The sequence below is a fragment of the Bacillus sp. 123MFChir2 genome, from assembly GCF_000383235.1.
In the GTDB taxonomy this organism is placed as follows: Bacteria; Bacillota; Bacilli; order Bacillales; family Bacillaceae_G; genus Bacillus_A.
The window spans coordinates 1-57,671 of the sequence record NZ_KB910931.1 but is presented as its reverse complement, the minus strand read 5'-3'; the positions used below and the strand labels follow the sequence as shown (position 1 = coordinate 57,671).

The 57,671-nt window shown below is 33.7% G+C and carries 54 protein-coding genes, 6 pseudogenes and 1 riboswitch (1 of these 61 running past the window's edge); of the genes and pseudogenes, 19 read left to right on the top strand and 41 right to left on the bottom strand.

The genetic code is table 11. The annotated features are described in order from the left end of the window. Positions 1–292: the start of a ribonuclease J gene (locus H280_RS0106820; protein WP_020060371.1), read on the bottom strand. It extends 1,382 nt beyond the left edge of the window; 292 of the gene's 1,674 nt are visible here — the first part of the coding sequence; its start codon is at positions 290–292; its stop codon lies off the left edge, out of view. 320 nt (positions 293–612) lie between these two features. On the opposite strand from H280_RS0106820, the gene H280_RS24805 reads away from it, so the two are divergent. After that, complete coding sequence (locus H280_RS24805) at positions 613–783, top strand: DUF4021 family protein (RefSeq protein WP_020060370.1); 171 nt, start codon at positions 613–615, stop codon at positions 781–783. Between the two features lie 265 nt (positions 784–1,048). Here H280_RS24805 and H280_RS0106810 read toward each other — a convergent pair whose 3' ends face one another. Then, on the bottom strand, positions 1,049–1,222 hold the full coding sequence (locus H280_RS0106810; protein WP_001025956.1) for a hypothetical protein: 174 nt from the start codon (positions 1,220–1,222) through the stop codon (positions 1,049–1,051). A gap of 336 nt (positions 1,223–1,558) precedes the next feature. Between H280_RS0106810 and H280_RS0106805 the strand changes: the two genes are divergently transcribed. Together H280_RS0106805 and H280_RS23175 are read left to right on the top strand one after the other, a co-directional pair. Continuing rightward, positions 1,559–1,915, top strand: coding sequence for a carboxymuconolactone decarboxylase family protein (locus H280_RS0106805; RefSeq protein WP_020060369.1), 357 nt, complete (start codon positions 1,559–1,561; stop codon positions 1,913–1,915). 522 nt (positions 1,916–2,437) lie between these two features. Then, positions 2,438–3,631: an MFS transporter gene (locus H280_RS23175; protein ID WP_051094746.1), complete on the top strand. Its 1,194-nt coding sequence runs from the start codon at positions 2,438–2,440 to the stop codon at positions 3,629–3,631. Positions 3,632–3,697: 66 nt separating this feature from the next. Here the strand turns inward: H280_RS23175 and H280_RS0106795 are convergent, their stop codons facing one another. The 6 genes and pseudogenes from H280_RS0106795 to H280_RS0106770 all read right to left on the bottom strand — a co-directional run bounded on the left by H280_RS0106795 (position 3,698) and on the right by H280_RS0106770 (position 7,116). Then, positions 3,698–4,576, bottom strand: coding sequence for a pentapeptide repeat-containing protein (locus H280_RS0106795; RefSeq protein ID WP_034303541.1), 879 nt, complete (start codon positions 4,574–4,576; stop codon positions 3,698–3,700). 52 nt (positions 4,577–4,628) lie between these two features. Continuing rightward, on the bottom strand, positions 4,629–5,150 hold the full coding sequence (locus tag H280_RS0106790; RefSeq protein ID WP_028411134.1) for a YfiT family bacillithiol transferase: 522 nt from the start codon (positions 5,148–5,150) through the stop codon (positions 4,629–4,631). Positions 5,151–5,172: 22 nt separating this feature from the next. After that, a complete protein-coding gene (locus tag H280_RS0106785; protein WP_020060365.1) occupies positions 5,173–5,673 on the bottom strand; it encodes a GNAT family N-acetyltransferase in 501 nt (166 codons plus the stop codon). A gap of 178 nt (positions 5,674–5,851) precedes the next feature. Then, a pseudogene (locus H280_RS0106780) lies at positions 5,852–6,043 on the bottom strand (glutamate synthase); the annotation flags it as partial. 116 nt (positions 6,044–6,159) lie between these two features. After that, positions 6,160–6,324, bottom strand: coding sequence for a hypothetical protein (locus H280_RS25655; protein WP_020060363.1), 165 nt, complete (start codon positions 6,322–6,324; stop codon positions 6,160–6,162). A 12-nt stretch (positions 6,325–6,336) separates the two neighbouring features. Then, a complete protein-coding gene (locus H280_RS0106770; RefSeq protein WP_020060362.1) occupies positions 6,337–7,116 on the bottom strand; it encodes an undecaprenyl-diphosphate phosphatase in 780 nt (259 codons plus the stop codon). 479 nt (positions 7,117–7,595) lie between these two features. On the opposite strand from H280_RS0106770, the gene H280_RS0106765 reads away from it, so the two are divergent. Further along, complete coding sequence (locus H280_RS0106765; protein WP_020060361.1) at positions 7,596–8,522, top strand: serine hydrolase domain-containing protein; 927 nt, start codon at positions 7,596–7,598, stop codon at positions 8,520–8,522. Between the two features lie 145 nt (positions 8,523–8,667). On the opposite strand, the gene H280_RS0106760 is transcribed toward H280_RS0106765, so the two are convergent. The 7 genes and pseudogenes from H280_RS0106760 to H280_RS23165 form a co-directional block, all read right to left on the bottom strand. Further along, positions 8,668–8,862, bottom strand: a complete 195-nt coding sequence (locus H280_RS0106760; protein ID WP_020060360.1) for a hypothetical protein — start codon at positions 8,860–8,862, stop codon at positions 8,668–8,670. Next, positions 8,859–9,947, bottom strand: coding sequence for a response regulator aspartate phosphatase (locus H280_RS0106755; RefSeq protein ID WP_020060359.1), 1,089 nt, complete (start codon positions 9,945–9,947; stop codon positions 8,859–8,861). The genes H280_RS0106760 and H280_RS0106755 overlap by 4 nt, the downstream gene beginning before the upstream one ends. A gap of 334 nt (positions 9,948–10,281) precedes the next feature. Continuing rightward, positions 10,282–10,656: a nucleotide excision repair endonuclease gene (locus H280_RS0106750; protein ID WP_020060358.1), complete on the bottom strand. Its 375-nt coding sequence runs from the start codon at positions 10,654–10,656 to the stop codon at positions 10,282–10,284. 583 nt (positions 10,657–11,239) lie between these two features. Further along, positions 11,240–12,355, bottom strand: a complete 1,116-nt coding sequence (locus tag H280_RS0106745; RefSeq protein WP_020060357.1) for an NAD(P)/FAD-dependent oxidoreductase — start codon at positions 12,353–12,355, stop codon at positions 11,240–11,242. Positions 12,356–12,526: 171 nt separating this feature from the next. Next, a pseudogene (locus H280_RS23170) lies at positions 12,527–13,815 on the bottom strand (MFS transporter). A gap of 119 nt (positions 13,816–13,934) precedes the next feature. Continuing rightward, complete coding sequence (locus H280_RS0106735; protein ID WP_020060356.1) at positions 13,935–15,152, bottom strand: MerR family transcriptional regulator; 1,218 nt, start codon at positions 15,150–15,152, stop codon at positions 13,935–13,937. Positions 15,153–15,213: 61 nt separating this feature from the next. Next, positions 15,214–16,691 (bottom strand): annotated as a pseudogene (locus H280_RS23165) (amidase family protein). 493 nt (positions 16,692–17,184) lie between these two features. On the opposite strand from H280_RS23165, the gene secY reads away from it, so the two are divergent. The 3 genes and pseudogenes from secY to H280_RS24785 all read left to right on the top strand — a co-directional run. Then, the gene (gene secY / locus H280_RS0106725) at positions 17,185–18,489 is read left to right on the top strand and encodes a preprotein translocase subunit SecY (protein ID WP_020060355.1); all 1,305 of its coding nucleotides are present in this window, start codon (positions 17,185–17,187) and stop codon (positions 18,487–18,489) included. Between the two features lie 574 nt (positions 18,490–19,063). Beyond that, on the top strand, positions 19,064–19,915 hold the full coding sequence (locus H280_RS0106715; protein WP_020060354.1) for a creatininase family protein: 852 nt from the start codon (positions 19,064–19,066) through the stop codon (positions 19,913–19,915). Between the two features lie 44 nt (positions 19,916–19,959). Beyond that, positions 19,960–20,100 (top strand): annotated as a pseudogene (locus H280_RS24785) (ATP-binding protein); the annotation flags it as partial. 129 nt (positions 20,101–20,229) lie between these two features. Here the strand turns inward: H280_RS24785 and H280_RS0106705 are convergent. From H280_RS0106705 to H280_RS0106695, 3 genes are all read right to left on the bottom strand, one after another. Then, positions 20,230–21,144, bottom strand: a complete 915-nt coding sequence (locus H280_RS0106705) for a D-alanine--D-alanine ligase (protein WP_020060352.1) — start codon at positions 21,142–21,144, stop codon at positions 20,230–20,232. After that, the gene (gene pdxR / locus H280_RS0106700) at positions 21,141–22,598 is read right to left on the bottom strand and encodes a MocR-like pyridoxine biosynthesis transcription factor PdxR (RefSeq protein WP_020060351.1); all 1,458 of its coding nucleotides are present in this window, start codon (positions 22,596–22,598) and stop codon (positions 21,141–21,143) included. The genes H280_RS0106705 and pdxR (H280_RS0106700) overlap by 4 nt, the downstream gene beginning before the upstream one ends. Positions 22,599–23,058: 460 nt before the next feature. Further along, positions 23,059–23,976 carry a DMT family transporter gene (locus H280_RS0106695; protein WP_020060350.1) on the bottom strand — a complete coding sequence of 306 codons (918 nt, stop codon included), beginning with the start codon at positions 23,974–23,976 and terminating at the stop codon, positions 23,059–23,061. A 148-nt stretch (positions 23,977–24,124) separates the two neighbouring features. Here H280_RS0106695 and pdxR (H280_RS0106690) point away from each other — a divergent pair, with 148 nt between their 5' ends. Beyond that, the gene (pdxR, locus tag H280_RS0106690) at positions 24,125–25,561 is read left to right on the top strand and encodes a MocR-like pyridoxine biosynthesis transcription factor PdxR (protein ID WP_020060349.1); all 1,437 of its coding nucleotides are present in this window, start codon (positions 24,125–24,127) and stop codon (positions 25,559–25,561) included. Between the two features lie 5 nt (positions 25,562–25,566). On the opposite strand, the gene H280_RS0106685 is transcribed toward pdxR (H280_RS0106690), so the two are convergent. The 3 genes from H280_RS0106685 to H280_RS0106675 all read right to left on the bottom strand — a co-directional run bounded on the left by H280_RS0106685 (position 25,567) and on the right by H280_RS0106675 (position 27,000). After that, positions 25,567–26,064, bottom strand: a complete 498-nt coding sequence (locus tag H280_RS0106685; protein ID WP_020060348.1) for a DUF421 domain-containing protein — start codon at positions 26,062–26,064, stop codon at positions 25,567–25,569. Between the two features lie 144 nt (positions 26,065–26,208). Further along, positions 26,209–26,580: an ArsR/SmtB family transcription factor gene (locus H280_RS0106680; protein WP_020060347.1), complete on the bottom strand. Its 372-nt coding sequence runs from the start codon at positions 26,578–26,580 to the stop codon at positions 26,209–26,211. Then, positions 26,581–27,000 (bottom strand): SRPBCC family protein, encoded by a 420-nt coding sequence (locus H280_RS0106675; RefSeq protein WP_020060346.1) that lies wholly within the window; start codon positions 26,998–27,000, stop codon positions 26,581–26,583. A gap of 204 nt (positions 27,001–27,204) precedes the next feature. Here H280_RS0106675 and H280_RS23160 point away from each other — a divergent pair, with 204 nt between their 5' ends. From H280_RS23160 to H280_RS23150, 3 genes and pseudogenes are all read left to right on the top strand, one after another. Then, positions 27,205–27,552, top strand: a complete 348-nt coding sequence (locus H280_RS23160; RefSeq protein ID WP_020060345.1) for a PH domain-containing protein — start codon at positions 27,205–27,207, stop codon at positions 27,550–27,552. 45 nt (positions 27,553–27,597) lie between these two features. Beyond that, positions 27,598–28,131 carry a nucleoside-triphosphatase gene (locus H280_RS23155; RefSeq protein WP_020060344.1) on the top strand — a complete coding sequence of 178 codons (534 nt, stop codon included), beginning with the start codon at positions 27,598–27,600 and terminating at the stop codon, positions 28,129–28,131. Positions 28,132–28,489: 358 nt separating this feature from the next. Further along, positions 28,490–29,633: pseudogene (locus H280_RS23150) on the top strand (IS701 family transposase). Positions 29,634–29,681: 48 nt separating this feature from the next. On the opposite strand, the gene H280_RS0106655 reads toward H280_RS23150, so the two are convergent. The 5 genes from H280_RS0106655 to H280_RS23145 form a co-directional block, all read right to left on the bottom strand. After that, the gene (locus H280_RS0106655; protein ID WP_020060343.1) at positions 29,682–30,188 is read right to left on the bottom strand and encodes a GrpB family protein; all 507 of its coding nucleotides are present in this window, start codon (positions 30,186–30,188) and stop codon (positions 29,682–29,684) included. A gap of 160 nt (positions 30,189–30,348) precedes the next feature. Next, entirely contained in the window at positions 30,349–31,056 is a 708-nt protein-coding gene (locus H280_RS0106650) for a DNA alkylation repair protein (protein WP_020060342.1), read from the bottom strand. 432 nt (positions 31,057–31,488) lie between these two features. After that, positions 31,489–32,061 (bottom strand): SLATT domain-containing protein, encoded by a 573-nt coding sequence (locus tag H280_RS0106645; protein WP_020060341.1) that lies wholly within the window; start codon positions 32,059–32,061, stop codon positions 31,489–31,491. After that, positions 32,039–32,917: an SMODS domain-containing nucleotidyltransferase gene (locus H280_RS0106640; protein WP_020060340.1), complete on the bottom strand. Its 879-nt coding sequence runs from the start codon at positions 32,915–32,917 to the stop codon at positions 32,039–32,041. The genes H280_RS0106645 and H280_RS0106640 overlap by 23 nt, the downstream gene beginning before the upstream one ends. Positions 32,918–33,076: 159 nt before the next feature. Then, complete coding sequence (locus tag H280_RS23145; RefSeq protein ID WP_020060339.1) at positions 33,077–34,498, bottom strand: IS110 family transposase; 1,422 nt, start codon at positions 34,496–34,498, stop codon at positions 33,077–33,079. A gap of 1,011 nt (positions 34,499–35,509) precedes the next feature. Then, positions 35,510–35,630, top strand: a riboswitch (glycine riboswitch). Between the two features lie 107 nt (positions 35,631–35,737). Here H280_RS23145 and H280_RS0106630 point away from each other — a divergent pair. Continuing rightward, positions 35,738–37,105 (top strand): alanine/glycine:cation symporter family protein, encoded by a 1,368-nt coding sequence (locus H280_RS0106630; RefSeq protein ID WP_020060338.1) that lies wholly within the window; start codon positions 35,738–35,740, stop codon positions 37,103–37,105. A gap of 235 nt (positions 37,106–37,340) precedes the next feature. Here H280_RS0106630 and H280_RS0106625 read toward each other — a convergent pair whose 3' ends face one another. Beyond that, complete coding sequence (locus H280_RS0106625; protein ID WP_020060337.1) at positions 37,341–37,718, bottom strand: hypothetical protein; 378 nt, start codon at positions 37,716–37,718, stop codon at positions 37,341–37,343. A gap of 133 nt (positions 37,719–37,851) precedes the next feature. Further along, on the bottom strand, positions 37,852–38,193 hold the full coding sequence (locus H280_RS0106620; RefSeq protein WP_020060336.1) for an SdpI family protein: 342 nt from the start codon (positions 38,191–38,193) through the stop codon (positions 37,852–37,854). 696 nt (positions 38,194–38,889) lie between these two features. On the opposite strand from H280_RS0106620, the gene H280_RS0106615 reads away from it, so the two are divergent. From H280_RS0106615 to H280_RS0106605, 3 genes are read left to right on the top strand one after another with little or no spacing between them, the layout of a single operon-like run. Then, positions 38,890–39,852: an AAA family ATPase gene (locus H280_RS0106615; RefSeq protein ID WP_020060335.1), complete on the top strand. Its 963-nt coding sequence runs from the start codon at positions 38,890–38,892 to the stop codon at positions 39,850–39,852. After that, positions 39,852–41,066 (top strand): DUF58 domain-containing protein, encoded by a 1,215-nt coding sequence (locus H280_RS0106610; RefSeq protein WP_020060334.1) that lies wholly within the window; start codon positions 39,852–39,854, stop codon positions 41,064–41,066. The genes H280_RS0106615 and H280_RS0106610 overlap by 1 nt, the downstream gene beginning before the upstream one ends. Next, on the top strand, positions 41,063–43,291 hold the full coding sequence (locus H280_RS0106605; protein ID WP_020060333.1) for a transglutaminase TgpA family protein: 2,229 nt from the start codon (positions 41,063–41,065) through the stop codon (positions 43,289–43,291). Before H280_RS0106610 ends, H280_RS0106605 begins: the two co-directional genes overlap by 4 nt. Positions 43,292–43,425: 134 nt before the next feature. On the opposite strand, the gene H280_RS23140 is transcribed toward H280_RS0106605, so the two are convergent. Together H280_RS23140 and H280_RS0106595 are read right to left on the bottom strand one after the other, a co-directional pair. After that, complete coding sequence (locus tag H280_RS23140; protein WP_020060332.1) at positions 43,426–43,902, bottom strand: DinB family protein; 477 nt, start codon at positions 43,900–43,902, stop codon at positions 43,426–43,428. A 133-nt stretch (positions 43,903–44,035) separates the two neighbouring features. Then, positions 44,036–44,593, bottom strand: a complete 558-nt coding sequence (locus tag H280_RS0106595; protein WP_020060331.1) for an isochorismatase family protein — start codon at positions 44,591–44,593, stop codon at positions 44,036–44,038. A gap of 267 nt (positions 44,594–44,860) precedes the next feature. On the opposite strand from H280_RS0106595, the gene H280_RS0106590 reads away from it, so the two are divergent. After that, entirely contained in the window at positions 44,861–45,790 is a 930-nt protein-coding gene (locus tag H280_RS0106590) for a GNAT family N-acetyltransferase (RefSeq protein WP_020060330.1), read from the top strand. 156 nt (positions 45,791–45,946) lie between these two features. On the opposite strand, the gene H280_RS0106585 is transcribed toward H280_RS0106590, so the two are convergent. Continuing rightward, a complete protein-coding gene (locus H280_RS0106585; RefSeq protein ID WP_020060329.1) occupies positions 45,947–47,290 on the bottom strand; it encodes an aminotransferase-like domain-containing protein in 1,344 nt (447 codons plus the stop codon). Positions 47,291–47,413: 123 nt separating this feature from the next. On the opposite strand from H280_RS0106585, the gene H280_RS0106580 reads away from it, so the two are divergent. Then, positions 47,414–48,346 (top strand): DMT family transporter, encoded by a 933-nt coding sequence (locus tag H280_RS0106580; RefSeq protein ID WP_020060328.1) that lies wholly within the window; start codon positions 47,414–47,416, stop codon positions 48,344–48,346. Between the two features lie 74 nt (positions 48,347–48,420). Here the strand turns inward: H280_RS0106580 and H280_RS0106575 are convergent, their stop codons facing one another. Next, positions 48,421–48,834 (bottom strand): carboxymuconolactone decarboxylase family protein, encoded by a 414-nt coding sequence (locus H280_RS0106575; RefSeq protein WP_020060327.1) that lies wholly within the window; start codon positions 48,832–48,834, stop codon positions 48,421–48,423. A 122-nt stretch (positions 48,835–48,956) separates the two neighbouring features. Between H280_RS0106575 and H280_RS0106570 the strand changes: the two genes are divergently transcribed. Beyond that, positions 48,957–49,397 (top strand): Lrp/AsnC family transcriptional regulator, encoded by a 441-nt coding sequence (locus H280_RS0106570; protein WP_020060326.1) that lies wholly within the window; start codon positions 48,957–48,959, stop codon positions 49,395–49,397. Positions 49,398–49,541: 144 nt separating this feature from the next. Continuing rightward, positions 49,542–50,144 (top strand): DUF6241 domain-containing protein, encoded by a 603-nt coding sequence (locus H280_RS0106565; RefSeq protein ID WP_020060325.1) that lies wholly within the window; start codon positions 49,542–49,544, stop codon positions 50,142–50,144. A gap of 504 nt (positions 50,145–50,648) precedes the next feature. Here H280_RS0106565 and H280_RS0106555 read toward each other — a convergent pair. From H280_RS0106555 to H280_RS23135, 9 genes and pseudogenes are all read right to left on the bottom strand, one after another. After that, entirely contained in the window at positions 50,649–51,464 is an 816-nt protein-coding gene (locus H280_RS0106555; protein WP_020060323.1) for a VanW family protein, read from the bottom strand. A gap of 269 nt (positions 51,465–51,733) precedes the next feature. Next, positions 51,734–51,910, bottom strand: a pseudogene (locus H280_RS0106550) (alpha/beta hydrolase); the annotation flags it as partial. 28 nt (positions 51,911–51,938) lie between these two features. Continuing rightward, positions 51,939–52,412 carry a GNAT family N-acetyltransferase gene (locus H280_RS0106545; protein WP_028411130.1) on the bottom strand — a complete coding sequence of 158 codons (474 nt, stop codon included), beginning with the start codon at positions 52,410–52,412 and terminating at the stop codon, positions 51,939–51,941. Positions 52,413–52,772: 360 nt separating this feature from the next. Further along, on the bottom strand, positions 52,773–53,534 hold the full coding sequence (locus tag H280_RS0106540; protein ID WP_020060320.1) for a glycosyltransferase: 762 nt from the start codon (positions 53,532–53,534) through the stop codon (positions 52,773–52,775). Positions 53,535–53,673: 139 nt separating this feature from the next. Next, positions 53,674–54,492: an alpha/beta fold hydrolase gene (locus tag H280_RS0106535; RefSeq protein ID WP_442852817.1), complete on the bottom strand. Its 819-nt coding sequence runs from the start codon at positions 54,490–54,492 to the stop codon at positions 53,674–53,676. A gap of 280 nt (positions 54,493–54,772) precedes the next feature. Further along, complete coding sequence (gene alr / locus H280_RS0106530) at positions 54,773–55,948, bottom strand: alanine racemase (RefSeq protein ID WP_020060318.1); 1,176 nt, start codon at positions 55,946–55,948, stop codon at positions 54,773–54,775. 416 nt (positions 55,949–56,364) lie between these two features. Next, positions 56,365–56,526: a hypothetical protein gene (locus H280_RS25645; protein WP_020060317.1), complete on the bottom strand. Its 162-nt coding sequence runs from the start codon at positions 56,524–56,526 to the stop codon at positions 56,365–56,367. A gap of 142 nt (positions 56,527–56,668) precedes the next feature. Continuing rightward, positions 56,669–57,442, bottom strand: a complete 774-nt coding sequence (locus H280_RS0106520) for a C45 family autoproteolytic acyltransferase/hydolase (RefSeq protein WP_020060316.1) — start codon at positions 57,440–57,442, stop codon at positions 56,669–56,671. Positions 57,443–57,455: 13 nt separating this feature from the next. Beyond that, positions 57,456–57,671, bottom strand: a 216-nt coding sequence (locus H280_RS23135; RefSeq protein WP_020060315.1) for an ATP-binding protein, incomplete at its 5' end; no start/stop codon positions are given.

The window sequence follows — 57,671 nt, the reverse complement described above, 5'->3', positions numbered from 1 at the left end:
AACGCGTTGCATAAAGTGGCACATTCAATTGTTTTAAAAAATATGGAATACCGCCAATATGATCTTCATGTCCATGTGTTACAACTAATGCTCGGATCTTATCTTTATTTTCCTGCAAGTATGTAATATCTGGGATGATTAAATCAATTCCTAATAAACTTTCATCTGGGAACTTGGAGCCACAATCAATAATAACGATATCGTCTGCGTATTGTATGACATACATATTTTTTCCTATTTCGTTTACACCACCTAAAGCAAAGATAGATAGTGCATTTTCTACTGTATTCAAAATCAAAAGCCTCCTTTTAAAGATTTAAATGTCTGTAAAGAAATAAGAAGTTCTTCTTTATGATTAACCTATCTAAGTAAATGTTATTCTATTTTGTAGTGTTCTTTTTTGATATGGTGAGACCTAAATATACATCTAAATTAAAATCTTGCTATAGCATCTTACATATTTTCTAGAAAAGATAACATACTATATATATGCTATTACATTAGTGGCTCAAATAATTGTTCATTCAATTGACAGATAATACATTTGTCTATCTGTCAAACTTTTTCATACGCTTTTTATTTTTTTAAAACTTAGTGTTTGGAGGTATAAAAATGAGTTTTCCACATTCTAACAAAGAAAAGAGTAACAACTCAAAAAACTTAAAGTCTGAGACTACAACAACTGGACTTCAACCAGTAGAACAAGCCATGAATGGATTGTATGGAATGCCTGAAACTGATATAGAAGACAAAGAACACTCCAAAACGAAAATTTCAAAATAAAAGTAGTATTTAGATACTACTTTTAATAACAATACCTGTTTTTAAATTTTTCTTAACTCTAGGATTTTATTCATCACCTCAATAGAATGCAGTCGGTAACTTTTGAAAGGAACGAGACCCTTCCTTTAACCTGGCTAACAAAATCCTTTTCGTATACATAAGTAGCTAATTTGGGGATTACCTTAATAAAATATACAAAATTAAAAGTTAATTAAACACTTTCGATATTAAAAAGGCAAGCATCAAAAGGTGCTTGCCCTATCTTCTAACGACGATGTTCCACAAGATCAATTACCCCTAAAACAACGTGAGCTAAACCAAATCCAAATACTGTATTTGCAATCATCTTATTAGACCCACGAGTTTGCTTAAGAGCATAACCCGCAGCTGTAACCGCTGTACCTAGTGTAGTTGGAATTAATCCTTCACGAATATTCATAGTAACGTCCTCCTAGTATCGCAGTTAGTAATTATGATTTAATACTTTGAAATTAAAGTATTAAATCAAGTATTAGTATTTACCTATTTTGTGGAAAATATGTGGAGATATTTTAAATAGCCCTACTTAATTATGATTCAGGGTAACTAAGTAAGTTGTTTTAATACATTTATATGTTCCCTATCTTTATCTAAAATATCATGTATTAACTTATGACTTTCTGAATCAAAATCACCTTTTACTCCTCCTGATATAAATATTATTTGGGTTTAATCAATTCGGATTAGGTTAATACTAACTTTTGTTTAAATATATGAGAAATGGAGATGGATTAAAATGGAATTTGAAGGTAGAAACTCTACAGAATCTGCACTTCATCATTATAAGTATGGCTTAGGTTTATTTACTGAAAAGATGCCTAAGCTAGCTGAACAATTTAATTCTTTTACAGAGGAATGCTTTAAAGAAGGCACCTTATCCAAAAAGCAAAAACACCTAATTGCATTAGGTATTAGCCTTTATTCTCAGGATGAATATTGTATCATTTATCACATTAAAGGATGTCTAGATCAAGGAGCTTCGGAACAGGAGATCTTTGAGGCAGTGGGAGTGACAGCTGCATTTGGTGGTGGAGCTACTATGAGTCAGGCAGTTACTCTTGTACAAGAATGTATGCAAGAGTTAAAGCAGTAATAAGAATATCATTATGGATTAAGGGATATATTTCTTGAGTTTATATGTTACTATTCTTACACAATAAAAACAAAAAACTTGAGTGTCCTAATTATACTCAAGGTTTTTGTTTTCTCTGTTAGGAATATCAGGTGTGATCTTTTGTGGTTTAGATTATGTGTTGTGAAAATAAATTCTTTTTTCAATAAAACCATAAGAAAAACAATGCGAATAATTAAAATTAGAAAAAAAGGATAGTACTCTAAGATACTAGAGAAAATTATTTTCGAGAAACATATTACGTTGACAGGGGACTGATTAAATTGCGTCCAAATTGTGTAAAAACGTACAATTTTCTTTTTTGATATGGTGCCTCCTATAACAAGGTTAAAGCGTTTATAAAAAATGATCCTTTATTTCAAAGTTACAATTTGCATAGAGATTCAATAAAAAGCAAATAATTTTAATTACATTGAACAAGTCATTTTTGCAACATGAATATTGACTTTTGAAAGTTTGATTAAGGAGTGAATACTTATAAATATAAATCGAAAAGAAAAATGGAGTTTATGGGCTCTTTCATCTGTACCATTAGTTATGACACTTGGAAACTCCATGTTAATTCCAGTCCTTCCATTAATCGAAAAAAAATTGAAAATTACTGACCTCCAAGTCTCTCTTATTATTACCATTTATTCTATTGTCGCTATTATTTTGATTCCTGTAGCTGGATATTTATCAGATAAATGGGGAAGAAAAAAAGTAATTATTCCTAGCTTATTTATAGCAGCTATTGGGGGAGCTATTACTGGTTGGGTATCATGGAAGTTAGACAATCCTTATACGTGGATTCTAATTGGAAGAGTCATTCAAGGGATTGGCTCAGCTGGTGCAATGCCTGTGGTTATTCCTTGTGTAGGTGATATGTTTCAAGATGAAGAACAAGTCAGTTCTGGTCTAGGCCTTGTGGAAACATCTAATACATTAGGGAAAGTTTTAAGCCCGATTTTAGGTTCTTTATTAGCTTCATTTGTCTGGTTCTTGCCTTTTTGGTTTATCCCTATTTTGTGCATCATTTCAATTGTTTTAATTATTTTTCTTGTTAAACCACCGAAACCCACTAAAGAAGCGCCTCCATTAAAAGTCTTCCTGCAAAATGTAAAAAGTATCTTAATGGAAAAAGGGCGTTGGCTTCTTCCTATTTTCTTGCTAGGTGGAATCATCATGTTTATTTTATTCGGTATTCTTTTTTATTTATCCTCAATTTTAGAAAAACGTTATCACTTAGAAGGTGTTTGGAAAGGTCTTGTACTAGCAATTCCTCTAGCTTCGCTCTCCCTTACTTCTTATATAACCGGAAAGAAGATTGGAGATAAAAAAAGTGTGATGAAATGGTGTATATGTACTGGGTTTCTCATATTAGGAATAACATTAATAATCCCGATATTCTTTAAAAATATTTATATTATTATAATTAGTCTTGTGATAAGTGGAATTGGGGTCGGAGTGGCTCTTCCAAGCCTAGATGCTTTAGTGACAGAAGGTGTAGAAAAGGAACAAAGGGGATCTATTACATCACTTTATAGTTCTATGCGTTTTGTAGGTGTAGCAGCTGGTCCGCCTTTATTTGCTATGTTAATGAAAGGACCAGATAATTATATCTTTTACCTTTCTATCTTTTTTGCTCTTTTAGGAGCTATATTGGCTCTTACATTTATTAAACCGGAACATAATTAAATCAACAAGGCTCCGTTTCATAGCGGAACCTTGTTGATTAATAACCACTTTATTCATGAAATTCTTTTAAACAGACCAATGTGCCGGACGTGAAAGCAAGCGAGGTAATTTTGTACGAGCATCACCCTTCGCTGAGTTTACCTGCACTTGAGTAAGAAAAATACTCTCTGTAAGATCTGCTCCGCTAAGATCTGCATCTCTTAAATCTGCACCGATTAAGTCAGCTGCTCGCAAATCTGCACCGCGAAGGTTAGCTGCGATTAAGTATGCCCCTCTTAAGTTAGCCCCTTTAAGATCCGCGCCTTTAAGATTAGCCCCCATCAGATTAGCACTTCGATGGTTGACTCTCTTTCTTTTTTTGCTTCCTTTGCTTTGACGACTTGATTCTATCCAAACAAGTTCACTTGTCTTTAAAAGTAAATCATTTACATTTAATCGGTGTGATGGAACGTCTAATTCTAAAAGTAAATCAGGACTTAGCTGCGAAAGTCGTTCCATTTCGTCTAGTACGCGTCTCAGCTCACCTTGAATCGGACGAGTCGCTTTCAACGTCAGGGCTTCCGTCAAATACGAGAGCATCTCATGAAGTTGCTGCATAATAGGGAACACATCAAACATTTTCTTTGCCGTTTCTAGGTTTTCTTTCCAACCAATGCCCCCAAAGGTCACTTGCGAAACCTTTTGTCCTGCACCAAAGCATTCAAAAACAGTACACCCCTTAAACCCTTGTTGTCTAAGATCTTTATGAATACTGCACCGAAAATCTGATTGGAGATTTTTGCATGGTGTTCCACCGTCTTTATTAATTGCAAAATCTGCGGAAGCTGCAAAAGGCAGTGCAACGCAACATAAGCCGAAGCATTTTTCGCAGTCAGCACGCAGACTATTAAAACTAGTATCACATTTTATATTAAGGTCATTTTGTTGTTCAAACAATTCGTGCATCTCCCTTGTTTCTATGTTCCTTACATAAATGAATATATCATCTCTAAAACTGTTACCATCCTAATCGATTGCGAAGAGAAGTAATGTGTGCTGTATGATGACGGCCGTGCCATGCATAAAGTCCAATCGTTACACTTAGTTTATTAGGACCTGATTCAGGATGGTGAAATGTCTTTTCAAAATCAGTAGTTTTCATTGATTTCAGCAAAGTAATCCATCTCTTATGTAATGATTCTAAAAGCGCTAAAGATACTTCTACAGGCAGTTTGGAATCAGGTAGATCTGCCCATTGTCCTTCCATATATGGTTTAATCGTTGGATTATTTTCTGTCAGCGCTAATTTAAAACGAATATAGCTATTCATATGACTATCTGCTACATGATGAACAACTTGACGCACTGTCCATCCGCCAGGACGATACGGTGTATCAAGCTGAGTTGTATTTAAGTCTTTTATTGCTTGCGTTAATTCAGTAGGAAGGTTTTCAATTTGCTTTATCCAATTTTCAATTGTTCCTTGTGTAATCGTTTCTTCATAAGTGAAATGACCGATTGGAAAACGTAAGTCCATAATTGTATTGCTCTCCTTTTTTGTTTTAATTAGTTTGTCTCCAAACATAGTGGATAAACTCAGTATGATATGCGTATTCATCAATTGAAATACGTGAAAAATCGCTCTTCTCTAATACTTTTTGAGAAGCAATATTATCAGTTGTTGTTTTCGCATGAATTTCTGTAACGTGATAATTTGCAGCTTCATCTAAAAGGAGTGTTACACCTTTAGTGGCAACACCTCTTCCGGTATATTTTTCTCCTATTCTATATCCAAGATACCCCAATTCTTTCTTTTTCTCAATGTCTACTAAATTAATTCGTCCAACAATTGTTCCTTCAGAATCTCTTATGAGATGAAAAAAAGAAATACCTTCAAATTGCTCTTGTAATAATTCATAAAATATCTTTTTAAAGGTTTCAAATGTATAGTAATCGTCACCGCGACTTGGCACTGTCTTTTCGAAAAAAGCTCTATTATTACATTCAAAAGCAAACAATTCCTCTGTATCCTGTTCCTTTAACTTTTCTATATAAAGTTTCATCCGCTAATCATTCCTTTCCGAAATCTATCAACTGTATACACTTTGCTATTTATTCACGAAATCCTGCTAGGGAACGACTATTTTTTTCGGCTCGTAAATACAGCAAACAATACTTTTGGATGAAACAGGTGTAGGGGGCCACGTATGAGATTCATAACTCGAACTAATCGAATATAAACTTCTGAATTGCTTCTTCTCCGCCTTTTAATAAAACATGGGGATGATAACTTTGTGGAGCTCTCTTTCTAGGAATCTTTTCTGTCCATTCTTCTCCCATTTCTAAAACGATTACTTGTTGAAAAGAATGTGATAAAGCTTTTGCAGCAAGTTTTCCAGCAACGCTTCCTCCAATTACAATTGCAGTCTCCAATACATTACCTCCTGAATGTTATTCACGTTATACGTATTGAACAATACAATCTATGAAAAATTTAAAAAATCCTGTATTATAACTCAAATACAAGATTTTGATTTTTAGCGCTAATTTCATTCATTTTTATCCTTAATGATAAGTACTGCGTGCGTAAATAATCCACAAGCAATCCCAACAAAAATTCCGATGTTAGGCTTTTCTAATAAAGTTCCCACGGCTAGCCCAAACATAAAAAATCCTCCATAAAATAAACTTACTGCTTGCCCATATTTTTTCATTGTCTTCCTCCCTTAAAAGAAACCAGTAAATTGTAAAGTAAGAATTAAAATACCAAGAGCCCATACATAATATGCAAACATTTTAAGAGAATGATGTTTTAAATATTGAATCATCCAAGTGACTGCAATATATCCAAAGAACGCCGCAGATATCGTGCCAATGATAAGGGAAGTATTAGAAATTGCTTCTGCTTTCCCTTGAAAAACATCAAGTGACTGTAAGATAATTGCTCCAACAATTGCAGGTGTCGATAATAAAAATGAGAAATAAGCGGCTGTTTCTCGGTCTAACTTTCTCCATAAAGCAGCAACAATCGTCATACCCGATCTTGAAATTGCCGGAAAAATCGCAACCGCTTGAAATGAACCAATAATAAATGCGTCTTTATATGTAATATCGTCCATCTTCTTTCGGCCGCTTTTTTGTTTCTCTGCCATATATAAAAATAAACCCGTCACTAAAAATTCCCATCCGATTGTAATACCCGTTTTTGAAATCTCTTCAAAGAAATCTTTAAACAGTAACCCAATTACTACTGCAGGAATTGTTCCGATCATTAATAAATACGTTAACTTTGAGAACGGATTTTTGATTAAATACAGAAATTCTTTTTTATAGTAAATAAAAACTGCTATTAACGTCCCTATATGAAGCATCGTATCTAAAAAAAGACCTGCCTCATCTAAACCAAAAAGGTGTCTCCCTAAATACAAATGGCCAGTACTGCTAATTGGCAAAAATTCCGTTAACCCTTGGATAATTCCTAAAATAAAGGCTTCTAACCAATTCATGATTGTCTCCTTTCAAGTTTGCTTGTACCAGTATATGTTTGTAATTTTTAGTTATGTGAAGTTATTCGTTTTTAATAGATTCGCAAGCGAAAAACAAATGATTGTGTTTGGTGAGCGAAAAAGACAATAAAGCTATTAAATTTTAAAACAAGCATAATCCCGTTCTAAATTTAGGACGGGGTTAAAATATAGTTGTTTAATTTTCGACTGAAGTCACTTTCCTTACGTAAGGGAAAGTGACATGTCGGAAGGGAAACAATAATCGTTCCTTATTCCATTAAAGGGCCATTTAATGGAATAAGAATCTCAAGCAAAAATATTTTTGATAACATTGGTATGAAGTTTGTGAAGCATTACATTTAAACAAGTTATCGCTAATGTTATAATTTATCTATATCACTACATTTAAAAATACTCATTAGTAGGATTATAAGAATTAAGGATTGTTAAGAAATATATATTTAATGGAGAGAGTTACAATGAATAATCAATTATTGAATGATTTGATTTTATCTGTAAATAGTAAGAATCTTCATGTTCTGAATGTAATTGTTAGGCAAAATGGAAATATAATTGCAAAACATGATTTTGAAGAAGAAAGGCCTGTTCTTTTATATTCAGTAAGCAAAACATTTACATCAATGGCAGTCGGTATTGCCATTAGGGAGAGTTACTTTAAAATTAATGACCATGTTATAGATTTTTTCTCAGATATTCAACATAACCCAAATCATGAATACCTAAAAGAGATGACTATTCATGATTTGCTTTGCATGGGAACTGGACATGCAGAATGCCCAGTTATGAAGGCTGATTGGAGTAGTGGTCAGGAATGGGATATTTCACAATTATTCTTTGATGAACCGATTGTATTTAAACCAGGTACTCATTTTACATATAACAATGCCGCAACCTATATGCTTTCAAAAATCATAAGTATTACTACAGGAAGTAACTTGGATGAATACTTAGATAGAAGAATATTTAAACATTTAGACATACCAACACCTAAATGGGAGACATGTTCAAAAGGAATTCCACAGGGATTCTCAGGTTTATATTTAACAGCAGAACAATTATCCAGATTCGGGCAATTAATTCTCGATAAAGGTGTCTGGAAAGATAAGCAACTGATTCCTTCAAGTTACATTGAACAAGCAACATCTGTCCAAATAAAGACCAACGATTTTAATCCTTTTTTTGCTACGGCAGACCATCATCAAGGATACGGCTATCAAATATGGATGAACTCTTGCTCTAATTCATATCGTATGGATGGTTTATATGGTCAATATGTTGTAATGTTGCCAGATAAAAATGCAGTTATAACATATATTTCAAATGAACCACAAAATATGACAGGTGTTCTTGAACTTACATGGGAGACATTAATCGATAAACTATAATCTTATGGATTCCTCGCTACGATGGACCGAAACCACAATATGCATGCGGGATGTATTTTGATGAATCATATGTAAATTGGCTTAGATAATAGAGAAAGCCGCCCATTTTTAGGTGGGCAGCTTGTTCTTGCATTCTATTAAAATGTTACGCTTGTGGTGAAGGTGAATCTCCATGAGTTCCGTTACTTATGGTACCACCACTGGAACCCACGTGCGTATAAGCTAAATCAGGTCTTGTTGGTGATCCACCTGTGTCTCCTTTGTTAAATTCTGCAAATCCAACTGTTATAGATACCGCAAATGCACAACTTATTGTTGTTAATAAGACTTTTTTCATCATTTTAATGCTCCTTTTTCCATTTGTTTTTGTCGCGCTTCTTTACTCGTACGATAATATTCGCTTGCTTTTTCATAATTGTTTTCATTATAAAATTTATCGGCTAAACGACCTGTATATTCTTCAATACAGTCAAACAGTTTTTCTTTTTCAAAGTACGTAATTCCTTCTAAAACAGCTTTTTCTAATGTATATGTATTTGTATTCATTTCTTTTATAATCATAAAACGATATTGATATTCTCGATTTTTTAAATGATTACATATATATAATCCTTTTTCTATTAACGATTCAGCTATATCTAGATGATTTAATTTCAAATTTTCATCTGCTTCTAAATACAATGCTCGGAAATGATTTGGAGATTTCTTTGTTACTTCTGATAGGTGCCGAAGTGCTAATTCTGATAAATTTTGATTTGCATAAAGTAACCCTAAGTTGTTGCGAACCATAAGCATATATTTTTCATGATTTATTTTTTGGAATAAATCTAATGCTGTATTTAATGCTTCTTCGGCTAATTCAAATTGTTTTAAATCAATGCAGCATAGTCCATATATATTTTCACATAAAGCAAGATTAATCTCATATCCACCTTGTTTAGAAAAGTCTTCTTTTGCTTTTCGAATACAATCAATGGATGTAAGGTGTTGGTATGAATGATAATAAAATTCTCCTAATCGATAATGAAACTCAGCTTTTTCAAAAGGATTTACAATGTATTGTAATAGTGTTTCAGCTTTATCAAACTGTTCTTTTGCTCCCGTATAGTTGGTAATAAGTCTTAAATGGAGAGCTTTGAAGAAATGATAATAATAGGCTAAAAATTTATCTGTTGGGATTTCAAAGGATTCTACTTGATCAAAACTGTTTTCTTTAATTGAAACCCAATCGGTTAGAACATTATAGCGAAAATTTAATAATGCATGATACAAAGATACATTATAGTTTGTTTCTACATTCTTAATTTCATTATCAACTTCTTGTTTTAATGTCGTTGCTTTTAAAATTTGTTGATGTAACATTGCTTGATGCCAATTATTAAGCAATTTTGTAATCTGCTCATGCCCCTTCACTGATACGTTCATAATATCCTCCTCATCCACATAATTGTTAGTTAAATATTAACATAATTCAGATAAATAAAAACAATAAATTGATAGTGATTGATTATTTCTCAACAAAAAAACAGAATAATCAGTTTTTTAATTGAATAAAAACATGAATATCTACTCATGCCTTTATTAAAAACAATTGGATACCGCTATTCTTCCACAACAATTTTAACGTTTGGTAGTAACTGATTAACACTCACTACTTTATTGTGCTGACTATTCAATTAAAGCCCTTACTTGGTAATACCGGGAAGCTCCAATTAAAATGACCTCGGCGCAATACCGAGGTCATTTCTCATAAAACCTTTTATTTAAAAAATACTTTATCTACATTATATTTCGCTTGAAGTTCATTAATAGTATATGTTTCGTAAATTTCTCTTTCCATTGGATCTTCTACGATACATGCATCAATTCGATATACTTCATCTCTATAAGCTTTCATCGGTGAGACATTGTCTTCAAAATGCTTTTTAATTCTTTGTCTTAATTTACGTGCTTTTCCAACGAATAAGAGCTCGTCATTAATATTATAAAACATAAAAATGCCGCCTTTATCTCTTGGAATCAGGTGGAAATCAATAAACCCATTAATTGGAGTGATTATCGGTTCATCACCTTTAATTATTTGTTTACGTTGTGAAATCGTAACGTCTGGTACTGGTATTTCAATATTAATCATAATCAGTCACGTCCTCTTTTGTTATAAAGGAAAATATTATCACAAATATGAAAGAAAAGCTATTTTTTTGTATTAGGTTACTGTTACTTCCGTTATTATTTTTGAAAGCATTTGAATTATATTTTATCGACTTTTATACAACATATACTTTCCATTTTTTCTGCATGTTACTAAGTTCGCTTGTTTTAAAATTTGGAGATGTCTAGAAACAGCCCCTATACTTAAATGGCAAAATTGTGCCAAAGATTGTGTCGTTTAAGAGTAATCTTCTTAAGATTTGTAACCTATAAGGTTCACCTAAAACACGATAAGTATTTACCAGCTTTTCAATAGGTTGTTCAGGAAAATCTTGTCTTCTTGGAGGAATCATAAACGATTGCACAGCCCTTCTTTATTTCATCTACGAAAATTGGTGGATAATTAGGGTGATTAAATTAATAATAAACTAACAAATTTCCTCATATATCTTGATAAAACCTTTGATCAAAACATGTTCTTATTTAGGGTACTCGATTCATTTCTTCATAAAAAGTTTCTATAAGGTTTTAATTCACTAAAAATGCTTCTTTTTACAATTCTTTTGCTATTCAATTGCCCCTGCTACATCATAATAACTAAGATCCAGCTCTGTCTGTTCACCAAGAGCAAGTTTCGCAAGTTCAGAACCTAGAAAAGGTCCTGCAGTTAATCCGGAAGCACCAAGTCCATTAGCAACGAGTATGCCATCAAAGTTAGGTAATGCGCCAATTACCGGAAGGAATCCTGGTGTAAACGGCCTATATCCAACTCTCGTTTCCATCATCGTACTATTCGATAAACCTGGAGCAACTGATAGTGCTTTATCAAATACTTCATGTAATCCACCGGCTGTTACTCTGTAATCAAATCCAGTATCATTTTCATGTGTTGCGCCTACTACTACACGGCCATCTTCAAAAGCAAGAATATATTGATCATTTGGCGGCATAACAACTGGCCAATTGTTTGTATCCACGTCCTGTACATGAAGATGAACAATTTGCGCTTTTTGGAATGTAACTAAGAAATTAATGCCAAGCGGTTGCAATAATTCATTTGCCCATGCACCCGCAGTTACAATCACCTGATCAGCTGTTAAAGTTTCACCATCTACTTCAACACCAATAACACGATTGTCTTCATGTACTAATGATACATTTCCATTCCTATATACAGCACCATGTTTCTTTGCAGCGTTCACAAGAGCTAGGCGAAGTGCTCTACCGTTCACACGCGCAGCACCGCTAATATGTACAGCACTATACTCTTCTGATAATGGTGGAAAAAGCTTTTTCGTTTCAGCTGGCGATAAACGTGTAATTTCACCAATTTCCGGAGCATCCTCGCGTCGTTTATACGCTCGCTCCTCCATCTGATCTAATTTTTTCTCTTCTGTATGGAGACTAATCGCACCTACACGTTTATAACCAGTATCTATTTCGCCATCTGCTTCTAATTGTTCAATTAAAGAAGCATAGTAACGAGCTCCGCCTTTCGCCATTTGATACCAAGCTTGGTTCCGGCGCTGTGACAGCCAAGGACAGACAATCCCAGCTGCTGCATCCGTCGCCTGCCCTAAATCTTGACGATCTACCAATGTAACCCGAACTCCTGCTTTTGCAAGATGATAAGCAGTAGATGCTCCAAGAATCCCAGCTCCAACTACAATATACGTTTTCATTTAAAACACCTTTTCCTTTTCCATACTTTTACACGTTCCAGAAATTTGATCTACAAATGATCAAACACACTTTTACCTTTAAGATAAATTTCTTTATTCAGTATACTGGAAGGAGAGTTTTTTTCAACTATAGGGCCTGATTATTGCATAATAATCAGGCCCTATAACAAATTAAATACTTATATTTTTTGAAGTTAGTTCAAAGTTCACTTTATTCGCTGAACGCACACTAAATAGAAAGAATAACACTCCTCCTGCAATAGGCATGACATAAGAAGGAAGGATATTTAATAGAGCTCCTGATGATATCATCGCCATAGGAAGCATTATTTTCGCGGCACTAATGCCAATGCTTAGTACTCTACCTCTATATTCATCTGGAATCTCTTTTTGCATAAAATAAGCGAGAGGGATGTCAATTAGCGCTATGACTACTCCAAACAAGAACATGACAGCAATGAAATAACAGGTGTAAACAATGGAGTTCAATTGTAAACTTTTCAGCAAAACTGGAACTCCTAACAGAATCATACAAACCGCTAAAGCAAAACTTACATATTTTAAAAGAATGGAATAGGAAATTCTTTCGGTGATTTTCTTTACCAATAAAGCTCCTAGAATCATCCCCAATGGAAAGGCCCCTTGGATTATCCCAAACTCTTTTGACCCTAGCTTTAGAACTGTATTAATCATATATGGTAATGGAACAGTCACAGCAAAACCGAGAAAAAAATTAATTAATATTAAGATCGTAAACAACCTCTTAATACTCTTTCTTTCGAATAAATAGTTAAATCCATCCTTTATATCACTTATTAAATGAATTTTTCCGTCTGAATGATCGTTATCTGATTGGGAATTGCAAAGTTTAAAATGAATAAACATCATTGATAAACCAGAAAGGATAAAAGAAATTCCATTCAAAATAATAAAAGTTCTGATATCAAAAATTGCAAAAACAATCCCTCCTAACATGGGACCCATAATTAAAGAGACTGAGTCAATTATTTTACTAATAGAATTAATATTCATCAACATTTTTTCAGATACAATGTTTGGCTTAGCTGCTTCTAAACCTATTCCAAAGAAAGTAGTAAACACCGTCAAAAGAAAGGTAGTGGCGTAAATGATGAGTAAATTCAATTCATACATAATATATAAACAGAAATTAGCAGGATTCCACTAAGAAAATCCATCAAAACAACTAACGTCTTTTTATTCACCTTATCCGCAATCACCCCAGCAAACGGATTGATAATAACCATCGGAATAATTCCTAATATAAGAGTAACTGCAAAACTTAACGCCGAGCCCGTCTGCTTTAAAACGTATAATCCTAACGCAAAGTTATAAATAGCTGTACCAAATATCGAGATAGTCTTTCCTGTAGAATAGAGAAATAGGTTTTTCATTTCTTTTTTATTATTTTCATTACTTACACTCATTTGTAATGCTTCCATAAATAATCCACCTCGCTTAACTTTTTATATAACAAAGTGTAAGCTGCCGGGTGAACCCTATATCAATAGGTGGAATCCATAAATTTTTTAGGGAAAAATGAAAAAAGATAGGGTTAACCCTACCTTTTGCCAAAAAATGAATATGAATAAATTTCTTCCCCCTGCACAAAGAAATTTTCGTACTTTCCACCTCGATCAACATATTCAGAAGTCCTTTCCTCTATAGGAATATACTTTAAATTGTTGATGTTTTCCTGAATTTTTCTAGCTATAAAGTTGTCTCTGAATTTAGCTTCAATTTTGCTTTTGGTGCTAAAGTTTTTAAAAGCAATAAATGTTCCCAATAAGTAACAATCAGGTTTGAAAAGGTGAACTACTTCACGAAGCAAAAACTCCTTATGTTCAAAACTGTAATTACTAGTACCTGAATGATCAATTACGATATCGACAGAGGCATCCTGTATCGGTATATTTAAAAAATCAGCACAAATAAAGAGGATGTTCCTGTTGAAACCAGTTCTCTCTAATACACTTTTTAAAAATCGATGCCGCTCTAAATTGCGATCAACGGCAATATATAAGCAATTTTCCGGTAATTCCTGATAAATATTTCGCAGAAAAAAACCGACTCCTGATCCTAACTCAAGTAATACTTTATCGCTCAAATCTAATTGAACGAGTTTTCTCTTTGACCATTCTCCACTTTTATGAATACTTTCTAAATAAGCTGGATCAGTTGTATGAATATATTCAAGAACATATTCTTCATGATAGGGCCCAAAAGCCGACTGAAATGAATTACCAACTTTTAAAATACCTGATTCAACAAGATATTCTTCACCGCAATTGCAAATTAACCTTCCTTCCATAATTTGATTTCTATTAATAATCCCATCTTGAAGAATAAGCATTTCACTACACCGTAAACATTTCAGTACATCGAGTACTTTTAAATCAACCCCCATCACCACACTTGAACCTTTCGATTTTGCTGATAACTCATCTAATTTCGTCATTAGTCTGTTCTTTATTTCTACTAAATTATTTATTTCCTGCTCAACATGCTTATATTTATCCATAAATAAAGATTGATAGTATGTATCTTGTTCATAGTCCGTAAATTCACCAAAATTCTTATAAAGAAACAATTGTTTAATCTCGTTTAAACTAAATCCCATCCCTTTAAATTCTAAAATAATCTCTAAAACGTTTTGACAACGTTCATCAAAAAAATAATGCCCTCCCTTCTTTTCGGGCACAATCAACCCTAAATCCATATAATGTCTAATTGTATCGATACTCAATTTATTTACTTCTCCAAATTTACCAATTTTCACTGTATCACTACCTGTACATATTTTTTATTTATCAGTTCTGCTTTTCTTACATCAAAAAGAACTATACTTTCTCTATAAAACTAGGGGGTTTCCGAAATCTTGTTGCTTGCTCAAAAGCATAACCAATCTTAATTAAAGTCCCTTCAGTAAATGCCGTTCCAGCAAAAGTAATGCCAAATGGACGCCCATTTTCCATATATCCTGCTGGTAAAGCAATTGATGGATAACCTGCTTTTGCAGAAAGAGTAGACCCTACATAAGCTGGGAATAAAATGGCATCTAGGTTATATGTTTGAAGTGCAAAATCTATTCCTTCATTCTGTGAATAATAAAGATCTTCTAATTTCGCCATTATGTATTCTGAATTACTTAATGTATTTGGTAGAGATTTTCTATATTCAAGCATGTTCTGTCCATACTTTAATGCCTTATCCCCCAGTTTATTATTAAATTCTATTAATTCGTGATCACTATGAACGGGAGCATGTGACGGTAATTGATACAGATAATTACCTAAACTATGTTTTATCTCATACGTTGGCACTTCATAACTCCATTTTCTATGAAAAGAAGGAATTTTAATATTCTCTATTACTTCTGCTCCCTCTTTTTTTAGAATGTGAATTACATTAGAGAATAAATGTTCATCGAATTCACCTGGTAGAAAATTTTCCTCAGAAACTTGCCGAAACACATCAATGCGTGCTCCCTTTAACCCACTCTTATCTAAAAATGCCGTATAATCTTGTACAGCATCTACTTCACAGCGATAAGTTGCTGGATCTAGTTCATCTTTGCCGCTCAATACACTTAATAAAAGAGCAGCATCTTCTACAGTTCGAGCAATGGGCCCTGCAGTATCTTGTGAATACGTAAACGGAATGATGCCAGATCTACTAATAAGTCCAACAGTCGGTTTAATACCAACTACTGAATTTTGTATTGCTGGACTTAAAATAGAGGCATCAGTCTCTGTACCAACTGATAATACTGTAAAGTTTGCAGCAGCTGCAGCTGCAGAACCGGAGCTAGATCCACCTAAAAAAATTCTCCCGGACCATAAGGATTCAAAGTTTGACCTCCCCTTGCACTATATCCAGCCCACATTTTTAAAGACATACCATTTGCTAATTCTGTCATATTCGTTTTCCCTAAAATAATAGCTCCTGCGTCTCGAAGCTTTTTCACTAGAAACGCATCTTTTTGACTCACATGATTTTCTAAAGCAAGCATACCAGCGCTTGTATGCATTTTATCTCCTGTTTCTATATTATCTTTCAATAAAATTGGAACCCCATGAAGAGGTCCTCGTTTTCCTTTTTTCTTACGCTCATGATCCAATGATTCAGCAAGAAAAATCGCATCCGGATTTATTTCAAGTATAGCGTTTATATTAGGACTGGCTTTATCATACTTTGCGATTCGATACAAATAATATATAACAAGGTCTTTTGATGTTAACTTACCAGCTTCCATTGCTTCTTGAATCTTTTCAATCGTTAACTCTTCCCCATCTATATTCGGTAACTGAAATTCCATATCACGAACTCCCTTTTATTTTATAAGAAAATTATAACAATTCATCTTGTCTAAAATCTAGCAAAATCCCCTTATACAGAGATCTATTTTGATTTTTCAACATCTAAGTTGCTATTATATAAAACCAAAAGTAATACGCTACTTGTTTGCTCCCTTTGTTTTAACATTGTCTGTGGCAGAAAAGGTCTTTGACCGCTCTAAGCGTGGCCAGCCACTCTCGCCCAGCTAAAAAGAGTGGTTTTTATGTCGGTTTTTCAATTTGTATTTATATATGTATCATCCTTCCCTCTGTACAAATATTTGTTTTATAGTTATATTATGGTTATTGGGTTGTTACGAAAACATAAACATCGCTCTATTTTATATCCGTAAACTGTTTGAAAATCCATTTGTCATAATGAATTTTATTCGGGAGGAGGTTTGCAGTTTATACGTGAGGATATAAAAACTAGTTTTACTTTACATAATTAGTAAACATATAGGAGGCGACATGATGTTTCGTACAATTTCAAACTTTATGAGAGTAGCTGAGATCAGAAGCAAAATTCTTTTTACTTTAGCGATGTTAATCGTTTTTCGGATTGGCACATTCATTCCAGTTCCTCATACTAATGCTGAGGTATTAAAAATACAGGATCAAACAAATATTTTAGGAATGCTCAATGTATTTGGCGGGGGTGCCTTACAAAATTTTTCAATTTTTGCAGTAGGTATCACACCGTATATTACAGCTTCCATCATCGTGCAGTTATTACAGATGGATGTCGTTCCTAAATTTGCAGAGTGGGCAAAGCAAGGTGAAATGGGCCGCAAAAAATCAGCTCAATTTACCCGCTACTTTACAATTGTTCTTGCATTCATTCAGTCGATAGGAATGTCTATTGGCTTTAACAATATAGCAGGTGGACAATTAATAACAGATCCAGGCCTAAAAACCTACTTATTAATTGCTACCGTATTAACTGCTGGTACTGCATTTTTAATGTGGTTAGGTGAACAAATTACTGCAAATGGAGTAGGTAACGGAATTTCAATTATTATTTTCGCAGGACTTGTAGCAGGAATTCCAAGCATTATGAATCAAATATACTTACAACAAATTCATAACGCTGGCGATCAACTCTTTATGCATATTATAAAAATTGTATTAATTATTTTAGTCGTTTTAGCTATCATCGTTGGTGTCATTTACATACAACAAGCAAATCGGAAAATTCCTATTCAATATGCAAAAGCTTCTAATGGGAACAATCCGTATCAAGGAGCAAAAAATACACATTTACCTCTTAAGGTAAATAGCGCAGGGGTTATTCCTGTTATCTTTGCTTCAGCATTTTTAATGACGCCACGAACAATTGCACAGCTATTTCCAAATTCTGAAGTGTCCAAATGGATCAATACAAATCTTGATTTTACACATCCAATTGGAATGTGTTTATATGTTGGACTCATTATTGCGTTTACATACTTCTATGCCTTCGTTCAAGTAAATCCTGAACAAATGGCCGAAAACTTGAAGAAGCAAAACGGGTATGTTCCAGGCATTCGACCAGGGATCATGACAGAGAAATACGTTACAAAAATCTTATACCGCTTAACTTTTGTTGGAGCAATTTTTCTAGGGTTAATCTCTATTTTACCAATTATATTCACAAAAATTTCTGATCTACCAGCTTCCGCTCAAATTGGCGGGACAAGCTTACTCATTATTGTTGGTGTCGCTCTAGAAACGATGAAAACGTTAGAAAGCCAGCTTGTGAAACGTCACTATAAAGGATTTATTAAGAAAGTGAATTAACATTTTATTTCATACAAAACCCTCTTATATATCGATGTTTTTACGATAAATAAGAGGGTTTTCTTTTGTAATAACTCTTGTGTTTTTTCAAATATTTCTGTTTTTAATGGCATCGAGACGTATTTTATGATTACAATCTTCACAACAAAATACCCTATTCTTATTTTCCTTAAACTGTTTATATTGTCTAGTTCCTTCATAAATTCAAAAACTTTTCTACAACTACAAAAAATTATTTCATATGAAAATATTCTTATCCCTCCACATGATTTAATACTCTTGCAAATTGCGCCGAAAATTCACTAGAAATTCCTTCTTTCATACCGAAACGCAGAATATTTTCATTCAATCGGAAAATCCTTTCATCATGGCCAGCTGCAAATACATGGCTTTAGTTTTATTTTAGATTTAATACAAAATTTTTCTTTTCTAATTGAATAGTAACGGAACAAGGTAAGCAAAAGGAATAATAATTATAGAAGGTGAATTTCTAACTATACAATTAAGTTATTTAACTACATTATAGCCTACAAATTGAATAACTTAATATAAATATATGAAATGGGGAGGATTCATGTATTCTATTTTTAAAGATACTGTTGCTGATATGACATGGTTAGAAATTGAAGAGGCATTACAAAAAGGCGCCGTGGTGCTATCACCAACTGGTGTGATTGAGCAACAAGGGCCCCACTTACCTACGGGGGGAGATATTTACGAGAGCCATTATATTTGTCGTTATATAAAGAAAAGATTAGAAAAAGAGAACATTCCCGCTATAATAGCACCTCCTTATTATTTTGGTGTAAATCATATTACGGGCGCATTTCCCGGTTCTTTTACATCGAGAAAGGAAACCGTACATGCAGTCTTATTCGATATGTGGGAATCCTTATTCAGATGGGGAGCAAAGCATATATTTATCATTGATATACACGGAGATCAACAACATGGTGATGCGCTGATAGGAGCAATTAGAAAGACAAGGCAAACACTAAATATTGATGTTCGTTCGGTTATTGCTAATTTGTTAGCAGATCAGTTAGGGATCACGAAAGATCAAGAAGAATTTTTGATTTTTGATATCGATTTTTCCTTTGGTTCATTTGAGCCTCCTCCTCGCTATCCAGATTTTCATGCAGGGGCGCAGGGAACCGCACGATTTCTAAAATATTTTCCCGATTTGGTAAGGAAAGAAAAAATCAAGGGACTAGCCCCTAGGCTATTAAACAAGGAAGATCTGGAAGAGTGGCAAAAAGGAGGCGAAAGAACTAAATCGATTGCCCCAAAAGGATATGTTGGAAATCCTCAAGGTTATACTCCCTTTTTAGCAGAGGATAAGTTAGATTTTATCAGCGGTTTTATTGAGTTTGCATCAAGGGAGATAGTTCATTATCTAGGAACACAATCAAAAAAAGGAGATTAAATTTTTCTGTCATTGGAATGTAAGATCAACAAGAAGATAATGATTCCTCTTCCAAAGGGACTGGCCTTGGAATGCCAATTGTCTATAAACTTGTACATGCTCATAATGGTACAATTTTTGCCAAAAGCGAGCATTCGAAAGGAACATCATTCAATATTATCTTGCCGAAAGAAGGACGTCCATAAGACAGTAAGTCTTAAGACGTCCTTTCATTTTTTAAAATATCTAAATAGACTAAAGCAGTTACGGTCCTACTAAATCTAAAATCTCTGAATCCACAGTAAATTTTAACAGTGCATTCAATCATGTTTCTTTTAGAAACCTTCGTTTCTCCGAGTCTGTAAAGAGATTTCAATAATCATATCCAATAGTCTACTATAAGAAATTCCTACTGCATGAGCACTTTTTGGTAGTAAACTACTTTTTGTCATCCCCGGCAATGTATTCACTTCCATCACATATGGGATTCCATCTTTTATAATCATATCAACTCTAGCATAAACACTGCATTTTAATGTTTTATAGCATGCCATGGCAGCCTCAGCGACACGCTTTTGAGTTGTGACCGGAAGTTCTATAATCTCTTCAATCGTAGCCGCATCATCGTATTTCGCATGATAGTCAAAGAACTCAGCCGTATGTTGAATTGAAATAATCGGTAAAAGTTTTCCGTCCAAAATGGAACAAGTAATTTCTTCGCCCTTTATATATTTTTCAATTACGATTTCAGAATCCCATTTAAACACATCCTCAAGCGAGGATAGTAAAGAATCCTTATCGTATACGATCTTTACCCCTACACTAGAACCACCCGAATTTGGTTTTACAACTAACGGATATCCCATTTTTTCGACTTCATCAACCTGAAGCTCTTCCATATTTGAAATATGAATCCAATCCGGTGTTTGAATCCCTTCATAGCGAATCATTTTTTTTGACATATTTTTATCCATACAAATACCGCTTGATAGCATATTACTTCCTGTATATGGAACACTAAGGGTCTCCAGTGTACCTTGGATCGTACCGTCCTCCCCGTATTTTCCGTGAAGAGCCAACAAGGCAATATCGATATTATTTACCTTTTCAATAAGCTCTTTTTTGTCATTCAATTTAATTGGCACAATTTCGTACTTACTCTTATCCAAATGTGCAATCATTTCTTCCCCTGTCATGAGGGACACTTGTTTTTCAGAGGACACGCCTCCCATAATTACGCCAACTCTCATTTTTCCAACTCCCAATTTTCATTTTTTAAGGTATCGCCAATTATTTTAATTCCATGAACAATATCCTCTTCTTTTAACCGCGAGAATCCTAATCGAAAAGTATTACTTCCCCCTCCATCTGTGTAAAAAACATCCCCTGGAGAAAAAACAACTCCCTTTTGATAGCATTTTTTCAAAAGTATGCGTGAATCCATTCCTTTTTCTAATTCTATAAAAAGATGCAGTCCACCGTCCCCAGTCATTCTTTGAAAAGGAATATATTGATTGCAAGCATGAACGGCTAGCTCGTATTTTTTCTTATAAACTGACTTCGCCTTTTTTAAATATTTTTCGAAATAACCATCATGTAAATATTGATAAAGTACTGCCTGATCCAGTGTGGATGTATGAATCGTCCGTGCCCTTTTCACACTTTCTAAGCAGTGTATTAATTCTTTATCTGCTAAAATCCACCCAACACGTAACCCTGGAAAAAGAATTTTTGAAAAGCTGCTGATATAGATAACATTGTTGCCAAGTCCGGCGAAAGTCATTAACGGAGCTAAATGGGAACCTGAATAGCGTAATTCCTCATTAAATCCATCCTCTACGATAGGAATTTGGTGTTTTGAAAAAAGTTTCATGATTTCAGTCCTTTTTTCCGATGATGTGACGATCCCAGTCGGATTATGATAGGACGGAATTAGATATGCAAAATCAAAATCTATTTCGGATAAGTTTTTCTCAACTTGATCAATATCAATACCATCATCTTTCATGTCTATCCCGTGTATATCAAACCCATGTAATCGAAAAAGTTTTAGTGCAGCATGATGAGTAGGATTCTCACAAATAATACGTCCAGATTTTTTAGCTAAAGAAGACAATAAAATGTCCAAACCCTCGGTGAAGCCATTCGTGATAAGAATATCTTTACCTGAAATGTCTACACCTTTCATTTCCATGTAGTGAAGAAGATAATCAATTAGAGGTTTATAACCTTTGGCATATCCGTAGTTCAAAATAATATCACCTTCAATGGACATTCGAGTCAGAAAAGCTCTCTTAAAATTTTCAACATCAAAAAGCTTTTCGTCTGGAGCAATGCTATTGAAGGAAATCATGTCTTTTTCCCACCGAACACCGTGCTTCATTAAATCTAATTCATCAGCTAGCAAGGTAACTTCATTGACCTTTTCTTTCCAGTTCAGTTCGATGGATGGCGCTTTTGATGTTTCAATCTCACCTACAAAATTTCCTTTTCCCTTTATTGCATAAATTAGACCCGCTTGTTCTAAATCCGCGTAAGCAGTGAGAACAGTATTTCTGCTAACCGATAATAGTTTACTAAGTTCTCGGGTAGACGGAAGCTTCTGGTGCTCCAGCAGGTGCCCTTTCATAATCATTTTTTTAAAATGATCCTTTAATTGAACATAAACTGGCCGATCATCCACAAACTTAAAATCATTAAACACTTCCTTGCCCCCCTTCTTATCATTTTTGCATAACAATATCTATATCAAAAGGTCCACAACATATGTATTTTCTTTAACTAGTGGTATGGTGTTAAGTATCATTCATACCACTTTGATATGAAGAATGTTACAAAATTCACTTCCGTCTCTTATTTAAAAATAATTAATGAACTTCATTTAAATGATACATTAGTAGATGTTGCGTAATCTACCAGTATATTTTTGATATGTTAGAAAATTTTTTTCAACAATTTTATCACGGAACAACAACTGATTTCTCATCTGAAGACACTGGACTAGGAAAGGCACTTGCCTATAAACTTGTACATACTCATAATGGTACAAGTTCCGTCATGAGCAAACTTTCGAAAGTATATTACCCAAAAAAAGGACGTCCATAAGACAACAAGCCTTAAGACGTCTTTTCAACTTTAAAAATCATGAATGAAATAAAGAAACCTTACATCTCTTTTTTCAATAGTTTTCCATGTTTCCAATACAACTCAAGCGTGGATCGATTCGCCATAAACACACCAATCAAGATAAAGCATGCACCAATCCCCATTACCGGTTTAATTGGTTCATTTAAAAACATATATCCTGTTATAACAGCAAGTAACGGCGAAACATACAACCAAGTAGATGGAAAGACAGGATTGGTTTTGGATAAAAGCCAATAGTATAAGCCATGCCCTCCTATCGAACCGATAAATATTAAATACAGAATCGGCCATTGAACGTTCCATGTAGTTAATGTAGATAAATTAGGTTGTTCTAATAAGAGAGAAAAAACAATTAGTAATAAACCTCCATACAACATTTGAATGCCATTAATTAAAAATGGCGAGACATTTGGTAAATCTAATAAAATTTCCTTTGAACAGATCGTACCCATTCCGTAGAAAAATTCTCCTACTAATATAACAAAGCAAGCCATGCTCCACATATAAGAAAATTGCTGCTGCAGACCCGGTAAAGAAATGCACACTACTCCTATAAGAGCAAGTATAAGAGCAAAAAGTTGTTCCCTTCTCAATTTCATTCTCGTTCGTTTCGTTTGAAGTAATAAAATCATCATTGGACCTGTAGCAGAAAGAACAGCTGCTAATCCCGATGAGATATACTGTTCTGCCCAATATAAAGTTGCGAAGGTCATAAATGTAAGACAAAAGCCAGCGAACATAATTCTTCTTATGAAAAGGTATGGGAAAACTTGTTTCCGTTTCACGATAAAAAACATAATCACAATTATACCTGCCAAAAAGAAACGAATCCCCGCTGAAAAAAGCGGCGGAGCTCCTGCTGCGATTCCTATTTTAATCATTAAAAACGTCGTTCCAAAAATAATACAAATAAGAAGATAATTAAAAATAACCATCATGTTTCCTCCCTTTCATTGTTGAAATGAGTATAGAGGAAACATCGTATAACAGTACACCTTGCTATATAACAGTTATATGAATTTTCAGTTGATTATAAAGTTTTTTTCGGTTTAAATGAAAATAAAAAGAAGATTAGGTGAGATCATGAAGATTGTACTTCGAAAAGAATCAGCTATACCATTCTATCAACAAATCTACGAACAAGTTGTGCAGCGTATTCAAGGTGGAATATTAGCAGACGGAGACGTTCTCCCTTCTCTACGTACTATGGCAAATGATTTAAAAATCAGTGTATTAACCGTTCGTAAAGCATATAAATGGCTTGAGGCAAAAGGCTATGTATATATACAACCTGGAAAAGGAGTTTACATAAGAGGAAAAAGGGATACTTCTCGAAGTGTACATGATCCTTATGACTGGCAACATTTGAAAGCTGTTAATGTAATAAGGTCTCAATATATTATCAATCGCCACAAAAAGTATTACGATTTTTCACAGGCCGTTCTTTACCCACGTCTTTTACCTAGTCCGTTTCTATCAAGCGAAATGCAAAAAATATTAGACACAGACAAAATGCTGTTAGCCACATACGGACCTGTGCAAGGTGATGAAGAGCTTCGCGTGGAAATCAGCAAATATTTAAAAGACTATCAAGAATTAACAGCTGATCCTGCTCATTTATTAATTACAAGTGGTGCTCAGCAAGGAATTGATTTAATTACTCAAACATTGTTAAAACCAGGCGACACTGTAATAGTAGAAAGTCCGTGCTACGGTGCTGCCATTGATGTGTTTATTAATAAAGGAATCAACGTTATTCCCGTTGAGCTTGATGAACAAGGCATCCGTTCTGATTTATTAGATGAAGTATGTCAAAAGAATAATCCAGTTTTGTTATACGTGAATCCTGCTTTTCATAACCCTACTGGAACATTAATGAGTGAACAACGTAGAAAAGAACTTATAGAACTAGCAGAATTTTATCATTTTTTTATTATTGAAGATGACCATTTTGGTGAGATCTATTTTAATGATATTGAGCTTCCGACTCCTATTAAGCATTTTGATAAGAACGGTCATGTCATTTATTTAAAAGGATTCAGCAAAACGTTAGCACCAGGGCTTCGTATTGCAGCCTTACTCGCAGAAGGACCTGTATTTGATTGGTTATGTGCTGGGAAAGCATTAATGGATATAGGTAGTCCACTAATAACGCAAAAAGCTATTCTACCTTTTTTGCGGACAGAAAGAATGAAGAATCATTTAAAAAAACTAAGAACTGCCTTACAAATTCGTCGTGATACTACAGTAGAAATCCTTAGTTCTTTAACGGATACAATTCATTTTCAAGTACCAAAAGGCGGCTTTAATTTGTGGATCTCCCTTCCAGATGCAATGACTTCATTTGCATTACTAAAAAAAGCAAATGAAGCTGACATTTCCTTTTTACCTGGAACAGCTTGCTTTGTTCATCAATCAAAACACGAGTATATGCGTATCAGTTACTCTACGCTAAATGATCAAGATTTAATTATTGGACTCCAAAAGTTACGTAGAGTAATTTTAGATTCCCATGGATAGACACCCTATTCTTTAGAAAGATACTGTCGCAGTACCTTCTCCAACACTTCACGAGTAACTGGTTGTGCTTGAGCGGTTAATTGGTAACCGATACGACCGTTTGGCTCTGCAGTTACTTGCTGCAATGTTTGAATATCATGAATTCCTTGTTCTCGTAAATACATAAATAATTGCTGCTCTGTCATTTTGGCACGATTTAAGTTATCCTTTATAATTTTTCCATCTTTAATAATAACAATCGTGTTACCATCTAGAAATCGTTCCACCTTTCGTGATTTCATCTCTAAATGATGAATGATTAGTAAAACAACAGAAAAGATACATGCAGCTAATATAGTTGGCCCTAACTTCTTACTTAACACTGGCTCTACAATAATCCGACCAATAGATACAACGACAATAATTTCAGCTCTTGTCATTTGACTAAGAGACTTGCTACCTGCTAATTTCAAAACAATAATACCTGTAGCGATTAATATAATACTTTCTAAAACGATGTTCATCTACAATCCATTCCCTTTATAGCAATCTATACACAGTATTACCTTTTTCAGGTTAGTCTTAACCTTATGTATTAAATGAAAAAGGGCATGTTTAAAACAAATCGTTCAAAACATGCCCTTTTTAGTGTGTGCAAGGGAATTCTCTTATTCCCGTTGTTCATTCAATTTTGTTTCAATAATTTTCAATTCACTGTTCTCTCCATTTTCAACTACATGTTTCAAAATGGATAATTTATTATTCCAAAATTGTTCGTAAAACGAAAGCCACTGCTTTAACTCTTGTAAAGGTTCTGGCTGCAGCTGATAAATTTTTTCTCTTCCTACCTTCTTTCCACTGACTAGCTTTGCCTCTGAAAGAATGTGAAGATGTTTTGTGACAGCTGTACGGCTAATCGGAAAATGAGACGTTATTTCTGAAATAGGCAATTCTTTTTCTGCTAGTAATCGAAGTACCTCTCTACGAGTTGGGTCAGCAATCGCTTGGAATACATCGTAACTTTCTGCTGATGGAGACACTTAGCCTTCAATAACCTTTTTCAGTTTTTCGTTCACAATGGCCATCCAACCAAATGCCATATTCTCACGGATAACAGAACTTTTCTCATTTGGTTTCGGAAGAATAAAGTCAGGCTCTTTCCAGCCGCCATGAATAAGTGTAAATTCAGTTTTATCGCCTAAATCTTTTAAAAGAAATGAAACAATCCAGCCATCCGTATCCCATGCAAAAGAAAGATGATGAGGAGCATCGATTTCTAATACTTTACATGGAGATGGTCCAAATGGAGATTGAATATGAAATTCATGTCCTACTTCTAGTTGAAAATCATTTGGCATAAACCATAATGCAATACCTTCTGCAGTTGATACTGTATCCCATACTTTTTGAATAGGTGCTTCTAGCACAATTGTTTGCTTAATATCTTGTAATGCGTTCATATTACTTTTCCTTCTTTCCTGATTTTAAAATACAACCTTTTGGTTTCACTCCAATAGAATATAACACCTTTTGGTTTCATGTCAAGATTGATGATTTTTTGTAATCTTTAACGTATTTCCAAAAGAAGTCCCCATCTTCAAGCGATTGGAATTATTCTATTATCTAACATACTCCTTTCTCTTCCGCTTTGGTTAGATAACACATTGAACTCTGTAGATTGGATTGTTATTCCTAGTGTCATTCTAATATTTGACTTATTTATGTTATGGATTATATTCGGAATTCGCTACGAATTACGAGAAAAGAGTTTATATGCAAGATGCGGTCCTTTTTGGTGCAATGTTCCCTACGTAAATATTACAAAAATTCATCCAACCGATGATATGATGATGGGCTTCCGCCCCGCAGCTGCTTTTCACGGTGTAGAAATTCACTATCCTAACGCTCTATTCGGCAGCGTCAAACTATCACCAGAAAACGAAGAATTATTTATCACAACTATACTCGCTAAGTGTCCACATTTACAAAATAGTAAAACGAAACAACTCTAATTCATTACGTAGTTACTTTTACGACACAGGAGGATGCATATCTTTATGGAAAATCATTTTTTTCTAACTGGTAAGCCAAGAATAGGTAAAACCACAGCTCTAAAGAAAATAATAAGCGAAATTGGAGTAGAAAACTTTAGTGGATTTTATACAGATGAAATTGTAGAGAATTCTAATAGAACGGGGTTTAAAATTATCTCTCTAAATGGAGACGAATCGGTAATTGCAGATATTAATTTTAACAGTGATATTAGAGTAGGCAGATATGGCGTAAACGTTTCCGAATTTGAAAGTATTGCTATTGACTCAGTCCAAAATAACAAAAATAAGATTATAGTGATAGATGAAATTGGCCCTATGCAAATCTCATCTCCAAAATTTCTATCTACTATTAATCAATTAATGCAAAGCTCTCAAACTGTGTTAGGAACAATCTATTATGCTTCTCATCCTAAAATAGATGACATAAAGTCTCATAGTAGTATGAAAATGTATGAATTAACGCGTGAAAATTATAATGGCGTGCTTACTAAAGTGATCTATGAATTACGAAAGACAAATATTTTTCAGTTTAAATGAGCGTTTAAAAATATCGATATATATCCATTTTGATTTTCAATCTATAAATCGCTACTATGTAGAACAAGAAATGACCTGCACCTGCTTTCTTCTCTTTGTTTTAGAATCCATTTAACTTGATTGTTGAATTTTTTCAAAATAATAAGCGTATTTGAGTTTTATTTCAAATACGCTTACTTTTTCGAGTGGCAAATAAGTAAGAATCGCCCCCTTTAAACATTTATTTTAGCTAACTTAAAATGAGTAAAATCAATTCAAAATATTTCCATTTTTTAAAAATAAAAAAAGACAAACACGTAAACTTGATTTAAGATTAAAGCTCTGACCCAATAATCTAACCAAGGAGCGTATTTGTCCAATGACTAGACTATCATATCAAGCTGAAATCTACAATACTTTATCAAAATGGAATGTACCATTTTATTTTTCAAAACCAGTGATGAATCATATGGTTCACTTTATAGATGGTGCCTTAAGTGTTGGTTTTACGGGTAAACTAACTGAAATTCATGCGTATAGTTATCACAAAAGGCACCGTACGACCATCAGTCATTTCTTGAAAAACGGTGTATGGAATGAAGAATATCTATTGAGAATGATGAAACAACACGCTCTTTCTCAAGTAAAGAAAGAGCGTGTTGTTTCTTTTAATAGATGATACAATTTGTCAGAAGACCAAGCCTTCGTCACGGGCAAAACGTCCGACTGAATTGGCAGCTTTTCATTTCTCTCATACTCATGGAAAGTCTGTTTGGTCACATCAAGTGCTTCAAATGATGGTGAAAGGCAATGGTAAAGCATTTCCTTTTGATTTTCAGCTTTATCACAAAGAGAAAACGCCAAGTAAAATTCAGCTTTCTATCGATATGATTAATCAATTCTCTAGCCTATCACAACCAACATACCTTCTTTGTGATACATGGTTTACATCAAAAAAATTGATTCGAGCCGCGTTAGCGAAAGGGATTCACGTAATCGGTGGACTAAAAACAAATCGTATGATCTATCCAAAAGGAATTAAGCTTCAGGCAAAAGAATTTGCCCAATACATTCAAGAAAATGACACCGACTTAGTGACAGTCGGAACAGAATCATACCGTGTTTATCGGTATGAAGGGGCACTCAATGACATTGAAGATGCCGTCGTTTTGATGTGTTGGAAAGCAAGCCAATCCTTAAAACGAGAAAACATGCGTTGTTTTATCAGCACAGATACAGAACTCTCAAATGAAGAAATTTTATCTCATTATAGCCAACGTTGGAGTATCGAAACCTATTTCAAGCAAATGAAAAAAATGAGAAGTGAACGGGCAATCAAACGCTTTTGGTTATTAGCTCAGTTTACTTATATTTTTGCGATGGCATGGAAGAAAACTACATTTAACGAGGCCATTCAAGAAATATGCACTTCAAAAATAGGGAGTATCATTGAATTTGTCTATCATCAAACATCCAATGGTGTACCACTAGCTCGTATTAAAAACGAGCTAAATGTGGCATAGGGTAACTGTCATTTCTTTTTATATGGTAAATTTTGGTTTGGGATATACTCATTGTAAGTTAGCTAATATAGATTTTACAAAGTTTGTTTTGTCATCTGCATATTTATATTTATTATTTGGATTTTCCTGTGAAAGTTGAATTTTTAAATGTTCATACTCAATTCGAGCCGTTTCATTATTTTTTAAGTAATCTCGAAAGCACAATTGTTCAATTAAATATTTATTACCTTTTTCATACATATGAATTTGGTGTGTTCTCGGTTCGCCCTTATTAAAATAGTACCTTTCGGGTAATACATCTTTTCTATACCTATAATTTAACTGTTCTAACTCATCAATACAGTTCGCACCATCTTCAAAATCATATAATTCAATAGCAATATCAATAATAGGTTTTGCACTCAAATTGGGAATAGAAGTACTTCCAATATGGTGTATTGCCAATATATATTCTCCAATTTGTTTTTCGATTAATTGTTTCTCTTTTAAAAATTCGACTCCCCATTCCTCAGTCCAAGGAACTAAAAAAACTTCACCACGAGGTAACCCTAACATTTGATTCACTCCTCTTGTGTACTGCCCTTATTTTAATTTTAAAAAACTTATTTTTCTTACATGATAAATTATCATTCACCTTTCTGCCCGTTAGTTCAGTAACTTCAACAAAAAGAGTGTTAATCCTTCTTGGATCAACACCCCGATACTAAGCTGATTTTTAACATCTTACATATTTACGTTTGAAACCAATCCTCCCTCTATCAATTTCTTTATGAATACTTTCGTAAGCATTTAGGAAGCTGCTTTTTTTCTTGTCCCGTTTAACTTCTACTGTACCTACTTCCTTTGCGATCTCGACTGCCTTTTCATGTAGCGGCAAATATGAAATCCCCACGGTGTATAGAAAATTATTCATAGCGGATTTCGTTCGTTCTGGCGAATCATGAATCATATTTTTCACAATTTCAAGCATATTGGAAATCTTGTTTTCGGAAAATTCATTGTCTAGGCGATTCCCTAAAAGCCAGCAATAGCAACTCCAGCCCGCTGACATTCTCAGCTCGTCACCGCTTGCAATCCATTTATCAGCAACATCTTGTGCAAAATCTGACTCTGATAAAGTTACTGCCACCACAAAATCGGACAGCATATAAAAATACGCCCCATCCATCCAACAATCAAAATCCGACTCACTCATAGCTTTTGGGTTTGCAATAATGCCTGCAAAGTACATTGCATCGTAGTTACCTGTGGAATAAAGCTCTTCAGCTAAACGTTGATTTATTTTTATTTGCTTTGCGATTGGTTTCATAGCACCTGTAGCTACACCAAAAAGCGGCTCTTGCGCACCATTGGATATGTACATTTTTTTAGTTCGTTCCTTACCGAGAGCTACAAGCTCCTGCATAACTGTTTCAAAATCCATAGTTTTGCACTTCCTTCCTTACTATTAAGACCCTTTTAATTATAACCAACTAGTTTATATTCTTTATCAAGTCTTCCATACTTCTCAATTTTATCATTAATCTTATTCAATTAGGATGTCTACTGTCTATAGTTCCTAAACAACTCAGCCCGATTGTTGAATAGAATGACTCGCATTTTTTTAAATGTAGTGTAGTGTTTTCAAAATAAATCATAATGATTAAACATAGAAAAAATCCCTGATTTCGATCAAAAGGCAGGGATTTTTGGTATTTTAATGGACTTAGGGAAATGAATAAACTATTGTTGCCTATTTAAGAAAAGCTCCCGATTGCTGAAGAATAATCATTCTAGAAAATCACCCAATAGTACAACAATTATTATATTAATTACCTATTCTTTAATTCAAATTCTGCTGCAAGTACTATTTATTTTATTTTCTATTTTCTCTTCTTATTGAGTTTGGAAGCATCACATCAATTTCCTTCTCAGAAAAAGTCTGTTCTTCGTCCGTTTTTAATGCCTGCTGTGCTTGCTGATAGCTCTTGGCATCTGTTCTTGGTGATTGTACATAGGTTTCAGCTGTCCTGTTTTGCAAATCATCTCGTCGTTTCATAATTTCAGGCGCTTCAAGTAAGTCAAAATCTGTGAGTAACGAAATGTATTCTTCTCTTATTTTCCATAATGCATCAGCAGCCTTCTGATGAGCCTGAGCTGCTTCAACCAAGTCGAAATGTTTGGCATAGGCATTTAATATCAACAACGCTATAGAAATAACAGCGCCTATATAACCTGCAGCGGCCTCACTTGTTAAAATAGTTGCTAAGAAACTTCCTGTGGTTAAAGCTGATAATATAATCTGCCAAACCTCCACACAGTTATTTCTTGATAAAAGGCGTTGAACAATGTAATTATGGCAAGTGAATGTATAAACTACACGCCCATACGCTTCCCTAATTTGTGATTCCAACTTATAGCCTTGACTAGCTGGGGAATTTCGATCCATAGATTTCCCTCCACTTTTGCTTAGATGAGTAAGAACGACCATTAGTTTCATGCTCGATGGCTTCTAGAGCTAAATTATACGCTGTAGATGCCTTAGTTTGAAAGTTACCATTCTTCCAAACATAACGATTACTACCTGGCGCTAACCAGTACAGTTTAGTTTTATCTATATTTTTAAGGTACTCAAAAAAATCTCTACTCATAAAGTCATAATAAAGATATGATTTATCTTTATGTGCCCAATCATTTATGAATTTATAGGCTAGGGTATCAATTAAAATGCCACTCATCGGAACATTACAGTTGCCTTTCCATGCTCGTGCCATCCTGCATAGTCGTTTTAAATTTTTGTTTGTAGCGTTATTTCGAGAATCCATAGCACTAATTTCTTTCCTTGGATCAGTAGTCTTCCATGACCCGCCATTGTTGGTATCCGGATATGTGTAACTGTCATCATTATTTATAAAAGCAGGTACTATTTCAAAATTGATTTTATCCGTAAAATTAATTCCTATGACTTGGCCATCACCTTTTAAATGCGACGTGCTGTATGTCTTTTGTAACACAGCTTTTACGTTTTGCAATAAAGCAGACTGACCGTTGCTACTATAATCATCATATTTTTTATAAATCTCATAAGGCAATTGAACAATCATATCAATATCGCTAGTCCATATTTCAGTACCTCGCCCATAAGATCCTACGTATAAACTATGCGATGTCTCAGATGTACTACCCCAGTAATCTATATTAATTCGCTTAGTTATTTTTTTATAGCGATCCTGTATTTTAGTAACGGTATCACTGTCCATTCTCAGATTAGAACAGAATGTAGAAAAGTTAGTACTTACCGACATAACTTATAGCCCCCAATAAATTGTCATCATTCTTTCGCTTATATACTTTTGTTACTATTTTACTAATTTAGAAGAAATAATTCATCAAAAAAGGTAAAATTGAATTTTGCTTATATAACCCTGCCCCTTTCGAAAAGCCTTACTCCATTAAATGGCCCGTTAGTTCAATAACACAGGCTCTTGTTTTTCTTCTAATTCATATACTTCATCCCACTCTATTCCACAAGCTGCCGCATGTATTTTAGGATCGTATTTCTGTCCACTTTTTAAAATTGTATAGATTAAATTTGCTATTTTACCACAAAGGTGACCAATTGCCTTTTTCTTTACCATTCCTTCTTCCACTTTACGATCGTAATAGGCTTTAAAGACAGTTGGCTTTCTTTTCCCATTTGCTAACATCATCATAGACATCTGATAAAGTACTCGACGTGCATCCCGGACACCACTAAATGTCTGTTTTGCTGAGCGTACTGAAGTCCCAGATTGAGAATTTTCAGCGGATACACCTAGGTACTTCTTAAATTCTTTGTATGTATTAAATCGATCTATATCACCAATAACACCGATTAGAGTACAAGCAATATTTTCACTTACAAAAGGAAAAGAAAGAAGTAATTCCGTATATGGATGTGGTTCAATTCCTTTTTCGGGGTCTCCTTTAAGAAGAGAATGGATTTCTACATCAATGAGTTGAATACTTTCTTCAAGCCTCAAAGCTTCTTCAATTACCCATTTTTGCCTTCCTACTAGATGTTCTATGGGTACAGCCACTGTATGGGGCATAATTTCAGATAGTGTTTTAGCAGCCTTTTTCGCTACATTCTTAGCTCCTGCTTTAGAAATAGCCTTATATAATTCATCTTCCGATGATTCCTTCATGTGAAGACCCGAAGGGTATTCTAATACTAATTTCATTACTGAAGAAGTACTCAATTTTTTAAATGCTTTATTTAAGTCTGGGTGTGTCACTTTTAATAATTGTTGAACTTGATTTTTCCTTCGAGTCAATTGAACATTTAAATACCATCGATCACGCATGACAGTCCGAAATAGGGATTGTAAGACAGTTTGAGGTCTTATTAGAGTAACTCCCTGCATGTGAGGATGTAACTGTTTATGCCACCCCATGTAGGACATTACTTTGGCATCCATCGAATCTGATTTTTCTGAGATACCTAGATTATTCTTACGAAATTCTCCAACTGCTTTGTTCTCCACTTGAAAGAGTTGATATCCTTCGTTCAATAGTACTTGCTGAACTAAATAGGAATAATGTCCACCAGTAGGTTCTAAAAGGATTAAGAAATCATCCCTGTTGATAGTAAATTGATTTTCTATTTGTTTTAAAGCCTTTAAAAATTCTGCGATCCCTGCGCTATCGGAATTAAATTTCATTGTTTTTGTTCGTTTCCAGGCAATTCCTTTAGGGTCTAAAAAAGCATCAAATTTAATACAAGAAGCCACATGAAAACTAGCTCCAATATCTATACCAATGTAGAATTGATAGAACTTACGAGTATCTTGAGCTTTATCATCCGAATGATTTTCATAACTAAAAGGAGTAATTGTATTTTCCATGATTTCCTCTCCGACAGTAAGCAGTATGATAATATCTGACCATCCAAGTTTCTGTTAGAGCTTAAGCCCAATGTAGCATGTTAGGATTATATCGCCAGATATTTAATCTCAGATTTAACAAAAGAGTCTAGACTCACTAGCTCCATACACTTTTAGAGTTTCAACTGCACACTATTCACTATATTTGTTTTAAGATCTTTCTATATAGTCTATTAAACAGGAATATTCGACATTAACCATAATATTCCTTCTGAAAAAATAAAAACCTGTCGAAATTGACAGGTAATCTGTTGTTTTATATTTAATTTAATGTGCAGTGCCATCTTTAATATTGCATGGAGTGCCTCACATCAATATTAGAGGTCTATGAATAATAGCCCCAGTCCAGTTAATGGTCGGAATCACCTAAAGGTCACTGCACAATTATATAATATCGTATCTAGTAAAAGAAATAAACCAATGTCCCCAAACAACTTTCAAAGTTTCTATGAGAGAACTCACGTTTAAATAAAGGGTACATTGGTTCTTCTTAAATTATATACTAATCATTCTCTTTATTCATTATTATTCATCCTACAACTGGAGATTAGAGACTAATTTAGTAGCATGTAGTTCATTAAAATAATACTTTCATTTCTTTAAACACTACAGAAACAACTTTATTATTTGTATACACGTTCATCTGTATCAAATTAAACATTGTAATTAAACAGAGCCTTGTTTTAAAACCTTGCATGTGGCAGGAAAAGGCACTGACCGATTTATGCATGGCCAGATACTCTCGCCCATCAAAAAAAACGAAAAGGTTTATTATTTCGTTTTTTTAATTCGTCATTTATATATATTTCCTTCTTGACTTACAATACAAAACATGACTATAATTACTCATGTTAATTTCATAGCATTCGGATGAACCATACAGGAGAAGATCTATTGATCTACCGATGGGGCAAAAAGCTGGTCGGACAGCTTTGAAACTCTCAGGTCTTGTGTTCAAGTAGAACTGTATGGGGACGAATCTCTGGAGAGACTCCCTCCTGTTGCACAGCAGCATGGAGGAAACAGAGCACCGAAGGAGCAAATCCGCTATTTCAGCGGATAATCTCTCAGGTAAAAGGACAGAGACAAGCGACAGAAAATACCGATTCCCGAATCGGTTTATTTTTCTATTCCTTGTATCTCCAGAGACCATTTCGTTTACATGAAATGGTTTTTTATTTTTTTTAAAGGAGAGTAAAGATGGAAACAGTAAATCAAGTATTAGAAGTAATCAATCATTACGTATGGGGGCTACCGACATTGTTACTCCTTGTTGGAACAGGAATCCTCCTTACAGTACGTCTACGAGGCTTACAATTTATTAAACTATTATATGCTCATAAGTTAGCATTCGGAAAATCAGAGGACAACTCATCTAAAGGAGATATTAGCCATTTCCAAGCATTAATGACCGCCATGTCCGCTACAATCGGCATGGGAAATATAGCTGGTGTTGCAACCGCAGTGTCTATCGGGGGACCAGGCGCAGTGTTTTGGATGTGGATTACTGCATTGTTTGGAATGGCAACAAAATATTCAGAAGCAATTCTTGCCGTGAAATATCGTATACAAAGTGCTAACGGCGAATACTCTGGTGGCCCGATGTATTATTTAGAACATGGATTAGGAAAGAAATGGCTCGCTATATTATTTGCTATTTTCGGAACAACAGCTTCATTTGGAATCGGAAATATGGTGCAGTCTAATTCCGTTGCTGAGGCAATGAAAATTAACTTTTCCGTATCCCCTGTCTTAACAGGAATCATTATGGCTCTTTTCATCGCAATTGTTATTTTAGGCGGCGTTAAAAAAATAGGAAAAGTGACCGGATTTTTTGTTCCAATTAAAGCTTTCTTCTATATTATTGCTGGACTTATTATTATTTTTTATCATATAGATCAAATTCCAGAAGCGTTTCAGCTCATATTCTCAGGTGCTTTTCATGGCACTGCAGCTGCAGGAGGCTTTGCCGGGGCAACTGTTTCTTCAGCTATTCAAATTGGGATGGCCCGAGGTGTGTTCGCAAACGAAGCCGGACTTGGAAGTGCACCGATTGCTGCTGCTGCTGCGAAGACTGATTCCCCTGCTAAACAAGCACTCGTATCTATGACGGGAACGTTCCTTGATACATTTGTTGTATGTACAATCACTGGCTTAGTACTCATCACAACAGGAGCTTGGAATTCTGGTAAAACAGGTGTTGAAGCGACGACATTTGCATTTCAAACTGTATTTGGAAGTGCCGGAAGTATGATCCTTGGCATTGCAATTATTTTATTTGCGTACTCAACCATGTTGGGTTGGTCATATTATGGAGAGAAATGTGTTGAATATTTATTTGGCTATCATGCAGTTCGATACTATCGTCTTATTTTTGTTGGTATAATCCTCTTTGGAGCAAATTTAAAACTAGGGCTTGTTTGGACTTTTTCTGATATTGCAAATGGACTAATGGCAATTCCAAATTTAATTGGTTTGATTGGATTAAGCGGGATCGTTGTTACAGAAACTCAGCGGTTTTTGCAGGCGGGAAAATCAAATAATTCTAATGATCGGATTGCAAGTTAAATGAACTCTTTCTTATAAATTCGGACTCCTTATCCACCTTTAAACTGCCCCCTATAAAATGGACAGTTTAATAAAAAAACTATGAAAACCAAGCGCTTAGAAGATGGTTTCGATATTCTGTCGGAGCCATCTTTTTTTAGTTTCCACGATCCGGGGTACAATTCATTTGTCCCATTGGATAGGTTTATTTATTGGTTTTCCCTTTATAAATTTTAATAATAATCCGTGAGCATAATTACTGAAAATATTTCTGCAATGATTCTGTCTTTACTTCTTCTTGATTTTCATAATCCATTCCATCTACTGACAGATTATTTCCAGAAATAATCACTGTACTTATTTTCCCATCAACATTGATTATCTTTAACGTATACTGGTAACCTTTTATTTTGTCTTTAATATTCACAGGTTTCAATTCCATATTGCTATAGTTTGATAGTATATCTTGAATTTCACTTTGCTCTTTGACAATAACATGATTGCCATTCCCCTTACGAATCTCAATAGACTTAATATCTGTTTTGCTATGTAAATCTCCAAAACTCACTTTCTCCTGTTTCGTACAACTTATTAATGATAAAGCAATTACTATAAAGATGACTATTCGCGCCATTTAGTTCCCTCCATATTTACCAAGATACGTATAAAATATATTGATCTTTAATAAAAATAGTTCGATCAAAATGGATTCTTCGATTATAATCAGGATACGATTTTTACAAAAAATTTTGTAATTGATTAATATATTATTTCTCCATTGCCTTTAATTTCGTCTCTACCCTAAAAATCATAATAATTATTAATAGTATCATAAGAGTCATAAGTGCAATTATTGTATGTGGATACCTAAATGTTAAGCTAATTATACTTCCTATAAAAATCATTAAAAAACCGCTTTGTCTCATAATTTCAGCACTATATTTATTCCCTGCATTCCATAACTCAATATTCTTCATAGATCGACGCGTTCGATAGCCAAATGCTGCATTAATATCTGTTGGTGGATATTTTTTTAATAGTAGTGCGGATAAGATGAATATGATGCCAATCAATAGACTAATTCCTATATTTACAAGCATATATACCATGTATATCCCTCCCTTAATTAATTTTTAAAAATTAGTTATTTCCATTATAAATTATAATGTACCATATTATTAAAATTTAACTTTATTTTGTTAATTAATGTGAATATATACAACTATATTACATTATTCACGGGAACCCACAATAATCAAATAAATGTGTGGTATTGCCGAATTTTCCTAAGTAAAGATACTAGGAGAAATAAGTAACAGCAACATTGATTTTAGATACAGTCAGAAACTATAATCTGAATATTTATAAAATTGCAAGTAGGATTTCCTTTGGCGATATAGAAATTATAAAATATGATATTCTGTTTTTTTACATTCTAACCTTTGCAATACATGATCAAAGTCTTACTAGCTAAAAAAAGTGGTTTTTATGTTGGTTTTTAACACATAGATTACCGCTATACAGAATACAACATGTTCGCTACTTGCTGCTTTTTTTGTTTAAAACCTGGCATGTGGCAGGAAAAGGCACTGACCGCTCTTATGCGCGGCCAGACGCTCTCGTCCTCCCCTAAAAAAGGAGGTTTTATGTCAGTTTTCAATTTGTATTTATATATAATCCAAATGCCTATCACCTCTTAGATTACTATTCCACTGAAATAAACCGAAGGAAACTCATTTCTTTAAATTAATTTATATTTCACAGTAAATGAACTAAAAAACGATTATATTATTAGGAGGATTACGATGACGCAGCTTGATACACTACATCCAATTGTAGAAAAGATCATTAACAATATTGAAAAATTAATGGTTGGAAAACGAAAAGAAACAATCTTAGCATTGACAGCTCTCTTAGCTGAAGGGCATGTCTTATTAGAAGATGTTCCAGGTGTCGGAAAAACAATGTTAGTCCGCGCACTTTCTAAATCAATTGATGCTAATTACAAGCGAATTCAATTCACACCTGATTTACTGCCGTCAGATGTAACAGGTGTTTCTATATATAATCCAAAAGAGCTGCAATTTGAGTTCAAACCTGGACCAATTATGGGGAATTTTGTGCTTGCTGATGAAATTAATCGTACATCACCGAAAACACAATCTGCCTTACTCGAAAGCATGGAGGAAGGCAGTATCACAATAGATGGCACAACAAGACCGTTACCAAAACCGTTTTTTGTAATGGCTACGCAAAATCCGGTCGAATATGAAGGAACATACCCTTTGCCAGAAGCTCAGCTCGATCGTTTCTTGTTGAAGCTAAAAATGGGCTATCCTACATCAGAAGAAGAATTTGAAATTTTAAACCGGATGGAAAAAGCAAATCCACTCTCCCGCATTCAAGCTGTTATTACAATAGGAGAATTACTAAATTTACAACAAAGTATACGGGAAGTAAGCATGGACAAAACAATCAAGCATTATATTGTAAAGCTTGTTAATCAGACTCGTTCTTATAGTTCTATACAACTAGGTGCAAGTCCACGCGGCTCTATTGCTTTAATGAAGGCTTCACAGGCTTATGCATTCATCCATGGAAGAAATTATGTTATTCCAGACGACGTTAAATTTTTGGCGCCTTACGTTTTAGCTCATAGACTCATTCTAAAAATGGAAGCGAAATTTGAAGGGATAACGGGAGAAAAGGTTATCGCAAAAATTGTTGCACGAACTACCGTACCGACTCAAAGGACGATGAATTTTTGATGAAACGACTACTACGAATAATTTTTCATGCTGCAAAGTTATTGCTGATCCCTTTATGCCTAGTCTCAACATTTGTATACGCCATGCTGCAAGGAGGATTTGTAAGCTGGTTTTTATTTTACAGCACAATTCCTTTCGGCCTTTACTCTTTATTACTTCCCTTCTATGCCTTGCGGGACGTTGAAGTAAGTCGAATAACGAATCAAAAGGAATATGTAGCAGGAGAACCGTTTATAAGCACGATTACAATAAAGAGAAAATTCCCTTTTCCCTTATTTTATTTAGTTGTGGAAGATGAACTACCACCACATTTTACAAGTTACAAACAAACAAAGGCAAATAAAGTAATTCTCTTTCCTGGATTAAAGCGCAATATTTCGTTTCAATATGTCATTGACACAATTCCTAGAGGAGAACACAATTTTTCGCGCGTACATGTAAAAACTGGCGATCTATTCGGTATTATGGAAAAAGAGGCAACCTTTTCAGTTCTTGATACATTTTTAGTCTATCCCCATTATGTAGATATAAAGTATCGACAACTAGAAAATTATTTTGAACAAGGAGCACTTTCAGCAAATATAAATTTAGTAAAAGACTCTACAGTCTCTGTCGGTGTTAGAGACTATATACCTGGTGATCGTTTTTCTTGGATTGATTGGAAAGCAACTGCACGAACAAACAATATTATGACGAAAGAGTTTGAGCAACAGCGCAGCAATAATATCATGATATTCATGGACAGAACCTCATCTCCTCTATTCGAATTAGTCGTTTCGTTTACAGCCTCGATTGTGAGGGCTGTCTTGAAACAGAATTCACCAGCGTCATTCGTGTCTGTTGGCAAAGAACGAACGATTTTCCCTTTAGATAATGGAGATACGCAGTTGCAACAAATCTTTTGTCATTTAGCGAAAGTGCAAGCGGACAGCATGTTCCCGCTCTCTCAAAGTGTAGAAATGGAATTAAAGAAAATATATCAGCCAATCACTATTATACTTATCACAAGCGATCTTTCTCTCGATATTCAAAAAGCGGCTGATTATGCAGCGATAAAAAATAGAAGATTAATAGTAGTCGTCGTGAAAGAAAAAGCAAACCAACTCTCACACCGAGAGCTAAGTATACTAGAAACTCTACAAAAACGAAAAATAATGGTAAAAGTCGTTTATGAAAACCATTATACGAACGTGTTTTTTGAGGTGAGCAAATGAAAACATTACAAGTGAAAAGTCAATGGGATATGAATAGATTTTTTATACATATATGCGGATTTCTTCTTTTACTAGAGTGGATAAGACCACTAATAGGTATTACAAACGTAGGTAGACTTGATATCTTTGTAATATTTATAGGAATTTGCTTCACCCTCTCTTTTTTTCAAACAAAGTGGAAAATCCCAATAAAGGTTGTAATAATTTTATTCATCATTCATTCCTTATATTATAAAAATGCTTTTATAAATCCATCTTGGCTCACAGCATTCGTTTCTGATATTTCTCAAAACACCTCCCTGCTTTTCCAGGGTAATTTGCTAGATATTTCTCCAGTTTTTCCGACTTTCTTATTTTTTCTATCATTCTGGTTTTTATGTTCTCTCATTTCTTATTGGATCATTCATAAAAAACGTGGATTGGTATTTCTTGTATTGACTATTATTTATATCACGACTTTTCATAACTTACATTTATACAACGCAAACTATGCGATTATTCGTACCGTTGTCATCGGCTTTTTTATGCTAAGTCTTCTTCAAATTGAACGAATAAAAGTGAGTGAACAATTACAAAGTTATGCTAGTCAACTCACAAAACTACTTAGACCTCTTGCAATATTTATTGTATTGTCAACAACCATTGCATACTTTGCTCCAAAACTTGGTCCTCAATGGACTAACCCGATGGATTTTTTGAAATTCAAAACATCTGAAGTAAGTAAAAAACAAGAAGTTTCTAAAATTGGATACGGTTTAGATGACTCGCGATTAGGCGGGCCTTTTGAAGCGGATAATACAGTTGTTTTTACAGCACAAACGCAAAACAAACAATATTGGAGAGTAGAAACAAAAGATTTTTATACAGGAAAAGGCTGGGAGGTTTCTGAAAAGCAGAAAAAGGTTTCTTTTAAAAATAAAAATGACGTCGTAAGCTGGTACGAACAAAATACAAAAACGGAGGCATCCACAGCAACGATTACTATACAAAAAAGTTACCCTCATCTTATTTATCCAGCAGGTCTACTATCAGTTGAGACTGCTTCTGATATATCATACAATATTGACCCGTTTTCAGAAAAAATTTATACGTTCAACGGAGATTCTCCTACTGCTATAAATTCGTATAAAGTAACATATGAAAGCCCGCAGTTTTCCATAGAAAATTTGAAAACAGTAAAACCAAACGAAGGTCATGAAACTAGTGCTTATTTCATGACAAAGTACACACAACTTCCCGAATCATTACCACAGCGAGTAAAAGACTTAGCTGTTAGTCTTACAAATGAAAAAGATAACCGATACGATAAAGTATTAGCTATCGAAAATTACTTTACAGATAATTCATTTGTATACGAAACAACCAATGTCATGGTGCCTGCCAAAGACCAAGATTATGTAGATCAATTCCTTTTCAATACAAAAAGCGGATACTGTAATAACTTTTCAACGTCGATGATTGTATTACTTCGTTCTATCGGTATTCCCACTCGTTGGGTAAAGGGCTATACAGAAGGAACTCTTGACAATACATTTACTGCTTTAGAAGGTGATAACGTTTATAAAATCGCAAACAATAACGCACACTCTTGGGTCGAAGTATACTTTCCAAAATACGGATGGATTCCATTCGAACCAACGAAAGGATTTACCAATCCCTATAATTTTATAAATAATACTCCTGCTTCTACCTCACAAAATAGCGAGGAAAATAATTCTAACAACGAGCAAATACATCAGCGGAATAATGAAGCAAAGCTCAAAGGTTTAATAGAAGATACAGAAGTAAACTCTACTAAAAAGATGACAGATTCTAAAAAGGGATTTTCCTGGTGGTACGTACTCCTCTCTTCTATTCCAATAAGTATCATTGGGTATATTCTCTTTACTACGAGAATGAAGTGGCTCACATTTTTTATCATTCTTTTCTATAAATACCGAAAAGGTGATGCCGTTTATCCAAAAGCCTACAAAGCACTTTTAAAACAGTTTGCAAGAATCGGTATTCACCGTAAAAAAAGTCAAACCTTACGAGAATATGCACTCCACATTGATATGCTTTACGGCTCAAATGATATGCAACAACTAACTCTCAGTTATGAAAATGCTATATATCAAAAGGAACAGGCCGCAGCCGAATGGAACAAATCTGTACAATTATGGGAAATGTTAATGAAAAAAGCGGCCTCTCCGCCTAAATCAACTGACTTCGATGCGGTGATTTAATTTTGAGAAAGTGAGTTAAAAGGAAATGCCTCAAAGACTATGATCTACTTTGTTCTTTGAGGTATTCTTTTTAATTAGTAACCTTCTAATCCCCTCCGCCGTTTCATTTTCTTTAGTTGCATCAACAATTATAACTAAATTTTATTTCCTACAAGACTTAAAAACTTCTTAATTTGCTTAATATGGTGTTTGTCATGTTCCACCATTCTTTTGAAATATTCATTTACCGTCATTTCACTTGAACCCATTTTAAAAATCATCTCTAAATTTTTACCCTCTAACGAATCTAATAATCTTTGTCTTGTTTCACAGACCCCTCGAATTAGTTGTACCTTACTAATTCCTGAATGTGCATATTCCTCCGCCAACTTATTCATATCACCTACATTCACTTTAGATTTTTGAAGTAACTCCCCATTCACCATCCCCTCAAGACGTTCTTCTAAAATATATTGATCCCAATACATAAAATGAGAGATAATTGCAGCCATTGACCATTTCCCTTCACAAATAGGACTAAACAATACCTTTTCACTTACTTCCTCCAAAGAAATAAGAAAAGGGATTAACTGATTTAGTTCTCCAATAACGCAATGAGTTGACTTTTTCATAATTCTCTTCTCCTTTGTCTTAAACGTGTATAACCTCGTTCTAATTTTAGGACGAGGTTATACACGTTTGACTTTACCATATTTTTAAAAATAGAAATGACGCGCTCTTCAAATTAAGTGAATAATTAAATATTTACCGATAATTGTCATGGATTGGTTGAAACAGGTCCTCTTGGGTAGTCCGAACAACAGAAAAGTTATCAACATTGTAATGACCATGAAGTATTTCGTTGTGATGGCCGATGATCTTCTCAGCAGATAGAATGGAAGAATCTGTCGTCGAATGACCATCCCCAACTAAAGTAACATCAAAATGATTAACCGTTGCAGTTCTAACCGCTGTGTCGATACAATGTTCTGTTTTACATCCCATCATAACAAGATGTTCAATTTCATTTTCCTTTAAAAAGTCCATGAGTGGTGTACCATAAAACGCATTTGTAGCTGCTTTATCAAATATTTTTGCGGAAGTTGGCACATTTATTTTTGTGTGTATTTGAAACCCAGGACCTTTCCCTTCAGCAACATCCTTATCCCTTATAAAAATGATTAAAGCCTGTGATTCTAATGCCTTGTTAATAGCTAAATTAATGTTAGCTATTAATACTTCTTTATTAAACACACTTTTCGTTTCATTATTCCCATCAACTAATTCTTGTTGGACATCAATAATAAGCAAAGCTTGGTTCAATAGAAAAACTCCTTTTTCTTATAATTTGCACACGTGTTCTTCGTTATTCGTTTTGTCTTCTCTCCCTCATTAATAGATAACAATGTATTATTCCCCATCTCAATACGAATTTCCTTTTACTCATTTATTATAGAGATGATACTAAAATATAAATAGAATATTTAAATGTTTAAACGATCCAAGCAGGCCAACTGGAAACTAGAGATTGTTTTTTATGGTAATATAAGGATTGAAGGCGACTTATTTTAGTTTAAAGGGGACGTTTACATGTCAACAATAAAGATTGAGAAAGCATCTATTATAGACGCTAAAAGATTAACAGAGATTTCAGAAAAAACCTTTAATGAAGAAGCAAAAAAGTGGCTCCCAGATCGAGGGGACACAATTGACTATAACATTCAACCACCAGGATATGCTTCCATTGAAATGACCAAGTATATGATCAAGGCGTTGAATTCCTTCAAAATTCTATACAATGAAACGATTGTAGGTGGCATTATTGTCACGATTTCAGGTCATTCTTTTGGGCGGATAGACCGTATTTTTGTAGACCCTAACTATCAAGGGAAAGGCATCGGGTCAAAAGTCATTACTTTGATAGAACAAGAGTTTTCAAACGTGAAGACTTGGGATCTTGAAACATCTAGTAAACAAATTAACAACCACTTCTTTTATGAAAAGATGGGATATGAAGCAACTTTTAAAACAGAAGATGAATATTGTTACATAAAGAGAATAGGAACTTCATCAGAAATAGAAAACTTAATTGAAAATGAAAATATCTCAGGTACCCAATATGAAAACTGTAATATGGCTAAAACCGAGTGTTATCAGGTAACTCTAGAAGGCAGTTCTTTTAGCAACAGTAACATGATGAGCAGCCATATCAACAACTGTAATCTTAGTCGTTCAAAGTTCCACAATATTAATTTTAGAAACACATTGTTTGCCGATCTAAATTTTTCTAACAGTGAAATGGCTTTTGTGACTTTAAATGGGGTTCGTTTCATTGATACAAATCTTGAAGATGAAGAGAATCCAATTACGTTTAAAAGATGCAATCTTAAAGGAAGTAAAATCACTCATAGTAACCTGAGAAACGTAGAAATAGAGCAAAGCGATATAACAGGTATGAAGATAAACAATATCCCTGTTGCAGATCTTCTTGAGTTGTATTATCAAGTAAATAAAAAATAATCAATGTACGCATAAAAAACACTAGCTTTTATTTAATGAACGTTTGTTTAAAATAGCAATTTTTAAAGGAGCTTATCTATTTATCTTGTCTAGGAAGTGAGCTCCTTTATTTTCTAATTGTTTATTATAAAAAGTGATTAGAAACCTCTCTTTGATTTATATAAGTTTTATTTCATCGATAATCTTATATATCCCCTCTTCAATCCTTTCTATTTTTACATTCGATACATTCAGTTTCAATATTTTTTCTTTTGGAAACGAAGATAAATAGTTTTTTTCAATCGAATCTACTATTACTTTATTTTGTAGTAACTTTCGAATAAGCAGCCTAACAATAATCTTCTTATTTAGAATGATGTGTGTATGTACACACGGCAAATTCACGTCGTTATATTGAAATAACTGCTTATTTATACTACCCCACTCTTTCAAAGAAGCAGCTAACTTCTTGGATCTTTCATGGTAGGAAGCACGGATTTTTTGTTTATGCCGGTCGAGCATCCCGCTCTTTATGTAAATTTCTAGAGCAGCTTGTGAGATCATCGAGCTATCAATATCTTGTAATTTTTTATATGTTAAGAACCTTTCAGTTAAACAATCAGGTATAACAGCAACACCAACCCGGAGCCCTGGGAAAATAATTTTCGAGAAACTTTTCAAATAAATAACATATGAGGAATCATCATAACTATACATCGGATCCGCTTTAGCATCTCTTTCTAAATCAGCTAAATAATCATCTTCCACAACAAACACATCATACTTCTTCGCTAAACGGACAATGGCTTCCTTTTCTATCTTAGAATAAGATGTGCCTAACGGATTATGAAATCTTGGCATTGTATAAAAGAATTTAATATCTTCTGTTTGAAAAATATGTTCTAATTTATTTAAGTCGATCCCTTCGGCTGTCCGTTCTATGCCAATCACAGGGATGCCGTGCGTTTCTAAATATTCGATATACAAATGATAACTCGGTTGTTCAATTAGAATCGTTTTCTTGTTATTTGGAAATGGAATAGAAGTTAACAAAGATAATGCTTGCTGCACACCAGATGTAATAAAAATGTTTTCTTCATTTGAAAATACTTGATAGTTTGCTAGTTGTCTTTGCACAACTTGAATTAACGAAGGCAATCCTTTGGGAGTCCCATATATAAACAAATCATTTTTGTATGTATCAATTGCTTTATTTATGCAATGCTGAAAATCCAAATATGGAAAAACATCTGGATCAGGTGCAGATGTTGCAAAATCTATGACACTACTATGTTTAACATGATTTTCATTTGTTTGTTTCACAACATAGTATCCGCTTTTCAAAACGGAGTATATCATATGTCTTTTTTCTAACTCTTGAAGCGCACGTATAATGGTACTTTTCGTGCATTGATAACTTTCACATAATGATCGAATAGACGGTAATTTACCACCTTCTTTTAATTCACCGGTTTGAATTAACTTTTCTAAATCATTAAAGACAATTAAATATTTATACATGCTTACACCCCTATATTTTTGTACCGGTACAGATCATATTTATTTGTATTGTAGCACCCACAAGAAAACATTACCATTAACATACACTGGCCAGTAAGAAAATTGATGATATGAGGTGTGACTATGACACAAACAAAAAAAGCTTACGCCGCAGCAATTCTTTATACATGTATTATTGGTTTTTCATTTATGTTTGTAAAACTAACCTTCACAATCACTGGGCCGCTCGATACACTAGCTCATCGATTTACTGTTTCTTTTCTAACAGCATCTATTCCAGTACTATTCGGTTTTATCAAATTAAACATTACATTTAAAAATATGCTTTCTATTTTACCCGTAGCCATACTATATCCAGCTTTATTCTTTACGTTTCAAGCATTTGGATTAGTGTATACATCTTCTTCTGAAGCTGGAATTATTCAAGCTACCATTCCTATCTTCACAATGGTTTGTGCCTCTTACTTTTTAAAAGAGCGAACAACAATCTGGCAAAAATTTTCACTTTTGTTATCTGTGTCTGGTGTTATTTACATTTTCGCTATGAAAGGATTAGGCGATCATACTACTAGTTTTATCGGTGTTATACTTATTCTCTTATCAGCATTATCATCGGCTGGCTATAACGTGCTAGCACGAAAGATGACAAAACAATTTCGATTAATTGATGTAACATATATGATGACTGTAATTGGGTTTGTTTGCTTTCAGACATTGTCAATTGGAAATCACATTGCAACTGGAACTATGCATCTCTATTTCCAGCCCTTTACAAGCTCGTTATTTGTAATTTCCATTTTATATTTAGGAATCCTTTCCTCACTGTTAACAGCATTCCTATCAAATTATACTTTATCTATTGTAGAAGCATCAAAAATGAGTGTATTTAGCAATGTGTCTACTTTAATTACATTGTTCGCTGGTGTTATCTTTTTACAAGAAGAAATAGCGTATTACCATATTATCGGGGCAATCATGATTATTCTCGGCGTATTAGGTACAAACTTTTTAGATGAGAAATATGTGTCCTCCAAAAAGAAAAACGTTAATGTGTAAAAGAAAACGCCTGTTTTGATTCTTATCAAAACAGGCGTTCAACAATATTAAATACTCTATTCATTATTTTATAACTACCCTTTCGCCTCTAATTTAAGCATCGCCCCAAAATATTGCGAAGCTGTCGTAAAAGCAATAAATGCACAAAGTTCACTTATTTCTTCTTCACTAAAACATTCTCTCAAAATATTAAAGATTGCATTTGATATATCTCCTTTTTGCTTTAAAAATACTTCCGCAAATCCTACCGCAATTGATATTTTTTCATTAAACTTTCCAAGCTCAGGTTTTCCTTTCGCTTTACAATACTCACAGCCATTACTTTGTGCTAACGTTCTTCTTACTTGTTCCTTTAACTCAGCAGAGAGCAATGCATCCTTTTCCAATACATCACCTAAGTGAGACCACCCTTTCATCACTTCTATGTTATGCCCTAACAGTCTTTGAAATGGTGATTCTCCGAAATTTGATTCAATAATTCTTGCCATTTAAACTTCCCCCTTGTTATATTAATAATAGAAAATAAAACCGTTAAATTACATTAAAACAAGAACGAATTAACGAAAAACACGTTAAATAATTAACAAAAAAAGAGGATTTATTTTAAAAAATGAAAATAGATAATATTGATAAAAAAATAATAGATGAATTACATAAAAATAGTCGGTTATCAATGAGTGAAATTGGAAGAAGAATTAATTTATCCTCGCCATCCGTAACTGAACGCGTAAGACAAATGGAGTCATTTGGAATAATTAAAAGATATACCTTAGAAATTGATTATGAAAAATTAGGGTTGCCAATCCAGTGTATAATAGAAGCAACCGTTAAAAACGGAGATTATAAATCATTTAAAAATTATATAGAGAAACTTCCAAACGTAGAATTTTGTTATCGTATAGCAGGAAATGCTTGTTATATGTTAAAAATGCAATTTGAAAATTTCGCCAAAGCGGAGGAATTCATTGATGATGTAAATCCGATTGCACATACTGTTACACATTTTATTTTTTCACCGATTCAAACAAATTTACGAATTAATACGGACTAAACACCCGCTTAAAAATTACTAAGGTTTAATAAATTATCCTAAATCTTAGTGAAAGAATTCGAAAAAGATGTAGTTAATCAAATTAGGATTAGCCGGCCTTCATCATATGAAAGTAAGAAAACAATATTTGTAGGAGGATTTATAATGAAAAAGAGAATTACTTATAGTGTAATTGTTTTAGTAACTTTATCATTAGGAACATACATAACTCTAACGTGTAATGATAAAAAAACCGAAAAAAAGGTTCAAGAAAAACCGAAAGTTCAAGCCATTCAAAAGCAACAACAAGATAGTTATGTAGTTAGTAGTGATGATTTATCTAAAGCAGCTCAGGCTATTGGAGAAATCAAAGACGAGCAAATTATAAATGACATGATGATACATATGTCTTTCCAAAAACTCACATTCAATGAAAATAATCTTCATGTTCGTGGTACTCGTGATGTAGGGCGAATTCAAATGACCAAAGAAAACATTCAATACTTAAAAAACAACTTACATGTTATCAATAATGATGAAAGAGCAAAATATGAATCTATTCTGAACAAATGGTACAATGGAAATTTCGAATCTGCAGTTGAAAACTTTATAGAAATTCATTATTTACGTTCTGGAAAAAAGGTAAGTGCGGAGGAATTTAAACTAGCTAGAAAAACTGATAGCGATGAAAAAGAATTTATTCTCCATTTCTTTGGTCAAGAAGGATTAGATATTCATGATAAAGAGTGGAAACAGGGAAAGTTGTAGAAATGAAACTGAATTTTACTCCACTAGAAAGTACAATGTTTTAACTCCACATTACGGTATTTCCTTTGTGAAAAAATATTGTCATTAAAAACACCTCAATTTAATATCAAATTGAGGTTAACAAAATACAAAGTCTTTAATCTATCAAATGAGATATTATTATATTATTTTTACCATCATAATACTAGAGACTCGTTTATTTCTTCAGCTGTGCGAACACAATACAATAAAAACATTCCGTATGCGATGATTAATGTTAACCAGATCATGTGCTCACTCCTTATCACTCTACTTTTTAGTTAATTGCTATATTTCTAGTTTAACTCTATTATTTCATTGTAAAAATTCATTTTCCTTACAGATGTCTTACATTATTGTAAGGTCATCTATTCATTTGTTTATCTTATTAAACTCCACATTTGTTGTGTAAATTCTACATAACAAAAAAAGCACCTAACCATCATAGATGCTTCATTTATTGATCAAGCACTTACCTAAAGCTCTTCAATAATAATAATCGTCTTCTACTTCATATTTTACTAAGCAATCATTTTCCATGACTAGTTCTTTGCCAACTAAGTTACCTGTGGCACGATCAACTATTTTTTTATATATTTTATTTTGTCTGTATACTTGTCCATCTACTTTTTTTACAAAACAATGATCTTCTTCAACGATAGAATACTTATATGGAGGATACTGAGATGCTTTAATTTCGCCGTAGATGTATTCCTCGTCAAGATGTAAATTGACTTGATATGTAATATTTGAATTGTTTCTTAATTTGAGATCAATAATACCATTCATCAAAGTGGCGCCTGTACCAAATGGAATCACACGTCCATAGTCAGGAAATGGATTGAAACTATGACGATATCTTTCCACAGTTTCCAACTCCGAATGAAGAAACATCCAGTAGAGAAGATTACCTAACTGACAAAGACCTCCGCCTATTCCCTTTATCGCTTCGCCATTCATTAGAATAATTCCCTCTTTATATCCAGCCTTTTCACTCGAATTCCCAACAAGATGCCAAAATGAAAATGTTTCTCCCGGTTTAATTACAACTTGATTTATTTTACAGATTGCTAGCTTCAAATTGGTGATTTTATTATATTGTAGCTGCAAATCTGTATCACCTAACTTTCTAATAAGCAAAGATTTATGTTTATAAATCCTATATGGTAATGGTTTTTGCTCAAATGTTTTTGAAAATTTATGACCAGCCAGACGGTCACTTACTTTTTTAAACAGCCTACGCTGTCTGATTCTAATAGGAACTAAAAAAGGAAACCTTTGTGTTAATAATTTTCTTGCCATTGAGAGTTGAGCTCCTTTATATATTTGTCATCATCACTAACCATTGATCATCCCAGTATAATATGTTTTGACATGATAAGTAGATTCCCACTCGTTCAAAATGCTATTCCTGACAATGAAAAGTCAATCCTTCAACATACTTTTGCGTCATGATATATGCCATAACGGACAGGAAAGCAATATTTTTTGAAAAGCAGGAGTGGTATATTCGCAGTTAAGATCGGTATAAAAACCTAAGCTAGTTCACATTTTCGGCAAGTAAATTGTATTTATTTCACAAATGTATCACACATCCATTTATAAAACTTTTCCTTCTCTTCAAATTGTGGATAATGAGCTGATTTCTCAAAAGGAATACATTCTTTTTTATCGGATTCAATCATATCAAAATATTTTTTTGCTGCATTAGAGGAAGTCAAATAGTCATATTTACCCATGATAAAATAGCACTATTTTTGTACCAAAAGCAGAAGATTAATTGTTATTTTTATAGTAGAGGATGGTAGCAGCTAATTCACCATTCTCAGATTTCGCATAGTTAGGAATCCGCCCAGCTTGAATATAACCTAATGAAGTATATAGTTTATTAGAAGGATCCCCTTCCCTTGTATCAAGAACTAATAATGACCTATTCTTCTGTTTTGCTATTTCTTGAGCTCTTTGCATAAGTAAACGACCAATACCATTACGTCGATAATTGGGGTGTGTCATTAATTTTGCGATTTCAGCTCTATGGCTTCCATTCTGCTTCGTCGATAATTGTAACTGTACACTTCCAACAATATGATTGTTTGATTTAGCAACAAATAATATTACTTCGGGGCTAAGAACAGTTTCCCAATACTTCTCTGCATCTATTTTTACCATTGGTGGTAAAAATCCAATCGAAGCTCCATCTTCTACGACCTTTATTAAAAGTTCTGAAAGCTCATCAAGATATTCTTCAATTAAAAATAGCCGACACTAAATATTTTTAGGATCGGCTATTTCGATTAAACATCTTTATTAATTTTTAAGAAATGTAGTGTAGTGGTTAAAAAAGAACAAATTGATTTACAGGATCAATCTGTTTAAAACCAGAAAGAATTCATCCATCGATTGTTTGAGCTTACAGCATAAAATAGAATTCCGCTAGAAATATATGGGTTATATTCTCTTTTATTTTATCTTTGCACCAGAACCATAAAAGTTTACATTCAACAAAACTAAAAGAATCCTATTTATTTTATATTCTTTTAGTTTTGTTGAATTTTATTTATCTTGTTTCACTAGTTCATTTAATGATGATTGGTTTAGGATTCTTCACCGTTATCTTTCTTGGTTATCATAATATGTTTTATCGGCGTATTTTTTATCATTTCCTTTTAGATAGGCTAAAATTACTTTGGGATTTTTAAGTAAAGTCCAGTCTCCATATTTATCAAATCTTCTGCATGAAGTTATCATTCCATTTTTAATTGTACCGAATTTTTTATTATTTTGCTTTCCCCATTCTTTTAACCGTTTAGCGAAATCTGCATCTTCTGCCATAAGCATGTTTTCATTAAATCCGTTGATTGCCATAAAGTCTTTTCTATAACACCAAAAAATCCCTACAGATATAGCTCCATACTTAAAAAGTAAGGGGATTATTATTAACATTGCGGAAAGGAATATTCCTAAAGATATTCTTTCAAACTTCCCAGTTACCCCACCGCCAATGTATTTACCTGAAGTTAAATATTTATCTACATTAGACAACATAGACTCTGTCATTTGGGTATCAGCGTCTATAGTAATGATTATTTCTCCACTAGCTATTTGGGCCCCTGCATTACGAATTTTAGATAAGTTTTTATCGTTATTTTTTAATGTAATACAGTTATAAGATTTTGCTATTTCCTCTGTTTTATCTGTGCAACGATTTAAAACAACTATGACTTCGGTTTGATCTTTATATGCCTCTGATGCCTTTGCAATTGAATCCAAACATTTTCTAATGTACTTTTCTTCATTGTGTGCAGGGATTATAATAGAAAACTTCACATCTTTTTTCAAATTGATTACTGAAGATTTACTTGTTTCAGTCATAATATTCCCCCTTATTTTGCAAAGTAAATATCTATTATACATAACATATATTAATGTTTATTAACATTAATTAATATATATTAACATTTATTGGGTTGTATTATAGAAGCTGAAGGTAAAAACAAAAAGCTTTCTATAATTATCTCTCTTCTACTCTATCTATCCATTCATTTATTAGCGAATGAAATAAAACATCCTGCTCAATCTGCAAGTTATGTCCCGCTTTATCTAAAACCGCAAAAGTAGCCCGAGAAAATTTATCAAGCAAACTCCAAGCATCTTTATAGCCTGTTACTGAATCCTGTTTGCCCAATAAAAAGAGGCTTGGTTTTTCATACAGTGATATTTGGCTATCCACATCAAATGAAAAAGCATATTGCTCCCTTATTTTTGTTAAAAATACCTCATCTGCTATTTGAATTCCCGACATAATCTCTTCAAGATAACGTTGCCAATTATATTCGTTAAGCACAACAAAATTCGAACTAAAATTTTCACGTTCCTCAATATTTAACTGAGATAAAATTTTTTCATCTTGGTAAATAACCGTATGCGGAGGAATCTGCCTCTCACTTGTATCTGGAATAATCAAAGGACAAATAAATGCTGCGCCGTCTATTTTTTCTTTTCTTTTGGATATAATTCCTCTAGTTATGTAACCACCATATGATTCGCCTGCAATTAAGAAAGATTCGTCTGGAATAATTGTTTCTATAAATTTTAAAACAAGATCTAACATTCCATCTGAGTTTTGAATCGTTTCGTGTCCCTTCGTTTTTCCCATACCCGGCAAATCAATATAAATCCGTTTCCAGCCTTCTCTTTGTGAAAAAACAGGTTCCATACAACCTGACATAAGCCTATGATCCGGAGAAAAACCATGAATCATGATGATTGGTTTTCCAGAACCATAAATTTCATAATGAACTTTTACATTCCCTATTAAACATTCCACTATACCCACTCCGAATTTTTAATATTTTTAATACTTTTAACACTTTTAATACTATAATAAGGTAAAAACTATTTCTTTCCAAATAATTAATCTTTTATCTCTTTTCATTCCGAAAAAAGTTTACATAATATGATTATGAAGTGTTATAATTCTTATTGATTACCAGTTCAAAGGCTCCACCTTCAAGTACTACATCAGTTAGATCAATTCTTTCCATACCTTACTTCTTACTAAGACTGCTTGGAATTAATATATCTTTTTTAAGAATATAACAAAATCTGTATTATTGACTTTGTCGTAGTTCGTTTATTATTTCAATTGGCTTATCATCTTTTAAATAGATACGAGGTATCCTTCTGCTTAACATACAAGTAACCTCATAGTTAATCGTACCTAATGTATCTGCAATCTCATCTACATAAAGAGATTCCTTGCCTTGGCATCCATAAATAACTACCTCATCACCAACATGTATCGGCATAGCTTTTGTTACATCCAACATTAATTGATCCATACAAATACGTCCAATAATAGGAACTTTCATACCCTTTATTAAAACAAATCCTTTGTTGGAGAGCTGCCTGCTTAATCCATCAGCATATCCAACTGGGATCGTAGCAATCCATTCCTCGCCTGTTGCGGTGAATGTTGCCCCATAGCTAACTCCCATCCCTTCTTTTACTTTTTTTATATGTGCAACTTTTGATTTAAATGTCAAAATAGGTTGTAATGAAATGACTTGTTGATCAACATCTTTGGAAGGATACAGCCCATACAATGCTACCCCTAGACGAACCATATTGCCTTTTATTTCTCTCATATCAATTGTAGCAGCACTATTAAAAGAATGAATCCATGGAATATGAACTTGTAATTCTTCTGCTTTGCTAACAGCTTTCTCGAAATTTGTTTGTTGCATTAGAGTATAGGTTTTATCCTTTTCATCTGCACTAGAGAAATGTGTGTACATTCCCTCAACCTGAACATACTTTGTACACTTTAGTGCTTGTAAAAACATTGTGACTTCTTCAAGCTGTAAACCGATTCGACTCATTCCAGTATCAATGCTAATGTGGATACATGCTTTCCTATTTAAGTTTGAAGCAACGCTTTCTATAGCCTGCAAATCACCAATTGTATATACTGTCATGCTTAAATCATATATAATTGCATCTGCTATCGCATCATGTGGTGTATATCCCAAAATTAAAATAGGAACTTCAATTCCAGCTTCTCTAAGCTCAATTCCTTCATCTACAAATGCAACCGCCAAATGAGTTGTACCCGCATTTATTGCGGCTTTTGCAATTGGAACTGCCCCATGTCCATAGGCATTTGCTTTTACAGCTGTCATAATTGCTGTACCAGGAGGAATGGCTTGTTGAAACTGCTGAAAATTACGTTGGAATGCATTTAAATCAATTTCAATAACAGTATGTCTTCCATAGTTAAAATTCATAGTATATTGGCCTCCTATGTTATAAAACATTTGCTTCCTGCAATTTATTATCATTCAACGAACTGTTGATTAAACTAAATATTTTATAAATATATAGATGCAAATTGAAAAACTAACATAAAAACCCTTTTCTTTTTCGGTGGGCGAGAGCAACTGGCCATGTATATAATCGGTCAGGGCCTATTTCTGCCACATGCGCAGCGAAAACTAAAAAGAGCAAACAAGTTGTAAAAAAATAAATTGGATTTATATAAAACTCTGTCATCCTCTTGCTAACATTTTTACATATCTGCATCTATCACAAAAGGTCCACACAATATGTATTTTTACGGTCTTGTGGTAGGGTGTAAAAAAATCTGATCGCATAACAATTGATATGTTAAAAAGTTCGTAAAAAAAAGACCTCAAGTAAGAGGTCAATTAAAATTATATAAATCAATTGTAACTATTGTTCTTTCTTCAATCGTTGCGTCCTCAAAACCTTTCTCTTTACTAAACTCTCTAACCTCTCTTTGTAATGCAGATATTTTCACTTTGCCAATCTCCCTATTTTGAAACTCTCCAAAAATCTGCTCCATATTCCCTATTCTGAAAGTTAACTGGTAACGATGTTTTAAAAAAACTATCACCTACGCCAATCTTATATATCTTATTTTGCATTGGTGACCCAAAGGAAAATTCAAGCTGACAATCAATAAGGTTAAATTAATAATTAGTATCTTATCGCTCTTTTAAAACAGCATCTATTAATCGTCTATCTGATAAATATTTTGCTCTATTTGGTTGACCTTCCGCTCTTCTTACATCTAATGTATTTAAATTTGCTACAACAGAGAAAAGCGTACCAAAATTATGTTCTTTTATATTTAAACAAACATGTCCTTTCGTTTCCGACATAATTGATTGTGCAACGGAAAGATTTATTTTATTTATGTTTTCTTTAAGACGTAATTCTAGTGTTTCAAAACGTTCTTTCGATTTGCTCCAATTCCAGTTAGCACATACTGGTGTACTTTCATGATGGTTTGTACAATGGATATAATTATTAGTTGGAAAACGTACATTATAGTCGTTAGGAGCAACCTCTACAACAGCCATTTTCCCCGAAGGATCCGCTAATAAATAGTTATTGGCAACCGAACTTGGAAAACTTTTCAATACTTCTATACCTTGGTCTACAGTACAACAATTTTCTAAAATGTATTTAACGGCAAAATAAAAATTCAATCCTGGCTGAATTCCTTCATGAGGAACTGATGTAATTCCGACAAATAAACCATATTGATTTATACCATCAACTTTTCCAATAAAACAATCCGAATGACCTAGATATTTATTTTTATCTTCAAAACAAACTAACGAGGACTCAGTAGTTTTTTTCAAATTAAAGAGCATGTCATAATTACGACCAATAATCATTTCGCTTCCATTGAAAGCTGAAAAAATACTACTGTAACCGTCAAGACGAATTTTACACTTTCTGCTAAGTTTCATTTTACAATTCTGCTTAAAATAAGCTTTGCCTATTCTTCATACGATAACTGTCTCCATCCATATGGATAACTTCCACACGATGCAATAAACGATCCAAGATTGCTGTTGTAATACCTTGATCCCCCATCAAATGACTCCATTCTTCTGGGTTTTTATTCGATGTTAAAATGATTGAACTTCGTTCATACAAATGATTAATAAGCTGGAAAAACAAATTCGCTTCTCGTTG

Bases quoted from the DNA above. Each gene is read 5' to 3' on its own strand.
- H280_RS24805 (WP_020060370.1), top strand. From the start codon at position 613: ATGAGTTTTCCACATTCTAACAAAGAAAAGAGTAACAACTCAAAAAAC.
- H280_RS0106810 (WP_001025956.1), bottom strand. From the start codon at position 1,222: ATGAATATTCGTGAAGGATTAATTCCAACTACACTAGGTACAGCGGTT.
- H280_RS0106805 (WP_020060369.1), top strand. From the start codon at position 1,559: ATGGAATTTGAAGGTAGAAACTCTACAGAATCTGCACTTCATCATTAT.
- H280_RS0106795 (WP_034303541.1), bottom strand. From the start codon at position 4,576: ATGCACGAATTGTTTGAACAACAAAATGACCTTAATATAAAATGTGAT.
- H280_RS0106785 (WP_020060365.1), bottom strand. From the start codon at position 5,673: ATGAAACTTTATATAGAAAAGTTAAAGGAACAGGATACAGAGGAATTG.
- H280_RS25655 (WP_020060363.1), bottom strand. From the start codon at position 6,324: ATGAAAAAATATGGGCAAGCAGTAAGTTTATTTTATGGAGGATTTTTT.
- H280_RS0106770 (WP_020060362.1), bottom strand. From the start codon at position 7,116: ATGAATTGGTTAGAAGCCTTTATTTTAGGAATTATCCAAGGGTTAACG.
- H280_RS0106765 (WP_020060361.1), top strand. From the start codon at position 7,596: ATGAATAATCAATTATTGAATGATTTGATTTTATCTGTAAATAGTAAG.
- H280_RS0106760 (WP_020060360.1), bottom strand. From the start codon at position 8,862: ATGATGAAAAAAGTCTTATTAACAACAATAAGTTGTGCATTTGCGGTA.
- H280_RS0106755 (WP_020060359.1), bottom strand. From the start codon at position 9,947: ATGAACGTATCAGTGAAGGGGCATGAGCAGATTACAAAATTGCTTAAT.
- H280_RS0106750 (WP_020060358.1), bottom strand. From the start codon at position 10,656: ATGATTAATATTGAAATACCAGTACCAGACGTTACGATTTCACAACGT.
- H280_RS0106745 (WP_020060357.1), bottom strand. From the start codon at position 12,355: ATGAAAACGTATATTGTAGTTGGAGCTGGGATTCTTGGAGCATCTACT.
- secY (WP_020060355.1), top strand. From the start codon at position 17,185: ATGTTTCGTACAATTTCAAACTTTATGAGAGTAGCTGAGATCAGAAGC.
- H280_RS0106715 (WP_020060354.1), top strand. From the start codon at position 19,064: ATGTATTCTATTTTTAAAGATACTGTTGCTGATATGACATGGTTAGAA.
- H280_RS0106705 (WP_020060352.1), bottom strand. From the start codon at position 21,144: ATGAGAGTTGGCGTAATTATGGGAGGCGTGTCCTCTGAAAAACAAGTG.
- H280_RS0106695 (WP_020060350.1), bottom strand. From the start codon at position 23,976: ATGGTTATTTTTAATTATCTTCTTATTTGTATTATTTTTGGAACGACG.
- pdxR (WP_020060349.1), top strand. From the start codon at position 24,125: ATGAAGATTGTACTTCGAAAAGAATCAGCTATACCATTCTATCAACAA.
- H280_RS0106685 (WP_020060348.1), bottom strand. From the start codon at position 26,064: ATGAACATCGTTTTAGAAAGTATTATATTAATCGCTACAGGTATTATT.
- H280_RS0106675 (WP_020060346.1), bottom strand. From the start codon at position 27,000: ATGAACGCATTACAAGATATTAAGCAAACAATTGTGCTAGAAGCACCT.
- H280_RS23155 (WP_020060344.1), top strand. From the start codon at position 27,598: ATGGAAAATCATTTTTTTCTAACTGGTAAGCCAAGAATAGGTAAAACC.
- H280_RS0106655 (WP_020060343.1), bottom strand. From the start codon at position 30,188: ATGTTAGGGTTACCTCGTGGTGAAGTTTTTTTAGTTCCTTGGACTGAG.
- H280_RS0106650 (WP_020060342.1), bottom strand. From the start codon at position 31,056: ATGGATTTTGAAACAGTTATGCAGGAGCTTGTAGCTCTCGGTAAGGAA.
- H280_RS0106645 (WP_020060341.1), bottom strand. From the start codon at position 32,061: ATGGATCGAAATTCCCCAGCTAGTCAAGGCTATAAGTTGGAATCACAA.
- H280_RS0106640 (WP_020060340.1), bottom strand. From the start codon at position 32,917: ATGTCGGTAAGTACTAACTTTTCTACATTCTGTTCTAATCTGAGAATG.
- H280_RS23145 (WP_020060339.1), bottom strand. From the start codon at position 34,498: ATGGAAAATACAATTACTCCTTTTAGTTATGAAAATCATTCGGATGAT.
- H280_RS0106630 (WP_020060338.1), top strand. From the start codon at position 35,738: ATGGAAACAGTAAATCAAGTATTAGAAGTAATCAATCATTACGTATGG.
- H280_RS0106625 (WP_020060337.1), bottom strand. From the start codon at position 37,718: ATGGCGCGAATAGTCATCTTTATAGTAATTGCTTTATCATTAATAAGT.
- H280_RS0106620 (WP_020060336.1), bottom strand. From the start codon at position 38,193: ATGGTATATATGCTTGTAAATATAGGAATTAGTCTATTGATTGGCATC.
- H280_RS0106615 (WP_020060335.1), top strand. From the start codon at position 38,890: ATGACGCAGCTTGATACACTACATCCAATTGTAGAAAAGATCATTAAC.
- H280_RS0106610 (WP_020060334.1), top strand. From the start codon at position 39,852: ATGAAACGACTACTACGAATAATTTTTCATGCTGCAAAGTTATTGCTG.
- H280_RS0106605 (WP_020060333.1), top strand. From the start codon at position 41,063: ATGAAAACATTACAAGTGAAAAGTCAATGGGATATGAATAGATTTTTT.
- H280_RS23140 (WP_020060332.1), bottom strand. From the start codon at position 43,902: ATGAAAAAGTCAACTCATTGCGTTATTGGAGAACTAAATCAGTTAATC.
- H280_RS0106590 (WP_020060330.1), top strand. From the start codon at position 44,861: ATGTCAACAATAAAGATTGAGAAAGCATCTATTATAGACGCTAAAAGA.
- H280_RS0106585 (WP_020060329.1), bottom strand. From the start codon at position 47,290: ATGTATAAATATTTAATTGTCTTTAATGATTTAGAAAAGTTAATTCAA.
- H280_RS0106580 (WP_020060328.1), top strand. From the start codon at position 47,414: ATGACACAAACAAAAAAAGCTTACGCCGCAGCAATTCTTTATACATGT.
- H280_RS0106575 (WP_020060327.1), bottom strand. From the start codon at position 48,834: ATGGCAAGAATTATTGAATCAAATTTCGGAGAATCACCATTTCAAAGA.
- H280_RS0106570 (WP_020060326.1), top strand. From the start codon at position 48,957: ATGAAAATAGATAATATTGATAAAAAAATAATAGATGAATTACATAAA.
- H280_RS0106565 (WP_020060325.1), top strand. From the start codon at position 49,542: ATGAAAAAGAGAATTACTTATAGTGTAATTGTTTTAGTAACTTTATCA.
- H280_RS0106555 (WP_020060323.1), bottom strand. From the start codon at position 51,464: ATGGCAAGAAAATTATTAACACAAAGGTTTCCTTTTTTAGTTCCTATT.
- H280_RS0106540 (WP_020060320.1), bottom strand. From the start codon at position 53,534: ATGACTGAAACAAGTAAATCTTCAGTAATCAATTTGAAAAAAGATGTG.
- alr (WP_020060318.1), bottom strand. From the start codon at position 55,948: ATGAATTTTAACTATGGAAGACATACTGTTATTGAAATTGATTTAAAT.
- H280_RS25645 (WP_020060317.1), bottom strand. From the start codon at position 56,526: ATGGAGCAGATTTTTGGAGAGTTTCAAAATAGGGAGATTGGCAAAGTG.
- H280_RS0106520 (WP_020060316.1), bottom strand. From the start codon at position 57,442: ATGAAACTTAGCAGAAAGTGTAAAATTCGTCTTGACGGTTACAGTAGT.